This window comes from Silvibacterium bohemicum (assembly GCF_001006305.1).
Lineage (GTDB): Bacteria > Acidobacteriota > Terriglobia > Terriglobales > Acidobacteriaceae > Silvibacterium > Silvibacterium bohemicum.
Genome location: NZ_LBHJ01000012.1, coordinates 385,196 through 442,866, shown reverse-complemented (window position 1 = coordinate 442,866; position 57,671 = coordinate 385,196). Strand labels below are relative to the sequence as shown.

Sequence of the window (57,671 nt, the reverse complement as noted above, 5' to 3'; positions counted from 1 at the left end):
CCTTCTCGTCACGCACCATAAAGGAATTGCGGATCCCATCACTCTTCTGTATTCCGTGGCACTTTTGATCCTGACCAGCTGGATCTGTGCATTGGTTTTCTATCGCAGGCTGAAGCAGGTCAACACGATCGCGGGACAAAAAATAACCTTTTCTCCTTCGTTGCGGATGTCCTACTGCGGAATCTTGAACTGCATATTTGGAGCCATTCTGTTTCTCGTGATCGTAGTCGTGGACCTGATGCCTTAACACGTAGAGGTCGCCTCCTGTTCTTCCGGTGGGGTTGCTTTGCCGAGAACGAACGCAAATAAATCCAGGGAAACACTGCCTCAAATATCGCTGGCCGAACTGTTTTCTTTTCCAGTCAAGTTTCGCTTTGGTTTTTTTTGCGCCAAAAGCGCGGACGCCCGGACGGCGAGTCCTGCAATAATTGATAGTGATGCCATCTCTTTGGAAACCTGAAAACTGGTCCGAGCGGCTTGCCGAGCTCGAGGCGCGTGTTGGCGATTTGAAAGAAGTGCCGTTGCGGCGCGATGTGCGCTCGCTGGGCATGCTGCTGGGCGAGGTGCTGCGCGAGCAGGCCGGCGATGAGCTCTTCGAAAAGGTCGAGGCGCTGCGTCTATCGGCGATCCGGCGGCGCGAGGCACAGGCCGATGGCTCTCTGGTCGAGGCCGACAAGCTGCTGCAGCTGGCAGTCCTCGACGCGAACGCAATGCCTGTGGATACGGCGTATTACCTGAGCCGGGCCTTCGCGTTCTATTTCGAGCTGATCAATCTGGCGGAGACCAACCACCGCAAGCGGCGCAGGCTGTCGCTGCAGCTCAGCGGGGACAAGGCTGCGCAGCGCGGGTCGCTGCGTGGAACCCTACGCGCCATGCGTCAGGTGGGCATCTCTGCGGACGAGGCGATCGAGTGGCTGCGCAAGATCTTCATCGTCCCGGTATTCACGGCACACCCAACAGAGATTGCGCGGCGGTCTGTGCTGACTAAGCGCCGCCGCATCGGCGATTTTCTGGAACAGCTGGACCGCATTCCGGTTCCCGACGAAGAGCTCGTGGCGCTCGAAGCCGCCCTGACAGCAGAGATCACCGCGTTGTGGCAGACCGATGAGGTGCGCAGCAGCCGGCCCAAGGTTGCCGACGAAATCAAGATGGGGCTCGATTACTACGAGGTCTCCATCTTTGAGACGCTCCCTTCGCTGTATCGCGAAATCGCGGCAGCACTGAAGAGCGAGTACGAGTTCGATATCGATCTCTCCGAGCTGCCTTTGATGCTGGGCTTCGGCTCGTGGATCGGCGGCGACCGGGACGGCAATCCCTTCGTGACCCCGGATGTAACGCGCGAGGCAATTGCTGACGCGCGCAAGCGGCTACTGTCCTACTACGACGGCCGCATCCAGCTCATCATCGATCTGCTGACCACATCGGCGCAGCAGCTCCCCATCAGCGCGGAGATGCAGGCCAAGCTGGATTCGTATCTAAGCCAGTTACATACTGGATCGACGCCGATCTTCGGCCATCACTTTCAGTTCGAGCTCTACCGGCGATATATGGTCTGCGTGCATGCGCGGCTGCTGGCGACAGCGGGCAAGCCGGCTCCCGACCAGGATTCGCTCGAGGCAGTCCTGAGCGCCCTGCCCGCCTACTGCTCGGCCTTCGAGTTCCAGACTGATCTCGAAATCCTGCGCCGCAGCCTGGCGGAAAACAACGGCCTGCGGCTGGCGCAGACTCTGATCGATCCGCTGATCCTGCTGGTGCGAACCTTTGGACTGCACCTGCACACGCTGGATGTACGGCAGCACGCGCGTGTACACAAGAAAACGCTGGAAGAGGCATCGGCGTGGTGCGCGGGCAATGCCGCCACCGTGGCCGGCGAGCTGAGTGCGGAGAGCCGCGACGTGATCGAGACGATGCGGACCATCGCCGAGGTGAAGGCTAGCTGCAGTCCGGAGACGATTCGCCAATACGTCATCAGCGGCGCGGCCAGCGTCGATGATGTTCTCGCCGTCACCTGGCTGGCGCGGCTGGGCGGCGTAGAGGTTGCGGGCAAAGAAAATGAATGTGGCGGAGATCCCGGCCTGATGCCGGTTCCCCTGTTCGAATCTATTGAAGACCTGCGCAATGCGCCGGCGGTATGCCGCGAGCTTTGGAATATGCCGGAGTATCGCAAGCTGCTGGCCAGCTGGAACAACACCCAGGAGGTAATGCTCGGCTACTCCGACTCGAACAAAGACGGCGGCATGCTGACCAGCACCTGGGAGATCTTCCGCGCGCACCGTGCGCTGCACGAAGTAGCGCGCGAGTGCGGCGTGCGGCTGCGGCTCTTTCATGGTCGCGGTGGAACTGTAGGTCGCGGCGGTGGTCCGACGCACCGGTCGATCTACTCGCAGCCGGTGGGAGCATTCGAAGGACAGATTCGCATCACCGAGCAGGGCGAGGTGCTGAACTGGAAGTACTCCGACGTGGTGCTGGCCGAGCGCAATCTTGAACTCATGATCGCGGCCTCGCTGGATGCGCTGGCCCGTCCGAACGCCCGCGACCCGCATGGGCACCAGTCCGGCGTGCTGCTGCCGGAGTGGGAAGCGGCATTCGACCAGATGTCCGCCTCGGCATTCGACTTCTATCGCGCCAACATCATCGACGACCCCGAGGTGCTGCACTACTTCGAAGCCGGAACTCCGGTAAGCGAACTGGAACACGCCAAGATCGGATCGCGTCCCGCCCGCCGCGGCGGACGCATGAGCTTCGAAAGCCTGCGCGCGATTCCCTGGGTCTTCGGATGGACGCAGAGCCGGCAGCTGATTCCCGCATGGTTCGGCGTTGGATACGCCATCGAGGAGTACGCCAAGCAGCCGGGCGGAATGGAGCTGCTCTGCGCGATGATGGATGAGTTTCCGCTGTTTATCGATCTCATCCGCAATGTGGAGATGGCGCTGGCTAAAGCCGATCTGGGCATCGCCGCACTCTACGCTTCGCTGGTGCAGGACGAGGGTCTTCGCGAGCGCGTCTTCACCAAGGTGAAGACGGAGTTCGAGCGGACGCTGAAAGCAGTGCTCGCGGTGACGCGCCAGAAAGAGTTGCTCGAACAGAATCGGGTACTGGCGCACTCCATCCGACTGCGCAATCCGTATGTCGATCCCATGAGCCTGATCCAGGTGGACCTGCTACGCAGGAAGCGCGCCGGCGAGGATACTCCGGAGGTCAACCGCGCAATCTCGGGAACCATCAACGGAATCTCAGCGGGATTGCGCAATACCGGCTGATCACTTTCGCTCGCCTCGCTACCAAATCGAAATCGGTGGCAGAAGGATTCCAGAATGGGATCTTCTGCCGCCGATTTTCTGTCTTGACCGTGTCGCTCCCTCTATATCCGGCTTATGCTCGGCGCTTGAGGGAGATTTTTCATGCGGGCTGGGACGGAAGCAGAGGGCATCGAGAAAGTATTGGGGCGTTTTCAGGCCTGGAACAGCGATAGAGAATTCAAGACCGGCGCGCGGGAGTCCAAGCTACCCAAAGATGGGGTGCGTGAAATCTCCTACGAAGAGGCGCTGGAGTCGAGTCGCTATCGCTGGAAGAACCACGGCAACGTTCCAGCCGCCACACACCGGGAGCCGGCGTTTTCCGAGCCTGCCGGCGATGGATCAGCCGCCGCAGATCCCGAAGGCCCGAAGACGCCACCCATAGCAGCAAGGCCTGAGCCCTCGTTGCCGGCTCTTACACACGCAGCGACTGCGCATCCTCGAAGAACTCCGCACAAGCCGCAGGCCTTTCGCACCGCTCTGGCGCATTCGGTTGGGGCCGGGGCGATTGGGGGCTTGCGGGCCGGAAGCGGCGAAGAGCGTCAGGTTTCGATGACCACTCGCGTGGGATCTTCCGAGCAGGCGCTGATCAAGATACGCGCCGCCGAGGCAGGGATCTCGGTATCCGCTTATCTCCGCCAATGCGCACTGGACGTGGAGGTTTTGCGCGCCCAGGTACAACAGTTCATGGCAGCTGCCGCGCGCAGCCGTCTCGCCGAGCTCCCCGAGCCTTCGCGAATCGCAATGCCAGTCGTCAACGGGGGATGGTTTTCGCGATGGCAGCGCCGTATCTGGGGTGCAAAGACGACGCAGCTCTCGCTAAAGGCTTAAGAGCCGCTGCAGATCACAGAATGGTTCGATAGCCCGCGTAGACAGCTTCGAAGACGCTGTCCCATGAGGCGTGGCGGGCGTGCTCGCGGGCGTCGATTCGCATCTGGCGGTGCCGGTGCGGGTCGCGGAGAATCGTGGCAGCGGCCGCGGCGAAGTCTTCGTCCCGGGCGACGAGGCCGGTTTCTCCTTCGCGGATGATCGAGGAGGGTCCGCCGTCGGGAGTTACAATCGCCGGCACTCCCGAGGCCAGCGCTTCGAGGACCACGTTGCCGAAGGTGTCGGTGTGGGAGGGAAAAACAAAGATGTCCATATTCGCGTAGGCACGAGCCAGGGCTTCGCCGCGCAGCACACCGGTAAATTCTGCACCCGGCAGCTTCTGGCGGAGCCATGCTTCTTCCGCACCGTGTCCAACGATGCAGAAGCGGAAGTTTTGTAAACCCAGAGCAGTAAGCCCCTGCTGAACCGTTGCCAGCAGAGCCACATTCTTTTCAATAGAAAGGCGGCCGACAAAACCTAGAACATAAGCCGTGTCCTGCGGTGAACGGTCGCGGTGTGCGGGCGAAAAAAGCTGGGTGTCGACTCCGCGCTGCATGAGATAGCAGGGCCGGCTGGTATGTCTTTCGAGCAGCCGGCAGAGGCCGAGATTGGGCGCGAAGAGGATGCGCGCCAGGGCATAGAAGCGCGCGCTGGCCAGCAGTGCGAGATGCTCGATGGTATCCGCTGCTGCCTGCTTGCGGCTGGCTGGCAGACGGCGCACAAACCAGTTGGCGCGCTGCGCCGCATACTCGTGGACGTTCGTATGCCAGGAGGCGGCCAGAGGCAGGTTCAGATAGTCGGCAAGACCGGCGGCCAGCATGCCGTTCTCGCTGGGCCCGGTGATGTGAATGATATCGGGACGGAACTCACGCAGGGTGCGGACAATCGCGGGCAGATGGCGCAGGTAGCCGGGATCGAAGCTCAGATCTTTTTCGAGCGCAAAGGAAAGCAATCCCCGCGAGAGCTCGAGCGTGGTCAGCTCTTCTTCCCGGACATAGCGAGGCTCACGCTTACCGGCGCGTATGCAGAGGAAAGGTAGCTTGCGGCGGCGCGCGAATGCCTCAAACTGACGGCTGGTGTGAGCGACGCCGTTGATCTCGTGATAGGAGTCGGGGAAGTAGGCGACTCGCGGAGCGACCATAAGGACAGGGTATAGGGTGCAGGGGATAGGGAGTAAAAATTGACGACGGCGATTAGGGATCTGCCGTCAAAATGAATGCTGAGCGACGAACAGACTGTCGCGAATGCGGTAGTTTACAGCCTTATTGTTTAGTCGCTCTTGTTCCGGCCGCTATCGTTCCATCGCCAGGTGTTTTGCTAATCCCTCAACCCTATCCCCTATACCCTGCTTTTAGAACGCTTCTTCGCCGAGGGCGAAGCGCGGCTCTCGCGACTCGCTCCAGGCCATGCGCAGGCTGCCCGAGATCGGCCGGCTGCCCATCACGCGGACCGCACCGGTAATCCAACGGAGATGTCTCGGAACGCGGCCGTCCGCAGGCCACAGGTCGATCAAGGGACGAATGACCCCGTTGGCATCCGGATGGAAGACGCGCTCATCCCAGGTCCGCGATCCCTGCGGGAAGTCGGGATAGCTGCGAATGGCATCGAGTGTGGACTGCAGAATCCGGTGCTTCCAGGGCTCGGCGTACTGCGGCATGAAGAGCACGTGGCTGCGGTCCTCATAGCGAACCTCGTGGACAAACTCGGTGAAGCTCGATGCATTCGAAAGGTTAATGTTGGCATTCGGCTCCATGCCGTGCCGGTCGCCGCCGGAGATCAGGAGCTTATTCCAGGCCTTGGCCATCTGCTTGACTTCGCGATTTTCCTGCCAGCTGCGGAGCCCGTTCAGCTCAAGGGCGTGCATGAACTGGCCATTGATCGTCATGAAGTCCTGCACCCGCTGCCGGAACTTTTCCTTCCCGATGGTGTAAAGATCCCACATCGGGTGATTGAAGATGATCAGCACGTTGGGCAGGGCATGCAGCGCGGCCAGAATCTCAGTCAGCTTGGCTTCGTCGGGCGTTGCAGTGTACTCCTCGAAAGTGCGCATCCACGAAGCGCCGGTTTCGCTGGGCAGATTGTGAATACCGAGGTGAAAGGACTGGTCGCCGCCGAAGGGCGCGCTCCACTCGACCGATACCGGGATGTGACGGGCAGAAGCTACGGTGCGGAGCAGCATCGGCGCGCTGATCGTGTCATGGTCGGTGATCGACACCAGCGGCATGATGTTCAGCTTTTCGATCTGGCGGCTCTCCAGGTCGAAGGCCAGGCGGGGCGTAAGAGGCGGAGCCCAGTAGCCGGCCGAATAATTGATGGCAATCGAGTAGCGCTGGATAGCGCGGGCTTCGCCGATGGCGATCAGCTTGCGAACCCAGCTGTAGCTGGCGCCGAAATTCGCCAGGAAGTCGAGCGTTTCCTTGGATTGGTTGGTGTGGCTGTGCAGGGATATACCGGTCGTGTACTCACGCGCGGAATCCGCGTCCTTCCAGAGGTACGAGAGGCGACGTAAACCAGCCATAATTTGTCTCCGAGGTACGGCTGCGTCCAGTATCGCGATGCACCATGAATGCGGCATTACTGGAGAAACAAAGGAGCTTCAAAATAGCCCGGGTACCCGCTGAGGTAACGGTACTACAAGGAGGCATTTAGGAGCGAGTTCTGGCAATTTCCGGGGATACCGCCGACTCGTCCTCAATGTCAGGTCGAATGGCCTCCGGCTCCAGGTGATTTCGGGTCAAACCATCGCGAAGCATCTCGAAGGCCTGATCGGGTGTATCGGCGAATTGAAAGAGATCGCGATCGCGGGGAGAAATGGCTCCCTTGTCCACCAGCACATCCAGATTCAGCACCTCTTTCCAATAGGAGGAGCCATAGAGGACGATGGTGATCTTTTTGGCCAGCTTCTGGGTCTGCGACAGGGTCAGAATCTCAAACATCTCGTCCAGCGTGCCGAAGCCTCCCGGAAAGACGACCAGCGCCTTGGCCAGGTAGGCGAACCAGTACTTGCGCATGAAGAAGTAATGGAATTCGAAGTTGAGCGACGGCGTCACATAAGGGTTGGGGCACTGCTCGAAGGGCAGCCGGATGTTGAGGCCGATGCTCTTGCCGCCCGCCTCATAGGCGCCGCGGTTGGCCGCCTCCATAATGCCCGGACCGCCGCCGGAGGTAACCACGAAGCGATATCGGCGGGATTTCAAGGCCTTTGACCATTCGGTCAGCAGGTAGGCAAGGCGACGGGCGTCCTCATAATAATGAGCCATTTCGACTGCGGCCTCGGCGCGGCGGCGGCTGAGCTCGCTGGCCGTTCCCTGCTCCAGTTCCGGTTGCGTGGCAGGCTGCTCCTCCTGCGGAGCGGGCTCGACGGAGCCGGTATTTTCCAGCAGTAACAACTCCTGATGCGCTTCGTCCAAGGCCTGAAACCGCGCCGAGCCGAAGAATACGACCGTATCCCGGATGCGCTCGCGGCGAAAGCGGGCCAACGGCTCGGAGTATTCCGAAAGGATGCGCATGATGCGGCCATCCGGGCCATTGAGAAAGGCCGGGTTCTCATAGGCCAGGGGTGCGCTTTCGAGAGGCTTGGGAGGTTTGCGATTCATCTGCTCTTTAGCTTACTGCTTTCAGGAGGATCGCCGGAACGGCGGCTTGCAGGGAAAGCGCTTATCGGTCTTTGTATTGGATGGCGTCATGAATCGCGATCCAGATATTGAGCAGGCCGAGTCCCGAAACCAGTCCGCGGGCGATTCCGTTCAAGGCAAGTGGGGCCAGCTGGGGAATGACCACCAGCAGCCTGTTTTCGTCCCACATATGCAGCCAGGGCAGAACCAGGATGATGAGCCCCAGGTAGAGGCGAACGATCACCCGGACAAAGAGATCGAGGCGATGCAGCCATCGCGGAGGCGGAGGATTCACGCTCGGCGGGGCGCTGGGGAGAACTCGAGGCGGCAAATTGCCCGGCGCCTGCGACGAAAACAGATTCGGCTGCTGCGACATGCGATGGCTTGATTCTACCCGTTGCAGGGAACGCGCAACCTCTTCCGTAAGAATGTCTTTCCGAATTGGTGCCCCGCATTCAGGAAGCGGGACACCAATCGGATACGGCTAGGCAGTGGTCTGCTGGTTGCGCCGAGGCCGGCGGTTGGCTTGCAGCACCTTCTTGCGCAGGCGCAGCGATTTGGGGGTGACCTCAACCAGCTCGTCTTCGGCGATGAATTCGATGGCCTGCTCGAGGTTCATGGCGCGGGGCGGGGTGAGGCGGACGGCTTCATCGGATGACGAAGCGCGCATGTTGGTCAGCTTCTTCTCGCGGACCACATTGACGTCGAGGTCGTTGTCGCGGGAGTGCTCCCCGACGACCATGCCTTCGTAAACTTCGACTCCGGGCGCCACGAACAGGACGCCGCGATCCTCAAGGCCCTCGAGGGCGTAAGAGGTAGTCGTGCCGGTGCGATCCGATATCAGAGCTCCGGTGGGGCGCTGCGGAATCTCACCCTGGTAGGGCGTGTAGCCGTCGAAGATGGTGTTCATGACGATGGTGCCGCGGGTCTCAGTCAGCAGTTCGCTGCGCAGGCCGATGAGGCCACGCGAAGGAACGCGGAACTCCAGGCGGACACGGCCGTGACCGTGCATCTTCACCATCTCGCCCTTACGCGGTCCAAGGCGCTCGATCACCGTGCCGACGAAGTTGTCAGGCACATCGATGGTGACGTGCTCGACCGGCTCCATGGTCTTGCCGTCGATGGTGCGAGTCACGATCTCGGGACGGCCGACCATCAGCTCGAAGTCTTCGCGGCGCATCATTTCGATCAGGATCGCGAGCTGCAATTCGCCGCGGCCGAGAACCTTGAAGCTATCCGGGCTTCCCGTATCTTCCACCCGGATCGACACGTTCGTGAGCAGCTCTTTATCCAGGCGCTCGCGGAGGTTGCGCGAGGTGACGTACTTGCCTTCGCGGCCGGCCATGGGCGAGTTGTTCACCGAGAACTGCATGGCAATGGTCGGCTCGTCGATGACGATGGGCGGCATAGGCGAGGGGTTTTCAATCGAAGTAATGGTCTCGCCGATGGTGATGCCGGTGACGCCGGCAACAGCCACAATGTCTCCCAGCTCGGTCGCTTCGATGTCGACGCGCTTGAGGCCGCTGAAGCTGAAGAGCTTGGTGATGCGGATCTTCTCGAGATTGCCGTCGATCTTCGAGATATAAACCTCGTCGCCGGTCTTCAGCGTGCCGTTGAAGACGCGCGCGATGCCCAGGCGGCCGAGATAGTCCGAGTAGTCGAGGTTCGTGACCTGCACCTGCAGCACCGCGTTCGCGTCGCCCTTGGCGGTGGGGATGGTGGTGATGATCTGCTCGAAGAGCGGCTCTAGATTCTCGCCCACTTTGCCGATCTCGGTGGACGCGAGGCCCTGCTTGCCGTTGGTGTAGAGTACGGGGAAATCGATCTGGTCTTCGTTGGCATCGAGATCGATGAACAGGTCATAGACTTCGTTGAGGACTTCCTGGGGGCGCGCGTCCGGGCGGTCGATCTTATTGATCGTGAGGATGACCGGAAGGCCGGCTTCGAGCGCCTTCGAGAGCACGTAGCGGGTCTGCGGCAAGGGGCCTTCGGAGGCGTCGACCAGCAGCATCACGCCGTCGACCATCTTGAGCGCGCGCTCCACTTCGCCGCCGAAATCGGCGTGGCCCGGAGTGTCGACGATGTTGATTTTATGGCCCTTATAGAAAATGGCCGTGTTCTTGGCGAGGATGGTGATGCCGCGCTCGCGTTCGAGATCGTTGGAGTCCATCACGCGGTCGGTTACGGCTTCGTTGGCGCGGAAGGTTCCGGCCTGGCGCAGCATGGCATCCACCAGCGTGGTCTTGCCGTGGTCGACGTGGGCGATAATGGCGATATTGCGAATGGTGCTCACAGGGATTTCCTAATCTCTTTCGTTAACGTGCGCAGTGCCGGGGCACCGGTTTTGTGGTTCAGGCAGTCTTTGCCCGCGAGGCCATGCACGGGCCCATCGCCAGGCAACAACTTCCGGGGATGATCTTCGTCGATTACGGCCAACAGGCTGAGATCGATAGGAGAGCTGCCGGGCTGCTGCCAACTGCAAGAGGGAAAACGAAAGCTCCTGGCCAGTCTCTACCTGATAGTTTAACAGCGGCGCTGGAATTACTCGTATTTCAGCGATTCCACGGGGTCCATCTGGGCGGCACGATTGGCCGGGAGCGTTCCGAAGATGATCCCCACCGCCGTGGACGTGCCCAGCGCGATGACCACCGACCAGACCGAGATCGGCACGCTGTAGTCGGTGAAGACGCGCACAGAAACGGGCAAAGCGAGGCCTAGCAGGGTTCCGACAATGCCGCCGCTGAGCGAGATGAAGACCGCCTCGATCAGAAATTGCAGCTTGATCTCGCGTGCCGTGGCGCCCAACGCCTTGCGGATACCGATCTCGCGGATGCGTGAACGCACCGTGGCCAGCATGATGTTCATAATGCCGACGCCGCCCACCGCCAGAGTCACGGCAGAGACCAGCACCAGCATCACGGTGAGCGCATTGGCGATGGCGGCAGCGGTAGTCAGCAGCGAGGTCAGGGTCGTCGTCTTATAGACGGAGCTGGCCAGGTGCCGCACATGCACCACATTCACGATCTCGGTCGAGGCCTCTTCGACGTCATTGGGATCGCGGATGGAAAAGAATATCTGCTTCACATTGTCGGTGCCGGTGAAGTAGCGGCCTACCGAGTACGGGATCAGGATCGTTTCGTCTGCGATCTCCGATTGGCCGAAGGTCGGAACACTCTCCTTAAAGGTGCCGATGATCGTGAACGGGATGCCGGTGAGCTGGAAGCTCTGATTGATGGCGGCACTGGAGCTGCCGAACATCTCCTGAGCGAAAGCCTCGGTGACGACGGCAACTTTGGTATGGGTCGTCTCATCCTCTTCGTCGAAGAAGCGTCCGGAAAGGACGACAAGATCGCGAACATCCTTATATTGCGGGCTGACGCCGAGAACCAGGACGTCCTTGGCAATGCCACCGGGAAAGGTGACGCGGTCATGCATCTCGAGCATGGGCGACGAAAGCGCCACATCGGTGACCTGCTCGTCGACCGCGCGTTCGTCGTCCCGGGTGAGAAAATCGTTGCGGTATTCGTTGATGGCCCCGGCGCCGCCGCCCTGGTATTCGAGCATCACCATGTTGGTGCCGATCTTCTGCAGCTCGGCCAGGACGTACTGCTTGCCCGTGCTGCCGATGGTGAAGACCAGAATCACCGACGCCGATCCGATGACCATGCCTAGCGCGGTGAGGGCAAAGCGAATCTTGCTCGACCGGAAGCTGTCGATGGCCAGCCGGACGATCTCGCTGAACACCATGGTCCGCTTCGCGCTGTCGAGCGTGCGCTGAAACGACCTGCGGCTGCGGATCCGAAGCTTGGCGTCGGGCGGTGATATTTGCGTAGGCGGCATCGAATAAAGTGCGAAACAGTGCTTCTTTATCGATCCTACTCGCAGGCAGGAAGATTCAGAAGTGGGGACGCTCCCGCCGGGAAATTCTTCCAATTCCACGGGGATCATGATTCGTCATATCATGGTCCTAAGCCCCACCCAAACCCGCGGAGGGATGTGTGAGCGGTTGAAACAGGCGGTCTTGAAAACCGCTTTACCCGAAAGGGTAACGGGGGTTCGAATCCCTCTCCCTCCGCCAACCGATAAGCCATCTCTAATCATAAACATACGGGCTACCTTGAGGGTCGCGCTAATTCCGTATCGGCGTTTTGAATTATGAACGCCAAAGCGGTGCCGGCAGTCCCTGTCCGCACATGGGTATAAACTAAACTTGCCTTTGTGGCAGCCGCAAGGGCCGTCGCCTGAACGAGAAAGCCGGAACCGCCGATAGGCCAAGAAGAGGGTCGAATGCAGACCTCTCTTTAAGGTGTTGCCCAGAGTTGATTTGGGGTATATTGCATCTTTAAGAATGCTCATACCATCTGTCTAGTGTGGGTTGTCTACAAGGAGGAATTCACTATGGGGACAAGATCAGCCATGAACAACGACGGCATTGTAGATATGAATAACGACGGCATCGTAGACTAATCGGACGTGCAGCAAGCCGCTCCTTGCTCCCAAGAAGCACACAAATGGTTCAGCATATTCGGTGAACTGTGGCTTCAGAATTTGATCTTAGCGACGTCGGCGATCATTGCAATTTGGACTTTACGCTCAACGGCAAAGCAGGAGCGTAGGCGTGCCACGGTAGATAGTGTGCGCGACCAAATGAAAAATGAAGAGCTCATCAAGGCGCGGGCTGTAATTCGCCCACTCCGGCACGCGCCACTCGATTTCATCAATCTGGCCAGAGTGGGCAATGAAGGTGATCCTGTCCGCCAGGCCGTACTTACACTTCTAAATTCCTACGAGTTTATGGCTACAGGGCTTAGGGAAGGTGCTTTTGATGAGCAAACCTATCGCCGCATGTACGCCGTGAACGCACTGCGAGATTGGGCTTTCCTATTCCCCTTTATACAAATTCTTCAGGAACGCGTCGGTCCGACCGTTTATCGGGAATTCGCGATGTTGATTGAGAGATGGAAAGAGCACCCTTTGGATTGAAAGCTGCGCTTTCGATGGGCAGAGTCTTAACAAGTCCAGATCGGCGCGCTTCAATCCCAATTTCGCGCAACGAGCAAGCCCAACAAAATCATTCACACTCAACCTTGAGCGGCAGCCATGCGGCTTGTCCTTGGATTTGGCCGGCGGCGTCCCGGAACTGCCATACGGTCGCGTCCTCGATCCAAAACTTCTGCCCCGATTTCGCAATGCGTAAGCCTCGATACCCCGACACGAAACCGTGTCGAGCGACCAGGTCGAGAAACCGCTTGCGCTCCTCTCGCTCCGGCGCTTCGGCTGAAAGCCTCGAAGGCATGCCTATGAGCTCATCCCAGGAATACCCAAACCATCTCTGCGCAACCCGATTGCCGTAGATAAACCTGGGGTCGGCATCTGTGTTGTGCGCCAGGAGGCCAAAAGGAGCCTCCTCATAAAGCCAGCGAGCCGCCTCTTCAGATGGCATCGCCTTGGGTGAAAGTTCTTTGCCGGTCAACAGACGATAGCTATCGGTCATTCTCCCCAGAAGGGTCAGATCATACGGTGTGTTCATCAGATATCCAGCCATCTCAATCATAAAGAGGCGGCGAATTGCGCCGCGAATTCTCCACTGAATACGCCGGCAGCGATTTGCCTCCTCGACCTCGGCTGCAGTCCTACCGGCAAACCCTCCGCAGGCTGAATACGAAAATGAGCCAGATCGGCGAGGCCCAGGGTCTTCCTGACGGCGTTTTCCGATACTCTGTCGATGACGATTCGTCGTATCCGCAAGAAATCCACTCATCATGCGAGCGATCCATCCAATCATCCGGGTTTTGCCGCTGCGGGCATCGCGCTCCAGACGAAGCCTGACGAGCCGACTCAAAGGCCGCTGCGCCTGGATTGCCTTCGGCCTGATCATCCTGGCAATGAGATTTGCTCCCCCCGCGCTGGCGCAGGCTTCCGACACGCTTGCCGATGACTACATCCGGGCTGATTTCACCGTGGAAGACGGTCTTCCGGACAACGTCATCAATGCCATTCTGCAAACCGAGAATGGCTTGCTCTGGGTGGGCACGCAATCCGGCCTGGCCAGCTTCAACGGGCGCGACTTTACGACCATCGATCTCAGGGCCAGCGGCTCCCCGCCTCAGGGAGCGGTGCATGCCCTGGCCGAATCCAGTCACGGCGATCTTTGGGTGGGCACCGATGCGGGGGTGGTATTTCTTCCGCGATCGGCCTTGGATCGATTCGACCTTGCGGCGCTGACCTTTTATCACCTGGGCCCAGGACCCAGCGATGAAGTGCAGGCGCTGCTGCTGGCTCGCAACGGAGCAGTGTGGGCCGGAACCAACCACGGCCTCTACCGGCGAGACTCCGGCAAGTTCGTCGAGGTTATACCGGGAGTGTCTGTCAACCGCATTGCCGAGGCGCTGAATGGACATATACTGCTCACCACGGCGCAGGGATACATCGAGTGGGATGGACAGCAAATCATCCACCACCCGGAGGTCGCCGCCAGCGTAGGCGTTCATCAGGATCAGGTCTTCACCGTCTTTCAGGACCACAGCGGGGTAACGTGGTACGGCACGAACGGGGGTGTTGTGCGCTGGCGCGGGTCGTCTCCGATACCACTGCAAGCTTCGGGGCCGCAGACGACAGCAACATTCCAGATCTACCAGGATTATCAGGACAGGATCTGGCTAGCCACCGGCGTCGGGGTTTACCTGGTGGATGGCGATCGACTCATCACGCCCGCGCCCGGCCTCCACGTACGGTCGTTTTATGCCGGCCGCAACGGCGATTTATGGATAGGCACCAACGGCTATGGGCTCGCTCACCTGCGCCGGCGAGTGGTGCGGATGTTTACCCAGGCCAGCGGAATGCCGAACGATGTAGCCATGGCCGTTTTACCCGCTCATGATGGAAAGCTCTGGGTCGGCAACAATTGCGGGCTTTCCGTCTTCGACGGAAAAGGATTTAAGACTTACGCCGAGAAAGATGGCCTGATCAACTCCTGCATCTGGTCTCTTGCCGAGGACGCGAAAAACAATCTGTGGATCGGGACTTACGGAGGCGGCCTCTTTCGATTTCGAGATGGACAGTTTGTTCAATACTCCGTCGACCAGGGGCTGGTGAGTAAGATCGTGCTGCAAATTATCGTGGCTCGCGACAACTCTCTATGGATCGCCACGCCGGACGGCATCAGCCACATGCAGGATGGGCATTCCCACAACTACACGGTGGCCGATGGGCTATCGAGCAACCGGGTTCTCTCCGTCTTTCAGGATCACTCGGGCGCGATATGGGCAGCCACACAGGGAGGTGTCGATCGCCTCGCGGGGGAGCGTTTTCGACCGTTTCCATCGAATCAAACCAACGACGGTCCGTTTGTCGTCCAGTTTGCAGAGGATTCGCTCGGCAATCTCTACACCTTGAATTCACCGAAAGGCATCAGCCTGATCGCAGAGGATCGAATGATCTCCGTGAACGAGGATCTGAAGCTTCTCCACATGATCGAGTCTCCGCAACACGACCTATGGTTCAGCGGAAATAACGGAGTCATCCGCATCGGCCGAGAGGACTTGATGAATGCGGGAAAGAATCACGACAGCCCTCTTGATTACCGCATCTTTGATCGATCCGATGGGATGAATTCCATTCAATGCAGCGTGGGATCTCCGAACATTGCCCTTGCATCGGATGGCAAGCTCTGGATCGCGACAGTCAAGGGTCTGGGGATGATCGATCTGGCCCGCCTGCCGCTGGCGGCGAGAAAGCCGAAAGTCTTTGTCGGAGCGATTACCGTCGGAAAGCGCAAAGAGCCGGTCGGCTCGGAGCTGATTCTGCCTGCGGGCACTCACCACGTCGAGCTTCATCTGGAGGCCGTGGATCTTGCGTCTCCGGAGAAGGTGCGCCTGCAATATCGTCTGGATGGCGTCGATGGCGCATGGCTCGACGCTGACTCCTCGCGGACCGCGGTGTACACGAATATTCCCGTGGGCTCCCATACCTTTCATGTCCGGGCGAGCGGCAGCGATGGAGTCTGGGATCAAACGGGAATTTCGTACAGCGTCACGCAGCGCCCCTATTTTTATCAGACGATCTGGTTTCGGATAGCCGCCGCTAGCGCGCTGATTCTGCTGCTGTGGGCGGCTTATCTCATGCGCGTGCAGCATGTCGTCAATCAAACGCGCATGCGGCTCGAAGAACGCCTGGAAGAGCGGGAACGCATCGCCCGTGAGCTTCACGACACGCTTCTGCAAGGCGTGCTCAGCGCCTGCATGCAGCTCGATCTGGCCGAGGACCAGCTGCCGGAGGATTCTCCCACCAAGCCGCTGGTGACACGCGTACTGCAACTGATGCGGCAGGTTATCGAAGAGGGCCGCAATGCGCTTCGCGGCCTGCGTACGCGGGAAGCGGACGGCGACAGCCTGGCAATTGCATTTGCGCGCATCCGGCGAGAGTTCGACATCGATGAAAAGACCAAGTATCGCGTGGTTACGCAAGGCACCGTGCGCACGTTGCACAACCAGATTCGCGACGAGGTTTACCGCATCGGACGCGAAGCCATTGTGAATGCGTTCGTACACGGAAAGGCAAGCTCGATCGAGATAGAAATAGAATATGCGGGCAGGCATTTCCGCCTTCTCGTGCGCGACGACGGCTGCGGCATCGATGCCCGCGTACTGGAGGCCGGTCGAGAGGGGCATTGGGGATTGGCAGGCATGCGCGAGCGCTCCGAGGGCATCGGCGCCAACCTTAAGCTTCGCAGCCGCGTCGGCAGTGGGACCGAGGTCGAGCTGTCCGTTCCTGCGGCCGTTGCATTCTCAGACAAGCCCAACACCGCCAGATTCTCCTGGCTTCCCTGGCTGAGCCGGGAGAAGTTCGAGACAACGGCAAATATCGCAAAGAAGCGTGGCTAAGAATGATCTCTTCTCCAATTCGAATTCTGTGTGTCGACGACCATCCGCTGATGCGGGAAGGAATTGCAGCCGTCATCCGCAACGAGCCGGACATGCAGCTGGTAGGCGAAGCCGCGAGCGGGCATGAGGCTATCGCAAGCTTCCGCGAGCATCGGCCGGACGTCACGCTGATGGATCTCCGCATGCCCGACATTGGCGGCATCGACGCCATGATCGCGATTCGCACAGAATTCGCGGAAGCACGGGTGATCGTGCTGACCACCTTCGAAGGAGATGTGGAGATTCAGCGTGCACTCGAGGCGGGAGCGCGCGGCTACGTACTGAAGAGCACTCCGAGGAAGCAGCTGGTCGAGACCATCCGCAAAGTGCACGCCGGAAAGAAACACATTCCGCCTGAGATTGCGGCACAGCTCGTCGAGCATCTCGGACATGAAGCCTTGAGCAAGCGCGAAATCGAGGTTCTGGAAAAGATCGCAGGGGGAAATCGAAACATCGATATCGCGGCGCTCCTCTTTATTTCCGAAGAGACGGTAAAGGGGCACATCAAGCACATCATGGAAAAACTCGGCGCCAGCGATCGTACCGAGGCCGTCGCCATCGGAGTCCGCCGCGGGATTATCCAGCTCTAGACAAACAATCGAGAATGCCGGGCAAAAAGCACTCTATCGGGGGATTTTTTTCGGTCCGAGCGGAGCTAGGCTCGAGGATGGCGCGCTTTCCGCGGGCGGGAGGAATGAACTGCAAAGACTATTCGCCGCTTTCCCTGCCGGATGGCCTGGCATCGGACTTATCCTGCTGCGAATTGCAGTTGCCTCAGGCGCAATTCGCCATGGCTGGAGCGTTTTCGATACGCCGAACGGCTCCCCGATTTCCGCTTGGACGATAGGCTCGCTGGCGGTCATAGTGGGGCTGGGACTCTTGATTGGAATCCTCACGCCTCTGGCCGGCGGTGCCGCAGCCTGTGGCTACCTCGCGATGGCTGCATCGGATTTCCTTAGCGATGGGATGAGCGACGACTGGAAGCTTTATGCGTTCCTGAATCTGTCGATCATGTCGATTGCATTGGTCCTGCTCGGTCCCGGCGCGGTCTCGCTCGATGCCCATCTCTTCGGCCGCCGCGAGATCATCATTCCCGAAGGCCGCCGCGCCCCGAGACAATAATTTCCCGGCTCGATGGAACAGCAACTTACTGCCGGCTGGAAACAGGATGAGGATACCTGGATAGTGGTATCGGAAACCTGCAGATCAGCGGTGTAGAAATAGCCTTCCTTCCCGGCATGCCCGATCTTGCAAGTTCCTTCATAGTGGCTTAAATGGTTTGCGCAACGCGGCGCACATCCGTACGCCACGAACTCAAGGGAGAGGCAGGGAACACGCCCAGGAGCCAAGCCTGCACGAAGCAGATAGCAGCTGCGGGAATCTTCTGAATCTCCTGCGCGACGTTGCGTATCTTATTCAATGGCCGCCGATACGGTATGTATCGTATCTACCCGAGACGAAGACCCCGCACTTGTTGGCAACAAGCGCGAGGGTATCAACGACACGCCGGAATCGAGACCGATATGAGTGCCTATCTGATTTTTACGCGCGACAAAACGCTCGACGAGCAGGAGATGGCGATTTATTCGAAGGAAGCTGCTGCAACTCTCGCCGGGCATGAGGCCAAGCCTCTCGCGCTTTATGGTGCACATGAAGACCTGGAAGGTCCTCCTACCGAGGGCGCCGTCATCATGCAGTTTCCCAGCATGGAAGCAGCCAAGGCCTGGTACGACGGGCCGGCATATCGCAAGGTGCGCGAGCATCGCTTCAAAGGAGCGGCCTATCGGGTCGTTCTAATTCAAGGAGTTTGAATATGTTCAGTCTTAGCAACAAAACAGCACTCGTCACAGGAGCGTCGCGCGGCATTGGTCGTGCCACTGCTCGAACCCTTGCCAATGCAGGGGCGCAAGTCATCGTTCATTACGGCCGCGCTGCCGCGGAGGCCGATGCTCTGGTCGCAGAAATCCGCGCTGCGGGTGGACGCGCCGATGCCGTTAAGGCCGACCTGTCGCTTCCAGAAGGCGCTGCCACGCTGGCGGAACAAGTTCGCGCGATTGCCGGCAGCCATCTGGATATTTTTGTCTCGAATGCCGGCATCTCGAAGGCCGCCGCCCTCGAAGACCATACGATCGCGGACTTCGACAATCTCTTTGCCACCAACGTGCGGAGTCCATTCTTTCTGGTGAAGGAGCTCTTGCCGCTCTTTGCCGAGGGATCGAACATCATTTTTGTTTCTTCGCTCGCCGCGCATGCCGTTCCCGGCAATCCCGGGCAGGCGGGCGCTCCCTCGCTTCCCGCGTATGCAGCCACAAAGGGCGCGATCGAGACGCTGGTCAAGCACTGGGCTTCGCTCCTTGGGCCCCGTGGAATCCGCGTCAATGCGGTCGCTCCCGGAGTGATCGAAACAGATATGTCGAGTTTCACCAAAATCGAAGCCGGCCGCAATCTTACCCTGACGATGCAGGCGCTCAAGCGGATTGGGCAACCGTCCGATGTCGCCGACGTGATTGCATTTCTGGCGTCCGATGGAGCGCGGTGGATCACCGGCGCGAGCATCCCGGTGGACGGCGGATCGAAGCTCTGAAAGAGCGTCTCACTGCGGCACGATGCCTCCGTCAGGGGCGGGAGGGTATTCGATATGAGCCAGACGGTCACGAAAGAAAGTAAAGCGGAACGCAATAAGGCGCTGGTTCTCGAGGCCTTCGATACCCTGTTCAACAAGCGCGATTATGCGGCTGCGGAGCAATACTGGTCGCCGAACTATATCCAGCACAGCGCGCATATCGAGCCGGGCCGCGAGGGATTGTTCAATCTCATCCAAGGCATCCCCGCCTCATTGAAATACGAGGCGGGAGTCATTGTTGCGGATGGCGATTTCGTCATTGTGCATGGCCGTTTCTCCGGATTCGGCGCGCCGGTGAACTGGATTGCCGCCGACATCCTTCGCATTGAAGACGGCATCCTGGTCGAGCACTGGGACGTGCTTCAGGATGAGGCCACCGAGGAACAATCCAAGAGCAAAGCACCGATGTTTGGATCGTCGTTCCCGATCTACTCTTAGCTGCTTTTACGAGGGAACGCGCTTGCAGCGGGCGATGCGAGCGTTTCCCGCCAGTGGTGTCCCGAAGGCCACGGTCCCCGCATTCGGACACCGGTGTGCGGATACGGACAGTCAGTCTTTTGCGCGTGACAGCAACTTCCTCACGGCAGAGCACTTGTTTCCTGGACATTTTGGCGATGGGATTGCATCTCTACCTACACCGTTCCTTTGGAGATTTCTGCATGCATGAGATTTTGGCCGCACTGCGCCAACTTCGTAAATCGCCGGGTTTTGCCGTTACTGTCATTCTGACGCTGGCCCTGGGCATCGGCGCCAATACCGCGATCTTTACGCTCGTCCATGCGGTACTGCTGCGCTCGCTGCCAGTGAGCAACCCCAAAATGCTCTATCGCGTCGGCTCCAACAGCGACGAGGGGGGTGAGTCCGACGGATTTCCGGATCAGGACAACAGTGGCGATTTTTCGCTCTTCTCCTACGAGTTGTACCAGCACATTCGCGACACTACGCCCGCGTTTGCACAGCTCGCCGCGATGCAGTCGGCCGGTGAGAGAATGAGCGTCCGTCACGGCGACCAGCCTGCGAGAGCGGAACGCACGGAATACGTCTCCGGAAACTACTTCGAAACGCTGGGCATCGGCCCCTTTGCCGGCAGGCTCTTCAGCAGCCGGGATGACACACCGGAAGCCTCACCGGCAGCGGTCATCAGCTACGCGGCGTGGCAATCCTCTTACGGTGGCGACCCTGCGGTCGTAGGCCAGACCTTCACTTTCCAGGGTCATCCCTTCACGATCGTCGGCATCGCGCCGTCGGGATTTTATGGCGACCGGATCGATTCCTTCCCGCCTGCTTTCTGGATTCCGCTTTCGAACGAACCTCTCATCCGGGGAGGTCTTTCGGTTCTGCACACGCAGAACGCCAATTGGCTCTATCTTCTGGGCCGGGCCAAGCCCGGAATTAACGCAGGAGTGGCGGCAACCATCTCGACCAACCTGCGGCTGTGGCTGGCGACAGTTCCGGCCTATAACACCAATGGCAACGCAGCTTTGATTGCACGGCAGCATGTGGAACTGACTCCGGGCGGTGAAGGCATTCAAAATCTGCAAAAACAGGAGAGCAAGGGCCTGTATCTGCTGATGGCCATTTGCGCCCTGGTGCTGCTGGTGGCGTGCGCCAACGTTGCGAACCTGTTGCTGGCGCGCGGGTCGGCCCATCGCGCCGACGTGTCGCTGCGCATGGCACTGGGCGCTTCACGCACTCAGGTCATTCGCCAGATGCTGACCGAGAGCGTGCTGCTCGCGTGCCTCGGAGGTCTGGCAGGTCTGACCGTGGCCTACGCCGGAACGCGGCTGATCCTGTCGCTGGCCTTCCCCAATTCGCCGCAGCTGCCTATCGATCCACACCCGTCTGTCGTTGTACTGGGCTTCGCGTTTTTGCTTTCGCTGGTGACCGGCGTGATTTTCGGCATGGTGCCGGCGTGGATTACCTCTCATGCCGATCCTGCCGAGGCCCTGCGCGGCGTGAACCGCTCGACGCAAGATCGTACGTCGCTCTCGCAGCGATGGCTGATCGTCTTCCAGGCGGGCCTTTCCATTGTTTTACTGGTAAGCGCGGGCCTTCTCACGAGGAGCCTGGCCAATCTGCAGAACCAGAATCTCGGCGTCGATACGGCCAACCGTTACATCGTCCATTTGGACCCGCTCGGCGCAGGCTACACAGCGGCGACGGCAGCGGTGCTCGACGAACAGTTGCAGCAACGCTTCGCAGCACAGCCAAATGTCGCGAGCGTAGGCCTGGCGCTTTATAGCCCGCTCGAACAGAACGAGTGGGGCGAGGACGTCTACATTACCGGTCGAACCGATTCGCACCCAATGGCCATCTACGATCGCGTGAGTCCGCAGTTCTTCATGGCCGTTGGACAGAAGCTGATCCGCGGGCGCGTCTTCACGGACGACGATACGAAGACCTCACCGATGGTAGCCGTAGTGAATCAGGCCTTCGCGAAACAGTTCTTTCCCGGGAAAGATCCCGTCGGACTCTCCTTCGGGACCGAGGATCCCAAGTTCGCAAATGCCTTCCGCATTGTCGGAGTCGTCGCGGACGCCAAATACGGCAATCCTTCCGGAGGAATTCAGTCGATGTTTTTCCGTCCGCTGAAGCAGGAGAGGACGGACCTGACCAGCCCCAGCGATCAAGCGATGGAAGCACGGTCGATGATCATCGGCGCCATCGTGCTTCAGTTCAAAACCCCGCCGCAGGATGCCGACGGCCTGGTGCGGCGGACACTTGCGGACATCAATCCCAATCTGACGGTGAGCAGCCTGCACACGTTTCAATACCAGGTGGAGGGAAACTTCAATACCGATCGCCTGCTCTCACGCCTGGCTCTGCTCTTCGGTGTTCTCGCATTGGTGCTGGCAGCCGTCGGGCTTTATGGCATCACCTCCTATCAGGTATCGCGCCGAACCAGCGAGATCGGCGTGCGGATGGCGCTGGGCGCCACGCGCAACAGCGTTCTCTGGCTGGTGCTGCGAGGAGCCTTCCGGCAGGTGGGGCTCGGTCTGCTGATCGGCATCCCGGTCGCGCTGCTGGCGGCGCGCACTATGGCCAGCCAGCTTTACAACGTTCGCAGTTATGACCCCATGAGCGTGCTGCTGGCTGCGGGCGCGCTGCTGCTCGCTGCCGCCATCGCAGGCATCGTGCCGGCGCAACGAGCAGCCAGCATCGAACCGGTCACAGCGCTGAGGACGGAGTAGACGTGGCCGTGACCGAATACGACCGAATGTTAACGCGACGTGAAGTTGAAACCTCATTTCGCCGCGCGCACTGCCAAAAAACGGTCCAGCCATCGCGCTGAATGTTGATCCGGCGAAAGCGCAAACTTACATAACCATCCTGTCTCGGAATCAGAGTGCTTGCATCGCCGTGTTGGTGTATAACGTGGTGGCGGTGGCGTGTCGCGAAGCAAAGACCTTGTATTCGCTCATCGAATCTAACCATGGCTAGGGAAGTTGTAGCCAGATCAGGGTCTGGGCAACTCAGGCGTTTAACTTGCGACAGCCGGCAGTGACCGGCTGCAAAGCTAGCTCTGCGTGACGCGGTGTCGGCAGGTTCTCAAAGCTTTGTAAAGAGGCGTCCGGCCATGAGATTTCCTCTTCGTTCGCAAGCTCTCTCCGCAGCTCTCTCCGTGTCCCTGCTTTGCTGCCTGCCCACGTATGCCGGTGCGCAGGAGGATCAACTCGATCCTTCTCCGACGCCCGCAGAGCCGGTGCAGACGGTAAGCCCGCTGCCTCCCCAGCCAAACCAGGTCATCATTCCCGGCCCGATCCGATCCTTCCTGCGGATGGCGGGCATCAGCCAGAAAATCCCGCTGCAAGACGTGCTGCCGGAGCTCGCCCGCAACGTTTCCGCTCAGGGATACCGGCAGGGGCGGGAGACGGAGTTTCTCCTGCTCATCGAGCGATATGTGCGCCAGGCGAGGGAGCTCCAGACTCTGGCATCGCCGACTGGCGAGATCCGGATCATGCATTGCGCAGACGCCGGGCCGCTGCTTCAGATCCTCGGCTATCGCCTGCGAGACGGATGCGGACAGAAAGACTCTTCTCTCGGGACGCTCAATCCGGAGAGAGCATTTCTCACCATCGATTCAGGCTTTCCGCTCACCCGCCTCGAAGATGCCCTGGTCAACGACACGCCTTTTACTTATCCCTATGCTCCCTCGCTGGTTCCAGTGCTGTTGAAGCGGAATGACTGGACAAGTTTAAGCACGCGGCGGAAGCCCTACAGCGAAGACATCCTGGACGTGATTTTGCACGATCCTCATGTGGCGCGCCTTTACTGGGCGTTGTCCAAAATGGATCCCGAAACCGCAACCGCACTGGCGCGATCGGCGGGCCTCTGGAGTCTGCTTCCCAACGCGGGTGTTTTGGATTTCTACGGAACGGAGATATGCATCCGCTCGCATAAGGTGCTGGTGCCGGGAGGCAAAGCAGCCGAATCGGGCTGGGCTGACCTGGCGGGCGCGAGCCCATCTTCGCCGGCCGATTTCGTCACGCATCTGCTGGCGCAGGACCGGGGCTGGCTGGCTGCGTATTTCGACACGCTGGCCCGCGTAGACCAGGCCCAGCAGGCGCGCCTCACCCAGAACTCACGCCTCCGCCGCTTCTATGAAGCGTTCCGGGATTCGGGCCCCGAAACTCCGGCAGCGGCAGCATCCTTTCGCAAGGCTCCGGCGCTCTTGATTCTCTTCACGCGCCAGCAATGGCTGCCCAACGGAGAACCGCGAATTCCGGGCGACATCGAGCTCTGGAAGGAGGTCCTGGGAAAACGCGGACGCCGCGTGAATCATCCCGAGCAGGTGCTGGAAGCGATGATCTCTTACGCGCGCATCGATACCGACGAAAGCCCGCTGCAGACCTACCTCTGCCTGAGCACGCTGGAGAGCGAGCGCTCCGGGCAAAAGAGCCTCTCTCCCGCCACGCAGCTGCTGATGGCCAAGACCTATGACCAGTTCAACAGCTGGTATCCGCTCTTCGCCGAGTTTCCAGAGTTGAGCGACGATTCGATCACCCAATTCATCCACACCGCGGAGTCGCTGGATCACATATCCAAGCAGGACTTGCGCGGCGACGCCCTGGGCGCCTTCCAGGCGAATCTCGGGATATGGCAGATCCTCGCGCGTCAGGGTGAAATCAAGAGCGGCCAGCTTGATTCTTCCTGGCAGAAGACGATCTCTCCCTTCGCGGCCGTCGGTTCTTCTTCGCAACTGTTCGACGCAGGCACCAAATCGCTCGGCGAGGTCCTGACCGCGGCAACCGGCGAAGCGCATCACTCGCAGGATGAAATCATCGATCTGCTGGCCGGGCCGCCACAAGAAAGTCCCGAGGGCAAACACGCTCGCGCTGCGGTAGCGCGACGGATGCGCTCAGTGATGGACGATCAGCGCCTGACTTCGCTCGACACGCTGCAGGAGCTGGGCGACGCCATGAATGCCGCGGCGCACGGAGGCGGCAGCAACGAGAGACTCCGCGCGCTGGCCGGGCAGCTGCGCGAATTCGAGATGCCGCGACCCATCTTCACGGAGAGCGAGAAGGGCGAGTGGGCGCCCGGGGTCTTCAGCCAGCGCCATGCCCAGATGCAGATGCACGTCGACCTCTCGAAGGCGGTCGAACAATCAAATTCGCCGTCGAAAATGGAGGGCGCACGCGGGCAGCTGGCTCCGTTTTTGAGAGATACGCTGGTGGGCCTGAACTACGCCTACTATGAGCCTCCGGGTTCGCAGCTCCTCCACATCAATCCCCTCTTTGTGCGCTCCCATGATTTCTCTGGCGAAACAGTGGTGGGCATCGAGCATATATGGCAGACTCCCATGCTGTTCGGACAAGGAGCTTCGGCAGGCGGAGGCGCCTATCTGGTCGGCTCGCTGGCCGACTTGCCGTATGCATTGGCCGGAGCGGAGCAGGACTTCATTGCTCCGGAAAATGTGCAGGCGCTGATCTGGCAGGAGCTGGTGCCGACGCTCATGGCCAGCGCGACGCTGTCCCGCTGGTGGGACGTAAGCCCGCGCGAGCTGCATGCCGTCGCGCTCTATCAGCGATCCGGCGAAGAGCTGCTGGTCGCATCCACCGCCAACCCGCAGCTGCGAAACAAGGTCATAACCATCCTTGCCGATCGGCTATCGCCGCAGCGTCTGGAGCGGGTGGAGATGGCCCGGCAATCGAAAGACATGGAAGCGGCCATGGCCGGCCTCATGCCTTCCGATACGTTCTTTCTGGCGGCTGAATTTCGCCGGCGATATCCGCAGGAAAACGCATCGTGGGGACCATCGAGTCGCGCACTCGACCAGCTCTGCCACGAGCACCCGGCCGAGACCAGCATCGAGCGCATCTCCAGAGACTTCGGCATTCCTCACCCCACGCTGGCTCAAAACTACGGCCGCGGACTGGTCAATACAAAGCCTTTCCCGGCATTTGCGGGATATTCCAGCCGTCTTTTCGGCGAGTCCTGGGATTCGAGCAACCTCTATCTGGCCCGTCTTGCAGATGAGAAAAGCGCATCTCCAGAGACGCTGAATGTTCTCTGTCCGCAACTGACGCGGGTGATGATTGCGAAGATTTTCGCCACCGATTTCGAAGACTGGCCGGCAGTAACGCGCGCCATGCACGAAGCCGGGGACGAGCTGTTTCAGCACAAAGCGCCGCCGCCACCGGGAACCCAGACTACCGCTCACCGATAGTCTGAGGCGGCGTTCCGATGGACGCGGCGAATGGGAGATGAAGTTCAAGAGGGGGATTGGTGATGATGGCAAAGAAGTATCTTCTCGGCTGTTCACTCTGTGCAGGCCTCTTCTTGAGCGCCGCGATCCGGACCTCGGCTCAGGACAGCCAGGGGCCGATTCGTGTGAACGTAAACCTCGTGCAGCTCAACGTAGCGGTCACCGATCATGATGGAAACTACGTCACCGGCCTTCGCCCACAGGATTTCGCCATCGGCGAAGACAAGATTCCTCAAAAGGTATCGACCTTCGAAGAAGGCAGCGAAGGCGCAGTCAACGTGGTCCAGAGCGCGGCCCGTGACAATGGGCCGTCAGGCAGCTCCGACCCGCAGAGCATCGATCTTCCCGCCGAAGTGGCAGCTCACGCTTCCGCAGAGAAGGCTCCGCAGGCTGTAGCTTCGCCGTTCACAGACGCGAACGTCTTCATTCTCTTCGATACCAGCAACTACATGTATCGGGGATTTGTATTCGCCCAGGATGCGATCGCCGGCTTCATTCGCTCGCTGCAAAGCTCCAGCAAGATCGCTTTCTATTCTTACAGTCGCGACCTGTCACGTTCGGCGCTGCTAACTGCGGACCGCCAGCGGGTGCTGCAAGGCGTACGCGGCACGGTCGCGGGCGACAACGCCGCCCTCTACAACTGTCTGCTGCTTACGGTAAAGGATGCGGCGAGAATCGTCGGCCGCAAAGTGATCGTCGTCTTCTCGAATGGGCCTGACGACGCCAGCGTCGTGCCACCGGAAGACGTGGCGGAGCTGGCTCAATCAACCGGAACCGTCATTTACATGATCAGCACGCGGGAGGCGCAGCTGGAGCCGATCTCCACCGCCGTCTTCGAGCGCATGAGCAAGGCCACGGGCGGCAAAGCCTATTTCGCCAAGAGCTGGAGAGATGAAAACAAGGCATTCGCCGCGATCCGCGACGACCTGGCGCATCTCTATTCCATCAGCTACTATCCGCAGCCGAACCCCAACCGCGGCTGGCGCACCATCACGGTGAAACTGGTGGGCAAGGATCTGCAGAAATACCATGTGCGAACGCGCGATGGATATCGCCTCCAGCAGGTGAAGGCATCGGAAGAAGATTTCGCCGAAGCCGGAAGTCCGGAAACCGCCGCGGATCCCAACTAAAGTCCTGAATCACCTACTTCTCGAATACATTGTCATCCCGACCGGAGCGAAGCGAAGTGGAGGGACCTGCAGTCTTTTGTTATAGGCGCCACAGCCCCGCGGGAAATATGCCGGACACTTAAATTTAAGAGACCAAGTCAATGCCACGTCGACGATATTCTCTGGAGGAGAATCCGCTGAAAACTACCGGCCTTCGCGGAGCCGCGCAGCCAACCGGTCGGGCAAGCCGGCTTCGATAATCCGTGACTGCGCCAGTTGCACTTCATAGGGAACGCGGCAGAAGGTCACCGTCATCAGCACATCGTCATAGATAGCGAAAGCCGCGCGCCAGTCGCCATCGCGCGGCTGCCCCACCGAGCCTGGGTTGATCAGATAGCGGCCATTTTCGCGCAAGGGCATTTCGAATTCTTCGGCCTCATCGCGGGAGCCATATTTGGGATGGAGCCGGAACCACTCATGGCCATTGGTCGCGAAGCCGCCCTGGAGATGAGTGTGTCCGAAGAAATTGATGCGCGTCTCCGCGTCATGCAGCGGTCCCCAGGCATCGCGCACGGTGGTGACGTATTCATCCTCATCAAGAAGCGAGCCATGAGCACAGCTCACCTGCGGCCCATCGGGCATGATGGGACCGGCGGGAATCTTCCGCAGCCAGTCCGTGTGTTCCGCGGAGAGCACGCAGCGCGTCCACCGCGCGGCACGGCCGGCGATCGGGTTGAAATCTTCAAGTCCGTTGAGCCCGCTGCAGGCGCGGTCGTGATTGCCGCGCACGAAGACCTGCCCCAGCGGCCGGACGCGATCGATCACCTCGTTGGGATTGGCTCCATAACCCACCACATCTCCGAGATTCCATACCACATCGTGTTGCGGAGCGGCAGCAAGAACGGCTTGCAATGCCTCCAGATTCGAGTGGATGTCGGAGATGATGAGTGCGCGCATCGAGGGTAAGATTGACGAAAAATAAATTGAAGGCCTTTTTCAATCTATTCTCATCGGGCTTAGATGAAAAGATGAAAGCTCGCGTGGCCTCGCCGACGTATCTTCTCCGCGAACCGATATGGGAGGTGCTCACGTGAACTTGCGTGAGCCTGCTGACTAGATTCGCGCCCAGTGCCCCGCGGCGACTTCGCGGAACGGCAGAGATCCCATATTGCTTCCGCGTTCGAGGACAGCCAGGGGAGCTCCAATCTCTGTTTTCATCGTCGGAATGGCGCCGAGTAGAGCGCGCGTATAGGGATGTGCCGGGGCGCGGAAGATGACCTCGCGCGACGCTTCTTCCAGCAACAGTCCGTGGCGCATCACGGCAACCCGGTCGGCGACCTGGGAGACGACAGCGAGGTCATGCGAGATGAAGAGCATGGTCAGCCCGAAGCGCTCTTTGAGCTGGGCCAGCAGCTCCAGAATCTGCTTCTGAACCGTAACGTCGAGCGCGGTCGTCGGTTCATCGGCAATCAACAGGCGCGGCCGATTCACGATGGCCATTGCAATCATGATTCGCTGCCGCTGGCCGCCCGAGAACTGATGCGGATAATCACCGAAACGGCGCGCCGGATCAGGCAGAGCCACTGCATCCATCGCCTCCAGCGTCTCTTCGCGAACCTGCCTGCGCGGCTTCTGCGGATAATGCACGCGAATCGCTTCGGCAATTTGCTCCCCCACGGAGAGAACCGGATTGAGAGCCGTCATCGGCTCCTGGAAGATCATCGCCAGATCGCTGCCGCGCAATCGGCGCATGGCTTCGGATGAAAGCCGCAGCAGATCTAGGGAAGCAGCATCATGTGTCTGTCCGCCTCGCGCGGCATGGCCAGTGCTGCCTGCAAAACGAATCGATCCTTCCATGCGGGCTGTGCTGTCGAGCAGCCGCATGACAGCGAGAGCGGTGACCGACTTCCCCGAGCCCGACTCTCCCACCAGGCCGAGCACCTGGCCCGCTTCGACTTGAAGGCTCAGGCCACGCACTGCCTGCGTAGGACCGAACCCGATGGATAAATCTTCGATCTCAAGCAATGCGCCCACGCAACTATGCTATCGGAGTTCGCGAATGCGATGCGTCGGATCGAGACCGAATGTGTCCATTGACTTCGACCTCGCGGCAGCAGTAGCCTGAGCATCAGCGCGAAGGGCGCATCCAGTCCGCGGAAAGGGCCGTGCCCACCTTCCAATTCAGCGAAGACTACGAACCTTCTTTCCAGCCTGACTCGTGCGGACTCCAGGCAAGCATCGAAAGGAGCTTCGTATGAGTGCAAGGAAACTTCCGTCGCGCCCCAGCCTGGAGCAGTATAAGAAGCAGGCGAAGGACCTCCTCCTGCAGTTCAAAAACCTCGCTCAACAACCCAAACCTCTCGACTACGGCCTCGTCGCTCTCTACCGGGAGTTCGTTCCGCGCCTTCGTTCGTTGACCGACTCCGAAATCCTTCGCTCCCGGGTTTTGCTCACTGATGCGCAGTTCATTCTCGCGCAGCAGTACGGCTTTGCAAGCTGGCCGAAGTTTGCGAAGCACATCGAGTCGGCGAGTCGTGACCGATCGGCCGATCCAGTCGAGGCTTTCCTCGAAGCAGCGTGCGTCCCTGTGAATGGCTGGCATGGCTTCGGAACGCTCGACACGGCGGAAGCCATCATCTCCGAACATCCTCTGGTCGCGACGAACAGCATCTACGCGACTGCCGCGCTCGGCGACGAAGCGGGAGTGCGGAGTTTTCTCGCGCTCGATACGGGAAACGCCACATCGAAGGGCGGGCCTCATGGATGGGATGCGCTGACTTATCTCTGCTTTTCAAAGTACTTGCGTCTCGATCGCGCTCACTTGGAGAAATTCGTGAGAGCTGCGCAGGCTTTGCTGGATGCCGGCGCGACCGCCAACACCGGATGGTTCGACAACACGGGGCAGCCCAAGCCGCACTGGGAGAGCGCCATCTACGGTGCCGCGGGCATCGCGCGGCACCCGGAGCTGACACAGCTCTTACTGGAACGTGGCGCGGACCCCAACGACGAGGAGACGCCCTACCATGTGCCGGAGACATACAACAACAGAGTGATGGAGATCCTGGTCGAGAGCGGCAAGCTCACAGAAGAGAGCATGACGACCCTGCTGCTGCGCAAGACAGACTGGCACGATGCGAAGGGCATCGAGTATTTGCTCCAGCATGGCGCAGATCCCAGCCGGATGACGCGCTGGCAAAACAGCGCGCTACATCATGCGCTGCGGCGCGACAACGGTATCGGCATCATCGATCTGCTGCTCGATCATGGCGCAGATCCGGAGCTCGTAAGCAGGCGGGATGGTCGATCCGCGTACGCGATTGCCGCGCGGCGTGGGCGCGCCGATGTGCTGGCCTCCTTCGAGCGACGCGGCATGCTGCTCCAGCTCGATGGCGTAGACCGCCTGATCGCCGCATGTGCCAAAAGCGATCTCGACGAGATTCGTTCGCTTGCAGAACATGAGCCCGAACTGGTGGGCCAGCTACGCGCGCAGGGCGGAGCGCTGCTCGCGGAATTTGCAGCGAATGACAACGCTGCAGGAGTGCGGCAACTGCTCGATCTGGGCATCGACGTGGCCGAACGCTATAAGGAGGGCGATCCGTATTACGAAATCGCCAAAGACAGCACGGCCCTGCACTTTGCTGCGTGGCGCATGCGGCACGCAACGGTCGCACTGTTGATCGAGCGCGGCGCGCCCGTCGATGCCCACGACGGCCGGGGACGCACGCCTCTGGCGCTTGCCGTACGCGCATGTGTCGATTCCTATTGGAGAGACATGCGCTCGCCCGAGTCAGTGCGGATGCTTCTCGAAGCTGGGGCATCGACGCACGGCATCGATTTTCCCTCGGGCTATGCTGAAGCAGACGAACTTCTTTTGCGATATCGTGAGCAAGCTGGCTGAAACCACTCCGAACACCGCACCAGAATTCGAAGACAATAAGAATATGAACTCCGTACGAATGGACAAGTGGCTGTGGGCGGCTCGCTTCTTTAAGACACGCGCGCTGGCAGTGCGGGCCTGCGAGTTGGGCCGCATCGTCTCCAACGCGCAGCCCGCGAAACCGGCGCGCGAGGTGCGCATCGGCGACATGCTGCAGGTGAAAAACGATGGCGGCGATTTTCAGATCGAGGTGTTGCAGTTAAGCGAGGTGCGCGGGCCTGCGGCTACAGCGCAAACACTTTATCGCGAGACGGAGGAAAGCAAAGCCCTGCGAACCAAGCTGGCCGAAGAGCAGCGGGCCATGCGGCAGTTTGAATCGCTGCCCGCAGCCAAGCCATCAAAGCGCGATCGCCGCGAACTCAACCGGCTGAGAGGCCGCGGATGACCGCGCCGGTCATAATGAGAGTCCGGCATAAAATCGATTGATCGAAATCCCCACCCACGGATGGTTTCTCAAGGTGTAAAAGACCACAGCTGTCCGCAGTTCCAGTAGTCCGATATTGCTTGTAGAGGAGCCCGATTGAACGCAATCTTCGGATGGTTGATCGAATCGTCGCGCGAGCAGAAGCGCACGCTGCTGGCCGCCTCTCTCGGCTGGATGTTGGACAGCATGGACGTGATGCTCTACGCGCTGGTGCTGGGGCAGGTGCAGCGCGAACTCCATCTCTCCGCGGCCTTGAGCGGTGCGATGATGTCGGCAACACTGATCGCCGCAGCAGTAGGCGGCATCGGCTTCGGATGGTTCGCCGATCGCAGCGGACGCGTGCGAGCGCTCACCCTGAGTGTGCTGGCCTACTCGATTGCAACCGCGCTATGCGGCTTTTCGCATTCTGCTCTGCAACTCCTAATCTGCCGGGTGCTGCTCGGCCTGGGCATGGGCGGCGAATGGGCCTCCGGCGCTGCGCTAGTCGCCGAGACCTGGCCGGCGAAGCATCGCGGCAAGGCGCTGGCGCTGGTGCAGAGCTCGTGGGCCATCGGCTATGCACTCGGCGCAGCAGTCGTCGCACTGGTCATGCCGCACTTCGGATGGCGCGCAGTCTTCTTTGTCGGCGTGGCTCCCGCTCTGATTACGCTATGGCTGCGACGCGGCCTGCGCGAGCCGGCAGTATGGCGCGAAGAGCGAGCAGCGAATGGCAACACACGCCTGCGAACGAGCCATCTCTTTCGCGGAGCTTACGGCTACAGCATGCTCATCTGCGCGACGATGAATGCCGCCACGCTCTTTGCCTGGTGGGGACTGTTCACCTGGGTGCCGAGATTTCTCTCCATGTCGACAGCCGAAGGCGGACGCGGCCTCAGCATCGTTCGCACCTCGGCCTGGACCATCGTCATGCAGGTGGGCACATTCCTTGGCTACGTCATCTTCGGATATCTCGCCGACCGCTTCAGCCGCAAGTACACCTACATCGGCTATCTCGTGATGGCCGCATTGCTGGTGCCGCTCTTCGCCTTCGTGCGCAGCCCCAATGCACTGCTGATTATCGGTCCACTGGTAGGATTTTTCGGTACCGGCTACTTCAGTGGTTTCAGCGTCATCGCCAGCGAGCTCTTTCCCGCGTCGCTGCGCGGCACGGCCATGGGCTTCGTCTACAACATCGGCCGCATACTCAGCGCGGCCGCTCCCTACGTCATCGGCCGAGTCTCGGAGCATGCCGGCATGAGCTACGCACTGTGCATTACCTCGGGAGCTTTCCTGATAGCCGCGCTCATCGCCACAAGGCTGCGTCTACCCGCGACACAATCAGCCACATAGCCGAACTTACTGCGAGATAAATTTCTTGCGGATGGCCACGGTGCGGTCCAGCTCGTCGACGGCCTGCAGAATCTTCAAGCGCAGGTCGGGATCTAAAGCGCCGCTCTTCAAATATTGATGAACCTGCTGCTGTGCAGCTTCCGATTGCTGATTTTCGATAAAGGCATCGAGCCAGCCAACCAGGAAAAAGATTTTGCGCTGCTGCTTGATCTGCGGCAGCGCCGCGAGAGCAGGCTGCACATAGGGCTCGGTCAGCGCCGCCTGATTCCAGTAGTTGAATGCTCCCAGGCTGCTCTCTATCCAGTCTTCAGGCCTCTCTGCGTGATGCAGATAGTCGTCAAAGTAGCGCTGCTTGACTGCGGCATCGGGTCGCGCGGCCTGCGCCGCATAAGAATATTTCTTTCCGTCCCCTGAAGGATCGCGCTTTTCTTCCGCTTGAAGCACCTCTTCCGCATGCGGGTCGTTATAGGCAATCAGCGCAGCCACCAATCCCCAGCGGTCCTGCTGCCGCAACTGCACACCGGGCACGGTGAGCGTTCCATCGAGCAGCGCTCGCAGAGCATCGCGGCCCGCAGGCTGCTCGCTCACACCAGCGAGAGCGCGAAACCAGACGATGCGGAGGTCTTTGCTGGGATCGGAGACCATTCGCTGCATCGCCATCTGCTCCAGCTGTGCCATCAATCTCTCGCGTGCCCGATCGCTTACGTAAGAATGGATCGCGACTTCGCTGCGAGCCACGATGCTTGCCGCCAGAGCCTCATCCTTTTCCTGCGGCAGATTCTTGAGCGCCAGCTCGACATATTGTTCGGGCGCGAAGGCAGCAGCACGCACCGATTCCCACAGCGATCCCCATAGCAGCGTTCGCTCGAAGACGTCAGGCATCGCGCCGATGTGTTGCGTCACATAATCGCGGCTGCGCTCGTCCAGCAGAAAGAGTCCGTAGCCATAGTCGCGGTCGTTGGCGAAGACAAACGCCGGACATGGTTTGCCGAGGGCTTCGTTCACAGCAGCACTCGAGGCATTGAGCTGCGCACGAACCGTCTTGGAGGTTCCATCTGGATATCCAAGCAGGATCTCGGAGGCGGTTGGCCAGGTTACGGAGCCGCCCAGAACATCGTGTTGCGTGAGCGCAAGCTGGGCCAGCTTGCCATCGCTGCAGGACCACGCCACATCGACCCGTGGCATGCCGCGGTGGCGAATCCACATCTCCGCCCACGGTGTCAGCGATTGACCGGAGACGGCTTCGAAAGAACCGATCAAGTCGCTCCACTCAGCATTCGAATACTGATGAGCCGCGAGATACCGCTGCAATCCTTTACGAAAGTTGTCGTCGCCAAGAACAAAAGCCAATTGCTTCAGAACGCCGGGAGCCTTCGAATACACAATCGCGCCGTAGGCGGATTTCGCATCCTTGAGATTGGGAATATCCTGATAAATCGGCGTCGTGCCCTGGGTCTCGTCGATGCCGTAGGCCGCGGGCTTGATGGCTTCGTAGAAGCGCTTCCAGATGGCGTCCTTCGGGCGCAGCACAGACAGCGTCTGATAGGCCATGTACTGCGCGAAGCCTTCCTTCAGCCACAGATCGTCGAACCAGCGCATGGTGGTGAAGTCGCCGAACCATTGATGAGTGAGCTCATGCAGCACCAGGATCTGACGATTGATCAGATTCGTCTCCGTCGGCGCAGTGCGGAAGAGCACCGACTCCTCGCGCAGAAAGGTCGAGCCCGCGTGCTCCATGCCGCCGTAGGCGAAGCCGGGAATCAATACCATGTCGTACTTCGGAAATGGAAACGGCTGCGCGAAATAACTCGAGAGATAGCGGATGCCATCGGCCGCGGTCTGTTGCACCGCAGGCGCTTCGCTTTCCGCGGCCTGCGCTTTAGATTTACGCGCGTAAAGTCCGGGCAGTCCCGCTACTGGATGGATCTTCACGAATGGCCCGGCAGCAAAAGCGAAAAGATAGGTGCTGATGGGATGGGTTTCGCCGAATGTCGTCTGTGCCTGTCCGCCGGTGAGCGGCTTCTTCTCAGTCGCGTCGGTATTCGAGATCACGGTCCAGGCCGCCGGAGCGGTCATGGTCAGCTGAAAGCGCCCCTTCAGATCAGGCTGGTCGAAGCAGGGGAAGGCCATGCTCGCGTCCATCGGAACGAACAGCGTGTAGATGTATTCCGAACCGTCGTCGTGATCTTCGAAGCGAGTGATGGCCTTCTCTGCCGGAGCCACGTTGGCGGCAAAGTGTATCTCCAGCGCATTCTCCCCTGCATGAAGATGCTCCACAGGCAACACCAGGTGCCCATTGCTTTCCTCGGCAGCGACGCTCGCGCCGTTGATGATGAGCGTGCTTACGCGCCCATCGCGAAAGTCGAGCAGCAGGGGGCTAGCCGCACGCTTCAATTTGAAGCGCAATGTCTCCGTAGCTTCAGTCTGTGCGCTGTGCTCCACCAGAGTGTAGTGCAGCGCATAGCTTAGATCCGAGACGTTGGCCGCCCGCTCCCTGGCCAGTTCGCGCGGGATGCCCACCGGCGCCTGCGCCCAGGCCGAATATGTAACAGTAGCCATTACCAAATACAGAATCTTACGCAGAGCCATGCACGCTCCCAACGAATCATTTGTTACGAAGATATTTATCGCGGAGCAGGAGTTGCAGCATCCGCCAACGCGTATGCGACGACCGCCATCACGGCCGCATTCTCATTCAGAAGTTTGGGGTCGATCTTGTCGAAGGTATCCGCGGCGGTGTGATGGTAGTTGAAGTAGAAGCGGCTGTCCTGCGTGGGAGTGAAGCCGGGCACGCCTTTCAGGAAGGCAACATCCTCACCCGCATCTTCGCTGGCGGTCAACGTCGACGCGCCGATTGCCCCGAGCACATGCGCGACCGGCTTCAGATACTCGGCCAGCTCCGTCTTACCGGCATAAGTAATGCCGTCGGGATGATCGGCTCCGAGATCCGACTCGAGAGCGCCGATGTGATTCGCCAGCTCCGACGCGTGCTCCTGCGCGTAGGTCTGTGCACCCTCGCCGCCCTGCTCCTCGTCCATCCACGCAATGAAGCGCACGGTGCGCTTGGGATGAATGCCCAGCTTCTGCAGAAGATGAATCGCCTGCATCGAGACGACGATGCCGGCTCCGTCATCGATCGCCCCCGTGCCCAGATCCCACGAGTCGAGATGTCCCGAGACGATGACTACCTGCTCGGGATGCTCGCTGCCCTTCCAATCGGCGATGACGTTGTAGCTGGTCACCGGCGGCAGGCTTTGCGGCGTGAGTGTGAGCCGCATCTTCACCGGTCCCTGATGGGCAAGATTCGCCAGCAGATCCGCGTCTTCCGCAGTAACCGCTGCGGCGGGAATCTTGGCGATGCCGTCGCTATAGAAGGTTGCGCCGGTGTGGGGCAGGCGGAAGTCCGCTCCGCCCACAGACCGCACCAATACCGCCGCCGCGCCCAGAGACGCCGCCACGCTGGGGCCGGCTCCGCGATAGAGAACAGCCTCTTCGTATGCATCCAGGCCATTTCCTTGCGCGGCAAGGCGCTTATCGAAGTGCTCGTTGAAGAGCAGGATTTTGCCCTTGACCGCGCCGGCAGGCATCGCCTTCAGCTGATCGAAATTGTCGGCGACGACGACTTCCGCAGCCAGTCCCTGGGCCGCGGTCGCTACGCTGCCTCCCAGCGCAGTCAGCACGATCTTTTGTGTCGTTCCCTGAGTCATGCCCGGCCACGCGACGAGGGCGCCGGTTTCTTCACCGCGCACCCAGTGGGGAACAGTTGTTTTTTCCAGCGTCACATCAGCGCCCAGCGCCTTCATCTCTCCGGCCACATAGTCGACCGCGGCCTGGGCCTGCGGAGAGCCCGCAAGCCGGGGACCGATATTGTCCGTCAGGTGCCGCAACTCGGTCAGAGCATAGGAATCGCTCACCGCCGCGTCGCGTAGCGTGGCCATGGTCGCGAGCTGCTCCGGCGTCCAGGCGCCAGGCCCAACCGACATCATCTGCTCGAGGCGCTGCTGAATGGTCGGGCCGGCAGGAGCAGGCGTTTGGGCAAGGCCCACACCACATGCCGCGAACAACACGGCCGAAAACAAAACAGAGTTCCTTATTGCCATAGGCGATACGCTACCACGGCGCGGCGGTAAAACCGAGGATATCCACAGACCCGATCAAGGCCATACTCGAAGCCATGTTGAAGCGCCTTCTGCTGCTTATATTGCTGTCAACCGAAAGCTTTCATGCTCTCCACGCCGTGAATCCAGAATGGACAGAGCCTTTTCCGCCGCACCGGATTGCCGGGAACCTCTACTACGTGGGCAGCAAGGACCTGGCTTCGTTTCTCATCACCACGCCGCAGGGACATATCCTCATCAACAGCAATCTCGCGACGTCGCCGCTGCAGATTCGCAAGAGCGTAGAGCAGCTCGGCTTTCGCTTCACCGATATCAAGATCCTGTTGATCAGCCACGCGCATTTCGACCACTGCGCAGGCAGCGCGCTGATCAAGCAGTTTACGCATGCGCAATACATGGTGATGGACGCGGACGTTCCCACCGTCGAAAGTGGGGGCCGCAAGGACTTCGCCTTCGGCAACTCGCCGAAGATGTTCTATCCTCGAGCCAAAGTCGACCGCGTTCTTCATGACGGCAGCCAGGTTCGGCTGGGCGGTGTGGTGCTCACCGCTCATCTCACCGCGGGGCACACCAGGGGCTGCACCACCTGGACGCTGCAGGTTCCGGATCACGGCAAGCTCTACAACGTCGTGATTGTGGGCAGCCCCAACGTGCTTTCCGAATACAAATTGGTGAACAACCAAGCCTATCCGCAGATCGCTCAGGATTTCACGAAGCAGTTCCAGACCTTGCGCGGCCTTCCCTGCAACATTTTTCTGGGAGCGCACGGCGGTTATTACAACTTGGTAGAAAAGTACGCGCGGCTGAAGAACGGCCAGCCCAATCCGTTCATCGATCCCGACGGATACAAGGCCTTTGTCGCCGATGCTCAGCAGGCATTCGAGGAAGCATTACAAAAGCAACAGCGCAATCGCTGAAGCTGGATCATCATGACTTGGCGTTTGCTGTAGCGCGAATCGCTGCGATGTTCTCAGCCGCGGCTCAGCTCTTCTTTTCCTGACCGGCGGCCGCTTGATCCGCCTGGACACCTTCCAGGCGGGACACCGTCCGCGTGAACATCTTCGTCATTTTCCGTTCTTCATCCCGCGCCACGAGGCGAGCGACAATCGCAAACAGAAGACTCACCGAAACTCCGCACATCAAAATACCCGTCAGGCCTTCAATGGGGCCCAGGATGCGCCACACCTGCGGAAGAACGATGTCTCCGTAGCCGACAGTCGAATAGCTGCTTGCCGAGAAGTAGAAGGCAGACTCCCACGTTGCCAGGCATTGCCAGCGGAAGAAACACGCCCAGAGAAGAATCTCGGCGATATGCAGGAAGATGATCAGGGTGGTAAATCGGACCACAAGCAACGCGGCGCCGATCCATAAGAAGCGATCCACGCCCTTTGCCAGGTGGGCTCTTGCCCACTCGATAAGCGCAGCCACCCCGGCGCTCTGCGCGGCAAGGGTGAGAGTCACCAGGACGACGGCGGCGGCGAATTGGTGCAGGAAGAGCATAGCCCGCATCATACAGAGGCCCTGGCCGGAGCTTTGCGGGAATCAACAGCTCCACGACGGAGGGTATTGCAAATCGAAAAGACGGGCGGGAAGATGCGTAGACAAAGAAGGAGACCCCGCCTTCCGTTAAGAAGGCGGGGTCGCATTGCAAGCAGCCTGTAAGCCGAATTCTGTCGAGGACGGCCATTCCTCTAGGCCTGCCATTACTGACAGGCTCCAGCAACCTACCCGGAGGTTTCCGCTTTCAGCGGGCTTACGCCTACTGAAATAACCCGCGTTGGCGCGCCGGGCCGGCACGCATCCGCAGCCGATCGGGTCGGGCCGCGAATTTCCTCCCTATTTGGTCTTGCTCCGTGTGGGGTTTACCATGCCTCCGCCGTTACCGTCGGAGCGGTGCGCTCTTACCGCACCTTTTCACCCTTACCTTCGCCTCTTGCGAGACGCGGGCGGTGTTTTCTCTGTGGCACTGGCCGTCTCGCGGCCTTGACGCCGCGATCCCGGACGTTATCCGGCACACTGCCCTGCGGAGTTCGGACTTTCCTCTCCCGGCCTCGCTTGCGCGCAACCGGCAGCGGCCGCCCGGCCTGCCTGCGTCTCAATGATAACGTCTTTTGTTTCTTCACAGCACTTTCGGACGCATTATCGTGCCTTGAGACCTCAACGAGGGACGTACCGCCGCCAGCCGCTTCAGGGGCGAGCGTCAATGCGGTGCAAGAGAAGATCGAGAGCCGGCGACTGGCTTTGCAAGATGTGCTGGCGCGCCTGATCGATGTCGAACCAAGCGCCACGATCGACTTCGGGGATTTCCATTTTGCGGCCGGAGCGAGGCGGCCACTCGATCTCGCAGGTATTGCTGACCAGCGATGCCGGGTCACAATCGCCTTCGATGGCCCACACCGAGACCAACTTGCCGCTGTTCTGCTTGATCGTGCCCAGCTCGAAGGGTTCGCCGTCTACTTCGAAGCCGGTTTCCTCGCGAAACTCGCGCATGGCGGCCTGCAGGGGCAATTCGCCTTCAAGGTATTCTCCTTTGGGAATCGACCATGCTCCGAGATCTTTTTGGGCCCAGAAAGGACCGCCCGGATGCACCAGAAAAACCTCGATTCCATCATGCGATCTTCGATACATCAATAGACCGGCGCTCAGTTTTGGCATACTTCTTTGGCGCTCCCAAGTAAGATCGTTCCATAAGTCCCGCCGAGGAGGTGTACGACGATGCCCGATCTGGCTTTAGAACCCGCCGCGACGCCGTCCCTGGGACCCCTTGTGCCTGAGATTACGCTGCATGGCTCGGTTCTGGTGCTGCTGCAGTTCGATGTATGCGAGGCTATCCGCGTCGACCGGCTGCGGGAGATTCTCAGCGCCCGCACCGTGGAACTCCCTCAGCCCACACGCCCTACGCCGGGATATATCCGCTATGAGCGCCCGCCTGTCGTGGAAGCCGTGGAACCGCTGGTTCTGGAAAGCGGCGAACGCCTCACCGGCGAGGTGAAATTTTACGATTACGGGGTCCTCAGTATTCTCTTCGAGCTGCCCTTCACCGGCGGGTGGAGCAAGCTCGCCGGCCTGGCCAGCCGCTGGGTCTGGGATGTCGACTTTGCCGCTCAGGCCGAACGGATCGTTCGCGACAAGATCGAGCGGGCGGCCGCGGCTATCGTGAAGCCATACGACGAGTGGCTCAGCGAAGATTACCTCATCTTTCACATCCGCGAGATACGAGGAGACGTCGCCGGCTCGCCGTCCGTTGTAGAGCTGATCCAGCAACACGGCGCGCGCATTGCGCAAGTCGTCCGCGGCGACACCGGCAACCTCGCCGAGAGCGAAGTCAACGAGGTCCTGCAGTCGCGGATTTCCTATTACGCGAACGATCTCGCCGTGATCGGCTGGAACGCGGCCTTCGTCTACGACAGCGTCTCAGGCGCCGAGACCGCTATTCAGCTGCTGGAGTACGCGAATTCCCAGCTCCTGGAGTTTCGCCACTACGACGACCTGCTCACCGAAGAGCTGGAGCGCGTATACACGCTGCTCGACGAGGGCACCGGCATCTTTGCCCGGTGGAGGCTAGCTCGCTCCGCAACCGGTCTTCACACCATGCTGCTCGATGTCGCCGAACTCACCGAGCACGCCGATAATGCCATTAAATTCCTCAGCGACATGTTTTCGGCGCGCCTCTACAAGCTGGCTGCCTCCAAGGTCGGCGTGCCCGACTACAAGGACCTGGTGACCCAGAAGGTGCGCACCGCCGAGGAGCTGTACCGGTTCATGGTCGATCAATTCAACCAGAGCCGCGCCTTCTTCCTGGAGCTGACGGTGGTCATCATTCTGGTCATCGAGCTGATCTACCTTTTCCGCGGTAAGCCTTTCTAATCAGGGAGTTCCGTTCCCCGCGAAATCCCTGCTACAACGAAGGCAGGATGGCGTCTCGCCCCCTCACGAGTCCAGAATTGGGACACTACGGGGAGAGTTGTTTGTCGGGGCATTTGCCAGGATGGCGGTTAGCGGTTTTCACGGCTCTACTCTTTCTCGCTCTGCACGCGGCGGGAATGCTGCTGTTTCCAGGCTCCGCCAACGCCCTTTCTTACATTTTTCTTGTTCTTGCGCCGGGATGCGCGCTCCTGGCCTGCGCGTTTTACGGGGCGATCCCGTCCGAGAAGCTTTTTACCCATTGGCTGCTGGTTGCCGGTGGCCTGGCACTATGGTCGACCGGCATGGTCGTCTCCGCCTGGGGCGATGTCGTTGAGCATGCCGATCGCAATGTGGCGTTTCTCTCCGACTTCATCTTTTTCTTCTATGGCGTACCCATCCTGTTCGCCATTTCGCTTCCTCCCGAAGACCAGCGCTCGTGGTACTTCGCATGGATCGATGGTGTGCAGGCACTGATCGCCGGCGTCCTCGCGTATATCCAGATTTTCTCGGTCGTCCCATTCACCAGCCGCGCATCGGATCCGGTATCGACTACTCTCCTCCTCCGCGGTTACAACCTTGAAAACCTGGTGCTGGCGGTTGCGGCAAGCCTGCGTCTGTTCGCTTCGGCGCGGAAGACGGCAGAGCGGCAGTTTTATTCGCTGCTTGCCGGCTTTTTATGGCTCTATGCGGTCTGCGCCGGAGTCTACAACTGCCTGGACATTCAAGCCCTGAAAGAGTTCGGCGCACGGGACATCCTGGTCGACCTCCCCTTTCTGGCCTTCGCAGTTGGCCTCACGATCCTGCCCAGATGGAAAAACACGGCCGCCGATCACGAGGTGCATAAGAGCTCGATTTCTATCTTTATCGAGAATGGCAGCGCGGTGTTCTTCTCACTCGCGCTCTTCGCTCTTGGCGCGTCGGTGATGAAGAGTCATTTCCGGATAGGCCTGGCCGCCATCGCTCTCGCCATGCTTCTCTATGGCTTGCGTGCGACCCTCCTGCAGAGCCGGTACGCAGAATCCCAGCAGGCTTTGCGCTTAGCGCACAGCCGCCTGGAGCAGATCTCATTGCAGGATGCGCTGACGGGTATCGCCAACCGCAGGCGCTTCGATCGCGCGCTTGAAGAAGAGTGGAGCCGGACAACCCGCGTTCACGAGCCGCTCTCGCTACTCATGCTGGACGTGGATCACTTCAAGCGCCTGAATGACGGATACGGGCATCAGCGCGGCGACGAATGCCTGATCCAGATTGCGGTCACGCTTCAATCCTGCCTGTCTCGCGGCGGCGACCTGGTGGCCCGCTACGGCGGAGAGGAGTTTGCCGTGATTTTGCCCGCGACCACGCGCGAGGGAGCGGAGGCCGTGGCCATGAAGATGAAGCAGGCGGTGCAGGATCTGCATATCCAGTGCGACCCGGCAGAGCAGCGTTTTATGACCATCAGCGTGGGCGTTGCGACGCACGCCTTTTCGAGGGCTGGAAGCGTAGCGTCGCTCATCGAAGCAGCCGATCAGGCTCTTTATCGCGCCAAGCAGAACGGCCGCAACCGCATCGAATTCTCCTCGCCGGATATCATCGATCTGCCACAGCTTTGAATCCGAACCGCCTCTCTCCTGATCGTTCTACATATCTGGCTGTATATATATCGGGCTCTATATGCTCAGGTTGAGGAGAAGCCCTGCGATTGTTTTTCGGAGGGAGCGTGAGGCTTCAGCCTCACGAAGCAGCCGATCGAATTCCGAGGGCTTCAGCCCCGGGGTCTTTTACTTCCTCAACTCAGTACAGCTTTGTAGGCAGCACAAAAGGGACCGCGTTGGCGGTCCCTTTTGTGTTGTCTGAGGGAGGGAGAACTACATGGAATCCTGATCGCTCTTCGACGAATGGCTGACGGTGACTCCGCCGTTGGTGGTCTCCGCATGGATAGTCGGTCCACCGCCGCCGAGATCGGTCTCGAGATGATGCTTGATCTCGCCCTGGATGGTAATGGGGAAGTTGAGCTCGATGCCGCCGTTGACGGTGCCCGTCTCGAGATGGGCGGCATACTTCTCAGGCAGATTCAGCGAGATGCCGCCGTTGGTGGTCTCGGCGTGAAGGCCCTCGCCGTGCCAGCGATCTCCGGAGAGTGCAATATCCAGGCCGCCATTCACGGTGCTGCCGTGAACTTTCCCGGCGAGATCGGTCAGGTCGACACCGCCGTTGGTTGTGTCGAAGTTCAGATCGCCGTCGAGATGTGAGAGTCCGATGCCGCCATTCATGGTCTTCAGCTCGGCAGAGAGCTGGTGAGGCGCGTGGATGGTGTAGGAGACGCTATAACCGCGGTTGCCCCAGTGAAAGTTCGGCCCCTTGTCGCGGATAGTTCCGCCAGAAGCTTGAATCTCCACCTCGCGAAGGATGTCGGAAGCCTCCTTGGAGGAATCGGCCCAGGCCTCGACCCGCGCATCGACGCGGACATCCTTCCTATCTTCGCCCACCACGTCAATGCCGCCGTTCATGCTCGAAACATCCAGCTTGCCGGGAGCGGAGATGACCATGGTCCGCATCTCGCAGGCCCGCTCCTGGTGCCCCCAGCCCCAGTTGGTCCGATTATGGTCTTCGCCGGAGCAATCGTGGACATTCCAGCCATCGGCGGTGCCCAGTGCCGCTCCGTAGGCCGGTGCACCGTCCGCCTTGGCATGCGCGCGGAAGCTGCCCATGAAGGTGCGCAGGCGCGAACACGCGGTCTGGCCCGAGCGCCTGTTTCCGCTCCAGGGCTGTGAGCCAACGGCGACAACGGCGGTTAAAACGACAACGAACAGCGCGAAGCGGCGCATAGGATGGCCCTCTGGCTGCGGATACGAAGTCTGTGACATGGGAGTTCCTCAGAAATTCCATCAATGGATAAGGCACGTTGAAGCCCAAAAAGACCGCCGGGAAAAGGCAGCAGAATCAATGGATTCATGAAAAATTTATGGAATAAAGTGTCCGCTTCACGCAAAAGCTGTTCGAGAACGGACAGATCCGCCCGGAAAATGCGCCCGACGCTAGGGGAACCGGCAGAGATTTTTCGCGGCGCTCGGAATAGGGCCGCGTCAGGAAGCCCGCTTGAGAAGTGTGCTTATTTCTCCACAATCCGGGCAGCGCCGCCGCATCCGGTCAGCGGCGCTTTTCCCAGAACTCCTCGTGGCGATCGTCGCGGAAGCGGATGCCCTTGACCTCGCCGTTTCCATCCTTTTCGAAGATCAGCCGGGTCGGGCTGCCGGTGGGGTAGAAGAAGCTGGTGGAGTTCTCAGGAAGCAGCTCGATGACGTCTCCGACGCGATTTTTCGTAAACAGCCGGTCGCCCTGGCGGGTGATCGTGGCCTGTGCGGTGCCTGCGTCGTCGTAGACGCCGACATAGTCGTCGTAGACGTCGTAATCGATCCTGGCGGGGACAGGATGCAGCGGCACCAGGATCTCTTCAGCCGCAGGCTGCAGCCTGGGCGTGGAGCTGAGGCGATGCGCCAGGAACCAGTGCGCCAGATCCGGCAGCGCATAGGCCTTGTCCCATGCGTTGTGCCTCCAGCCGGCGTACTGCCAGAAGCGGACGTTGCCGCCGCTCGCCTTGAGCGCCTCGTACATGATCTGCGACTGCTTCACGATCACCACATTGTCATCGGAGCCGTGAAAGATCCAGACCGGCGTCCGCCCGATGGCGCGGGCATATTCGGCCGGCAGGGTCGTCGACTCCTTCCAGCGCTCCGGCCGATAGGACCAGAAAATGCCGCCGCTGACCGGCGCAATCGCTGCAAAACGATGCGGGTTGTAGCGGGCCAGCTCGTAAACGCCATAGCCGCCCAGCGAGAGACCGGTGAGATAGGTGCGATCGCGGTCGCCGTGGAACTCCTTGGTGTCCTGGTCGAGCGCAGCGAGCGCCATCTGCATCATGTCGGGATCGGTCCAATGGTGATGACCGAAGGGCACCTGCGGCATCACGACGATGAAAGGCCAGTGGTCGGGGTGGAGACGGATGGCCTGCGGCAGGCCGATCTGCGTCTCATCCATGCCCTCGGAGCCGCGCTCGCCGCTGCCATGAAGAAAGAGAATGACCGGCCAGCTTCCGTGCTCGGTCCAACCTTCAGGCAGGTAAACCTGATACTTGTAGAGCGCTCCGTTCACCACGACGTGACGATTCAGAAAACCAGTGTCGATGTGACGCGGAGCCGCGTTCGCGGCAATGCCGGCAAAGAGAGAGAGAATGAGGACGAAGAGCGGTCTTGCCGCAAGGCGCAAGCGCATTGAGGGACAGGATAAATGATTTGACGGACTGCACCAGGGCTTCACGAGATGAAGTGTTGAGCTGGCGCGGCCTTGGGGTTTCCTGTAAGAATTCATACCTGAATCGATTTAGTTGAATGGAGTGATCTTATGCGCTTTAGCCGCCGCGAATTCAGCCGTCTTGCCGGAGTTGCTTCCCTTTCCTCCCTGCTTCCCTCCCGATGGTCGTCGGCTCAGGCGCAATCGACAGGCGGCCAGGGCATCCGATGGTGCATCGTCGGTCTGGGCCGAATCTCCATGGACCACTTCATGCCGGCGGTGAAGCTCGGAAATAGCGGGCACATCACCGCGCTCGTGAGCGGCCATCGCGATAAGGCGGAAAAACAGGCGGCAATCTATGGCGTGCCCTCCAATGCAATCTACAGCTATGACAACTTCGATGCCATCGCGCAGAACAAGGAGATCGACGCGGTTTATATCGCATTGCCAAACAGCATGCACGCCGAGTACACCATCCGCGCAGCGAAGGCCGGGAAGCATGCACTGTGCGAGAAGCCCATGGCTACCAGCGTCGCCGATTCCAAGGCCATGATCGAGGCATGCAAGTCGGCGGGGAAGAAGTTGATGATCGCCTATCGCTGCCATTATGAGCCGGTCAATCTCAAAGCAGTGGAGATCATCCGCAGCGGTGCACTGGGCACGATACAGGCCATCGAGAGCGACTTCGGCTTCAATATCCCTGCCGGCGAATGGCGCATCGACCGCAAGCTGTCGGGAGGCGGTCCGCTGATGGATGTGGGCATCTACTCGCTCAACGCCTGCCGCTATCTGACCGGAGAAGAGCCGCAGGAGATCAGCGCCTACTCTTCGGTCATCGATCATGATGGACGCTTCAAAAATGTGGAAGAGAACGTCTCCTGGACGATGAAGTTTCCCTCCGGCATCGTAGCCGCCTGCAACACCACGTACGGCGCCAGTATGGACGGCTTCTACCGGGTGCATGGAGCAAAGGGCATGCTGGAGCTAAATCCGGCATTTGGCTACTCGGGGATTCATATGACCGGGCAGATTGGACGCGAAAAGATTCCTGATCTCGTCACTGCCCCCGATCCAGCGCAGTTCAAGGCGCAGGCCGATCACTTCGCCGATTGCATCAACCAGAACAAAGAGCCGAAGACTCCGGGAGAAGAGGGACTACGCGACATGGAACTGATGTCGCGTATTTATCAATCGGCGGGTCTGCCGGCACTTTCCTGAACCTTCATCCCGAAGGCGGCATGCTGAAGTTAACATCGGTGACCCCACTTCTCAGAAGCGAGATGTGGGATCGCCGGTTCAGCTTCCTTCATCCTCGCGCGAAGCAGCGCCGAAGGCGTTTGCCCAGAACGCCAATTCCAGACGGCCAGCGCTAGCCGTTGAGCGTTTCCATCAGCTTGTTCACGGTGCTATTGAGGCTCTTCTCGGAGCGGCGCATCTCGTCGATCTTGGCAATGGAGTGCATCACTGTAGTGTGATGCTTGCCTCCGAATTGCCGTCCGATTTCGGGCAGTGATGCTTCGGTCATCTGCTTGGCGAGATACATGGCGATCTGCCGCGGAACGACCACGGCGCGCGAGTTATTCTTCTGCTTCAGCTCCGCGACGCGCATGCCGAACTGCTCGGCTACCGCGCGCTGGATGGCCTCGATCGTAATCTTCCGCACCTGCGTGTCGATGAACTGCTTGAGGCACTGCTGCGCGGTTGGCAGCGTGATCTCGACACCGTTGAGCTGCGACCAGGCGAACAGCCGCGTGAGCGCGCCTTCCAGCTCGCGTACGTTGGTGCGCACGTTGGAGGCGATGAACAGCGCAACGTCGGTCGGGATGATAACCTGCTCGCTCTCTGCTTTCTTCTGCAGAATGGCGACCTTGGTTTCGAGGTCCGGCGGCTGAATGTCGGCGATCAATCCCCACTCGAAGCGCGAACGCAGGCGGTCTTCGATCTCGGGCAGCTCTTTGGGAGGACGGTCGGACGCGATGACGATCTGCTTCATGTTCTCGTGAAGCGCGTTGAAGGTGTGAAAGAACTCTTCCTGCGTGCGCTCCTTCTGCGAGAGAAACTGAATGTCGTCGATAAGCAGCAGATCCACCGAGCGATACTTGTCGCGGAAGCTGGTCATCTTGTCGTAGCGCAGCGAGTTGATCATCTCGTTGGTGAACTTTTCGACCGAGACGTAGCAGATAGAAGTGCTGGGCGTGCGCGACTTCACCTCGTGGCCGATGGCATGCATGAGATGGGTCTTACCCATGCCCACGCCTCCGTAGAGGAAGAGCGGGTTGTAGGCCTTCGACGGGCGATCGGCCACCGCCTCCGCCGCAGCGCGGGCAAACTGATTGCCCGAGCCGATGACGAATGCATCGAAGGTGTAGCGCGGATTGAGCTGCGCCGCTGTCGACCAATCGAAGCGGGCCTGCTGCGGAGGAGCTGCGGGCGCGGTGCGTCCGTTGACGTGACGGCCATTGGCCGGAGCATTCGGCGCATGCGTCGGAACCGGCGGAAAGCCGCCATCTTCGCGAGCCCGGGCCAGCGTGGGATCTTCTTCCGGGGTGAGAAACTTTACGTCGTCGAATTCGAGCTGCAGCGCATCGATGGCTTCCTGAATGAGATCGGCATAGCGTTCGCCGACATGCTGAAACTCAGGCGTGGGGATGCGCACGTACAGCAGCCGCTCTTTGGCGTAACTGAAGCGTGTGGGTTTGAGCCAGGTATCGAACGACTGGCGATTGACCTTCTTTTCAAGTGCGCCGAGGATCCGCACCCAAGGATTGAGCACGGCGGCGGGAGTAGCGACAAATGACATTCTTATTCCTTGCTTGAACGCTCGCGGAGACTATTCGATGCCGGATGCAAACGCATGACCAAATGCACTCGGTCCCATCCTAAGTGGGTATTGCCGGAGCATTTGCATTGGCCGGGAAGCGCATCGGATGCGCCTTGCTTTCCGATGCTTCGGTCGATTGGTCTGACGGCCGCGAGGCGTCAGGAAAATCTCTTATGAACGTTGCCGATACTAGCACAGTTCGAAGCCCGAAAGTACGACCTTTCTGCCGCATTTTTTTTCCTCTCGCAGGGTTGCACCACGGAGTGTGAAATGGTCTGAAAAATCGGCGCCGCAGAAGGTAATCTTTGAAAAAACCTTGGAGAAAATTTGGAATTCCAATCGATACATTTGCGATCTTCGTCGCTTCTCTCACTGTCTCTTTGATCGTGGCATGAAGCCGCGAACTTGGCAATTACGACTCGGCATATGTAATCCTTACCGGCCTCAATAGTCGCCACCACCGCCATGGGCAAGGTTCTCAAATCTGGTGCATTTGGAGAGATAGGCCAAGTGCACAGAGCCGGTCGGACCGTTTCGCTGCTTGGCAATGATGATCTCGGCCTTGCCTTCGGTATCGGGATCGGGCTGTCCGTTTTCGTCGCGATTGTAGTAACTGTCGCGGTGAATGAAGGCCACCACGTCGGCGTCCTGCTCGATCGAGCCTGACTCGCGCAAGTCGGAGAGCATCGGCTTCTTGTCGCCGCCGCGCTGCTCCGAAGAACGCGAGAGCTGTGAGAGCGCGATCACCGGCACTTCAAGCTCCTTCGCCAAAGCCTTTAGACCGCGCGAGACTGCAGAGACCTCCTGCGTGCGGTTCTCATAGCGCTTCTGGCCTGGCAGGCCGGAGCTGGCGGTCATGAGCTGGAGGTAATCGATCACGATGAGGTCGAGACCGCCGCGCGACTGGCGCAGTCGCCGCGCCTTGGCGCGCATCTCGGTCAGCGAGATGCCCGGCGTGTCATCGATGAAGATGGGCGCCTCCACCAGACGCTCGAGCGCGCTGTTCAGCTTCTCCTGATCTTCGCGGCCGAGAAAACCCTTCTGGATCTTCTGCGAATCGACCAGAGCTTCAGAGGCCAGCATTCTTCGCAGCAGCGACTCCTTGCTCATTTCGAGTGAGAAGACGGCAACCGTATGCGCGCTGCGAACCGCGGCATTCTGTGCGATGTTGATGGCCCACGCGGTTTTACCCATCGAAGGGCGAGCCGCGATGATGATGAGCTCTGACTTCTGCAGGCCGCTGGTCATGCGATCGAACTCGTCAAAGTGCGTGGCCAGACCAGTGACTTCGCGGCCTTCTTTGTACAAGTTGTCGATGGTGCCGAAGGAGTCGCGAACGATCTCCGGAATACCGGCGAAGCCGCGGGTGATGCCCTTCTCCGTGACCTCGAGCATCAACGTTTCCGCTGCGTTGATGACCTCGAGCGCCTCTTCGCTCTGATCTGCGGCGCGCGTGATAGCCGTCGAGCAGATGTTGATGAGCTGACGCAGCAGCGACTTGTCCTTGACGATGCGGACGTACTCTTCAATGGAAAGGCGGCGCGGCAGGCCTTCGGTCAGCGAGGCAAGATACGCAACTCCGCCAATCGATTCGACTTCTTTTCGCTTGGCCAGCTCCTCGGCAAGAGTAACGATGTCGACCGCGCGGCCAGCATCGATAAGCTCGGCCATGCGCGCGAAGATGCGCTGGTGCGAGTCGAGGGCGAAGTCATCGGCGCGCAGCTTCTCCGCGGCCTCGTTGTACGCGTGATTATCGAGAAGGATAGCGCCAAGAATCGAACGTTCGGCGTCAACAGAGGCGGGCAGCCCGCGTTCGAAAGAGATGTCAGCAGTGGCGGCCATTCATAGAGGCTAGGCCCGCAGACAAAAGAAAACAACGCAAAGGGCTCAAGATCGTCAAATTAAGGTGTGGACGGCCTGTGGAAGCTCTGGATAACGCGTCCGCAATGCCAAATCGAACCTCAGCCTTTATCATGAGAAAGAAAGAGATTTCGTTGTGACTATGAAACAAACTTTGATATCGCTGACAGCCTGCACGGTGCTCCTTGCCGGAACGGCCTTCGCTCAGCAACAAGCCACCGCTCCCCCCGCGTCCCCGCAATCTCCTGAGATTGCGCAGTTCCAGAAGTTTGAGGACCAGTGGAGCAACGCGCTGGTGAAACGCGATCAGTACGGGCTGGAGAATCTGATGTCGCCGCTGTATGTCGACATCTCCTCGGGCGGAGACATCACAACGCGCAACCAGCAGATCGCTTTGCTTTACGAGAAGTCGGGGCCGCAGCCGGTGAGCATGGAGCAGCGTGTGGTCAACGTTCGCACCATTGAAGATGTTGCCGTGGTCGATGGAACCTACATCCAGAAATGGAAGGTCAACGGCACAACGCACGAAGAACGCGGCATCTTCACGCATGTTTATCAGCACGCGCGCGGCAACTGGATCTGCATCAACTCCCAGCGCACAGCAGTGGTCGAACAGCAGGCAGGGCAAAAAGCGGCGAAGCCGGCCAAGAAGAGCACAGCCGATTTGCCCTTCCACATCCCGCTTTTGTTCAAGGGCCAGGATGCGCCCCAAACTCCTCCGGCTGCAGGCAGCAATCCTGCTCCGCAGCAGTAGGCACTGTTCGATGCGTCCTGCCTGGGCAGAGATCTCGCTTGATCGGCTGATCCAAAATTATCGACTGCTGAGCGCCGCTGCCGGCGAATCCGGATTGATCGCGGTAGTGAAGGCCAACGCCTACGGACATGGCACGTTGGCATGTGCGCACGCTCTCGCAAATGCCGGAGCAGCGTGGCTCGGCGTGACCAACGCCGAAGAAGCAATCGCAGTGCGGGCAACATGCCCCGGCGCGCGCATTCTGGTGATGAGCGGCCTGTGGGAGCATGAGGCCGAAGGTGCAATCGAGCATCGGCTGACGCCGGTGGTCTGGGAGCCGGCTCATCTTGAATGGCTGGATGCGGCCACGCGCGAGAAGCAGTGCGCCACCCAGTCAGTCGCAGTGCATCTCGAGATCGACACAGGAATGGCGCGGCAGGGTGTTCGGCTCGCCGATCTGCCTTCATTCCTTGAACGCATGCAAGCGGCGAAGGCTCTCTCCCTCGAAGGCGTGATGACCCACTTCCACTCGCCGGAGCTTCTGGACGGAGAAGCGACAGCGGCGCAGATGGCGCGCCTCGATGCGGCAATGGAAATCATCTCGGCTCGCGGGTTTCGCCCCACCGTGATTCACGCGGGCAATTCGGCAACGGTACTCGCCAATGATGGCGCTCGCAGCATTGGCGAGCTTGCTGCGAAATACGGCGCTTCGGCGATGCTCCGACCCGGGCTATCACTCTATGGCTATCCACCTCGCGTCAGCGGCGAAGGCGCGAGTACAGAGGCGAATGAGCTGCAGCCGGTGCTGGCATGGAAGACCCGCGTGGTATCCCTGCGCACGATTGAAGCGGGTGAGAGCGCGGGCTACAACGCGACCTTTCGCGCCGGGCGGCCCAGCCGCCTGGCTCTGCTGCCGGTGGGCTACGCCGACGGCATGAACCGCCTGTTGTCGAACCGGGGAGAAGTGCTGGTGCGCGGTCAGCGCGCGCCGATCGTAGGCCGCATCTCGATGGACCTGACCATCGTCGATGTAACGGACATCCCCGCCGTCGAGATGGGCGATGAAGTAGTTCTGATTGGGAAACAAGGAACGGAGCAGATCTCCGCATACGATTTCGCCGACCTGGCGGGTACCATTCCTTATGAGGTTCTGTGCAATATCAGCGCCCGGGTGCGCCGGGTGACTTTGAATGCGAGCGAAGACGATGTTTAAGAACTGGTATGCACGCCGAATGTACGCGTGGGAGACCGAGCTCACCACGCGCGATGAAAATCGCATCGTGCGTCCGGTGGAGTGGGGATTCGAGTGGCTGCAAGACTTTGTCGAATCTGCAGGACTGCACGAGAAGATTTTTGGATCGAGGAATCCGGCGGATCTGAACCCGCACGAAGCCGAAGATGCGCTGGCCGCTCTGAACGATGCCATCGTGCAGCGCAGCGAAGCCTTTTACGACTACCAGCGCCCGAATGATTTTCAACTCGAGACGCGCCATCCCGAGCTCTTCCCGACCAATGTTCGTCCTGAAACGCTAAAGCGGGATGCCGAGCTGAAGCAGATGGCCATCGATGGGAAATTGGAGGCCGCACAGTTCCTGCGCTTTACCTCGCCCATCCGCACGCCTTATCCCGAGAATGATTTCGTCAATGCCCGCTGGTATCCGGCGCCTGCTGAAAAAATGCAGGGCAAGCCGAAGCAGGCCATGATCGTGATGCCGCAGTGGAATGCGGATGCCTTCAGCCACAATGCGCTGTGCTCGCTCTTCAATCGTTTTGGAGTTTCGGCGCTGCGGCTGAGCAAGCCTTACCACGACATTCGGCGGCCGGCCGAGCTGGAGAGATCCGACTACGCCGTGAGCTCCAATATCGGACGCAATATCGCCGCCTGCCGGCAGGCCGTCGTCGATATCCGCTGCTGCATGGATTGGCTGGAGGAGCAAGGCTACGAGCAGTTCGGCGTGCTTGGCACCAGCCTGGGCTCCTGCTATGCATTTATCGCATCTGCTCACGACGCGCGGCTTCGCGTGAATGCCTTCAATCACGCATCGACCTCCTTCGGCGATGTGGTGTGGACCGGCCAGAGCACGCGGCATATCCGCAAGGCCTTCGAGGATGCGGGCCTGACGCAGGAACGGCTGCGGCAGCTCTTTGGCGCGACCAGCCCGGTGAACTACATGCGGCGCTTCGCCGCCCAGCCTAAAAAGGTGCTGGTGGTTCATGCCAGGTACGATCTCACGTTTCTGGAAGAGTATTCGCTCGAAGTGCTGCGCAGTTTTGCGAAGCTTGGCATCGATTACGTATCGAAAGTCCTGCCCTGCGGCCACTACACCACCGGCGAAACGCCATACAAGTTCATCGACGGATGGTATCTGGGTTCGTTTGTGTATTCGGCCTTCAAGGCACTCGCGCAGGGTCGTGTTTTCACCAGCCCACAAGATGATCCCCGCCTCGCCGCTTCTTCTGCTGATTAGCGGTTTCCGCTGCGTGTAGTATCCGGTAAAGAACAGAAGCGCTTCGGCCAACGCTAGAGCGCTTCTCGACACCTCCGGAGAAAACCACATGTTTCGGCTTGAACGTCTTCGCACGCTTTCGTCTTCTCTTTTGCTGAGCAGCCTGATTCTTCCTTTTGCCGCGACGTATCCCTCCTTAGCTCAGAACGCGAAATATCCGAACTATCCGAGTGAAACTCCGGCGGAGCTGCATTTGCCAGCCAGCGGCTTCGACTACGAACGCCGCGAGGTAATGATCCCCATGCGCGATGGAGTCAAGCTGCATACCGTGATCCTGGTGCCGAAGGGAGCGAATCATGCGGCGATGCTGATGACGCGCACTCCCTACGATGCGAATGCGCTTACCGGCTACGGGCCGAGCTCGCATCTTGGGCCAAGCCTGGATGGCTATGACAACGCGGTGGAGGTAGTTGTCGAAGACGGATACATCCGCGTGGTGCAGGACATTCGCGGGAAATATGGCTCGGAAGGCGACTACGTGATGAACCGCCCACTGCACGGCCCGCAGAATCCAACTCCGGTGGATGAATCGACCGACACCTACGACACCATCGACTGGCTGGTGAAGCATCTTCCCGAGAGCAACGGCAAGGTCGGCATCCTGGGCATCTCCTACGACGGCTATCTCTCCCTGACGCCGCTTGTGCATCCGCACCCCGCATTGAAGGTAGCGGTGCCGATGAATCCCATGGTCGATGGCTGGATGGGCGACGACTGGTTTCACAACGGCGCCTTCCGCGAACAGAACATGCCCTACATCTTTGAGCAGGCGGGAACGCGCTCCAACACCATCAAGTGGTGGACCAGCAACTTCGACGACTACGACATGTACATGAATGCCGTGTCGGCCGGCGAGCTCGGCAAAGAGCGAGGGCTCGAGCAGATAGGCTTCTGGCAGAAGGTTCTCGCTCATCCCAGCTATGACGCATTCTGGAGCGACCAGGCAGTCGACAAGATATTGGCCGACGAACCGCTGAAGGTGCCGACCTTGCTGGTGGCCAGCCTCTGGGACCAGGAAGATATCTACGGCGCAATCGCTGTCTACAAGGCCATCAAGCCGAAGGACACGAGTAACGATATGGTCTACTTGGCGCTCGGTCCCTGGCATCACGGACAGGAGATAGAGGAGGCCAGCAACCTTGGACCGATCAAGTTCGACAGCGATACCGGGCTTTATTTCCGGCAGCATATCCTGCGGCCGTTTCTCGCGAAGTACCTGAAGGATGAGACGCCGAAGACGGAGATTCCTCCCGTGTGGGCCTTCGCGACCGGAGAGAACGAGTGGGAGAAGCTGCCCTCGTGGCCTGCAGGATGCGCGGATGGATGCGCGGTGAAAGCTACCCCGTTGTATCTGGAGCCGGGATTGAAGCTGGGCTTCGGCGCTCCGGCCGGCGGCGACGCGGCCTTCGACGCCTACGTTTCCGATCCAGCGAAGCCGGTGCCCTTTCGCAAGCGGCCGATTCAACCTGTCGGCTACGACAACGGCCTCACCTGGCCGGAGTGGCTGGTGGACGATCAGCGGGAAGCATCGGGACGAACCGACGTGCTGGCCTTCGAAACCGATGTGCTCACCAAGCCGGTGAAGATCAGCGGGCAGCCGCTGGCCCATCTCGTCGCATCAACCAGCGGAACGGATTCGGACTGGGTGGTGAAGCTGATCGATGTCTACCCGGATGAAGTTGCCGGAGAGAAGATGCTGGGCGGCTATCAGCTGATGATCTCGGCAGATATCTTCCGCGGACGCTATCGCGAGAGCTTCGCATCACCCAAAGCGATTCAACCCAGTGAGCCTCTGCTCTACCAATTCGCGCTGCCTACGGCCAATCACGTCTTTCTGCCCGGGCATCGCATCATGGTGCAGGTGCAGTCGAGCTGGTTCCCGCTGTATGACCGCAATCCGCAGACGTTCGTGCCGAATATCTTCTGGGCGAAGCCGGAGGATTACAAAAAGGCAGAGCAGCGGATATGGCATGCTCCCGGGCATGAGAGCTTCGTGGAGCTGCCGCTGGTGGAGGCGAAGTGAGCACGGGGCGGGAAGCCAAATCCCGCCCTCGCAAAGCTGAGCATCCTTCGGAAGATCCGGCCCCGTGCTCGACCGAATTTTTCGAAGAGCTTCGGCTCCGCTATCGCCCCAAGAAAGTTGGAGTGCTGCTCGTCGCCGAGTCCCGGCCGGCGGGCGGCACTTTTTTCTACGCGGGGAATTCGAACCTGGTTCGATACACCGAGCAGGCTTTTCGCATGGCTTATGGCGTTGACGCGATGACCATGCCCGCATTTCTAGAGGGTTTTCGAGCGTCAGGTTGTTATCTCGAAGACCTCTGCGCCGAGCCCGTCAACCACATCGAGAAACATGCCCTGCGCCGCGCGGAATGGAAGAGATCCATAGATTATCTTTCGCAGCGGATCGCGAAAGCCTCTCCGCTCGCGATCCTTCCCATTCACAAAGGCAGCGAGCTTTTCGTCAAAGAGGCTGCTCTGAAAGCAGGCCGGCTCGATCTGCTCAGGCCTGCGATTCCGTTTCCGAGTATGGGCAATCATCCCCGCTATATCGCCGCACTTTCGCTTCTGATTCAAGAGCTTCGCGAAGCAGCAATCCTTCCGGCATATTTCTCACAGTCAGGCGCTACAATTTAGGCATGTCCGACCGTATGTCTTTGCCGCTTGCCCAGGCCGATCCCGAGATCGCCGCCGCTATTGACCACGAAGTTCGCCGCCAGCACGAAGGGCTGGAGATGATCGCTTCAGAGAACTTCGTGAGCGAGGCCGTGCTCGAGGCGGCAGGTTCGGTATTTACCAATAAGTATGCCGAGGGCTATCCGGGCCGCCGCTACTATGGCGGCTGCGAATTCGCGGATGTAGTGGAGAACCTGGCACGCGACCGCGCCAAGCAGCTCTTCGGCGCGGAGCATGCGAATGTGCAGCCGCATTCGGGCTCACAGGCCAACGCCGCTGCCTACATGGCAGTGCTGCAGCCCGGCGACACCATTCTCGGCCTGGATCTCGCGCATGGCGGACACCTCACTCACGGGCACAAGCTGAATTTTTCAGGAAAGCTCTACAAGGTTGCTTCCTACACGGTCCGCAAGGACACCGAGCAGATCGACTATGACGAGCTGGAGTCGATTGCGCAGCGGGAAAATCCAAAGGTCATTGTCGGCGGCGGCAGCGCCTATCCCCGCATCTTCGACTTCGCGCGCATGCGTGAGATTGCCGACAAAGTGGGAGCATTGCTGATCGTGGACATGGCGCACTTTGCCGGGCTAGTCGCAGGCGGCGCGCATCCTTCGCCGGTGCCGCATGCGCACATCACCACCACGACCACTCACAAGACTCTGCGCGGACCTCGCGCGGGCTTGATTTTGTCGGGCCAGTCTTTCGCGGCAGCGATTGACAAGAGTGTCTTCCCCGGCCAGCAGGGTGGTCCACTGGTGCATATCATTGCCGCCAAGGCCGCCGCCTTTCGTGAAGCGCTGCAACCCGACTTCAAGATTTACGCGAAGCAGATCGTCGCCAACGCCAAGGCGCTCGCCGAGACGCTGCAGGCCGAGGGTCTGCGCATCATCTCCGGCGGAACGGACACGCATCTGATGCTGGTCGATGTCTTTGAGAAGGGCATTTTGGGCAGCGAAGCCGAGGCGGCGCTCGGCGCAGCCGGCATCACCGTAAACAAGAATGCGATTCCGTATGATGTGAATCCTCCGCTGAAGCCGAGCGGCATTCGCATCGGAACGCCAGCGCTTACCACTCGCGGCATGAAGGAAGCGGAGATGCGCATCATCGGCAAGTGGATCGTGGAAGCGCTCAACGAGCGCAGCAATCCGCAGGCTCTGAAGCGAATTCAGGGACAGGTGCTGGAGCTGGCGGAGCGGTTTCCGCTTTACGGCTGGCTGCGTGAGCCGGCTGCCGTTGCCGCGAAATAGGCGCAGCGAGTTCAGGAGTAGCATCGCGCCCGCGTAGATCGCCGCAAATCATTTGCGCAAACGGTTGCGGGCGCTCACAATCTGTACATGGTTCGCCTGGCTCGTCTCCTGGTTTGTCTTCCAGATCGCTTTTTGATGCGTTCAGCTCTGCCTCTTGCCCTGACCCTCTGCAGCCTTTCCTTCGCGCAGCAGGTTCCCTCCGCGCTGACCGCCGACCCCGCGCAGGATACGAAATATCCCGCCTCGATGGTCTCGCTTGCCGATCTGCCCAGCCATGGCGAGAACCTGTTGGGCGTCTTCTATCTGGCATCTGGCGCAGGTCCTCATCCGACGCTCGTGCTGATGCACGGATTCCCCGGCTACGAACAGAATCTGGATCTGGCACAGGCCATCCGGCGAGCAGGATGGAACGTACTGGCCGTCCACTATCGCGGCTCGTGGGGAGTCAAAGGCGACTTCTCGTTTCAGCATGCGATCGAAGACGCCGACTCCGAAGTGGCTTTCGTGAGCAGCCCGGCAAACGCCAAAAAATATCGCATTGACACCAGCAAGATCGTGGTGCTCGGACACAGCATGGGCGGGTATCTGGTCGCCTCAGCCGCCGCGCATGATCACAAGCTGGCCGGTGTGGCGATGATCTCTGCCTGGAATATCGGAGCCAGCTTCCCGCCCGCAAGCATCGGGGGAAGTCAACACGACGCGGACGAA

43 protein-coding genes, 1 tRNA gene and 1 other RNA gene (1 of these 45 cut by a window edge) are annotated in these 57,671 nt (G+C 59.9%); 27 read left to right on the top strand and 18 right to left on the bottom strand.

Annotation, left to right across the window (positions count from 1 at the left end):
- Positions 1-437 precede the first annotated feature (437 nt).
- Both XX99_RS18210 and XX99_RS18205 read left to right on the top strand, forming a co-directional pair.
- Positions 438-3,260: a phosphoenolpyruvate carboxylase gene (locus tag XX99_RS18210; protein WP_050060811.1), complete on the top strand. Its 2,823-nt coding sequence runs from the start codon at positions 438-440 to the stop codon at positions 3,258-3,260.
- 141 nt (positions 3,261-3,401) lie between these two features.
- Positions 3,402-4,127: a plasmid mobilization protein gene (locus XX99_RS18205; protein ID WP_050060810.1), complete on the top strand. Its 726-nt coding sequence runs from the start codon at positions 3,402-3,404 to the stop codon at positions 4,125-4,127.
- A 13-nt stretch (positions 4,128-4,140) separates the two neighbouring features.
- On the opposite strand, the gene XX99_RS18200 is transcribed toward XX99_RS18205, so the two are convergent.
- The 6 genes from XX99_RS18200 to XX99_RS18175 form a co-directional block, all read right to left on the bottom strand.
- Positions 4,141-5,304, bottom strand: coding sequence for a glycosyltransferase (locus XX99_RS18200; protein WP_050060809.1), 1,164 nt, complete (start codon positions 5,302-5,304; stop codon positions 4,141-4,143).
- Positions 5,305-5,514: 210 nt separating this feature from the next.
- Positions 5,515-6,681 carry a PHP domain-containing protein gene (locus tag XX99_RS18195; RefSeq protein ID WP_050060808.1) on the bottom strand — a complete coding sequence of 389 codons (1,167 nt, stop codon included), beginning with the start codon at positions 6,679-6,681 and terminating at the stop codon, positions 5,515-5,517.
- A gap of 127 nt (positions 6,682-6,808) precedes the next feature.
- On the bottom strand, positions 6,809-7,759 hold the full coding sequence (locus XX99_RS18190; protein WP_050060807.1) for an LOG family protein: 951 nt from the start codon (positions 7,757-7,759) through the stop codon (positions 6,809-6,811).
- A gap of 61 nt (positions 7,760-7,820) precedes the next feature.
- Positions 7,821-8,153, bottom strand: coding sequence for a hypothetical protein (locus tag XX99_RS18185; RefSeq protein WP_050060806.1), 333 nt, complete (start codon positions 8,151-8,153; stop codon positions 7,821-7,823).
- A 108-nt stretch (positions 8,154-8,261) separates the two neighbouring features.
- On the bottom strand, positions 8,262-10,076 hold the full coding sequence (typA, locus tag XX99_RS18180; RefSeq protein ID WP_050060805.1) for a translational GTPase TypA: 1,815 nt from the start codon (positions 10,074-10,076) through the stop codon (positions 8,262-8,264).
- A 242-nt stretch (positions 10,077-10,318) separates the two neighbouring features.
- Entirely contained in the window at positions 10,319-11,617 is a 1,299-nt protein-coding gene (locus XX99_RS18175) for an ABC transporter permease (protein ID WP_050061144.1), read from the bottom strand.
- A 148-nt stretch (positions 11,618-11,765) separates the two neighbouring features.
- Here XX99_RS18175 and XX99_RS18170 point away from each other — a divergent pair.
- Together XX99_RS18170 and XX99_RS18165 are read left to right on the top strand one after the other, a co-directional pair.
- A tRNA-Ser gene (locus XX99_RS18170) sits at positions 11,766-11,855 on the top strand.
- A gap of 395 nt (positions 11,856-12,250) precedes the next feature.
- Positions 12,251-12,760, top strand: coding sequence for a DUF4760 domain-containing protein (locus XX99_RS18165; protein WP_050060804.1), 510 nt, complete (start codon positions 12,251-12,253; stop codon positions 12,758-12,760).
- A gap of 88 nt (positions 12,761-12,848) precedes the next feature.
- On the opposite strand, the gene XX99_RS18160 is transcribed toward XX99_RS18165, so the two are convergent.
- The gene (locus tag XX99_RS18160) at positions 12,849-13,307 is read right to left on the bottom strand and encodes an MEKHLA domain-containing protein (RefSeq protein WP_050061143.1); all 459 of its coding nucleotides are present in this window, start codon (positions 13,305-13,307) and stop codon (positions 12,849-12,851) included.
- A 355-nt stretch (positions 13,308-13,662) separates the two neighbouring features.
- Between XX99_RS18160 and XX99_RS18150 the strand changes: the two genes are divergently transcribed.
- The 9 genes from XX99_RS18150 (at position 13,663) to XX99_RS18110 (ending at position 27,160) form a co-directional block, all read left to right on the top strand.
- Positions 13,663-16,659 carry a sensor histidine kinase gene (locus tag XX99_RS18150; protein WP_184085057.1) on the top strand — a complete coding sequence of 999 codons (2,997 nt, stop codon included), beginning with the start codon at positions 13,663-13,665 and terminating at the stop codon, positions 16,657-16,659.
- 2 nt (positions 16,660-16,661) lie between these two features.
- Positions 16,662-17,288: a response regulator gene (locus XX99_RS18145; protein ID WP_050060801.1), complete on the top strand. Its 627-nt coding sequence runs from the start codon at positions 16,662-16,664 to the stop codon at positions 17,286-17,288.
- Positions 17,289-17,562: 274 nt separating this feature from the next.
- Positions 17,563-17,820, top strand: coding sequence for a hypothetical protein (locus XX99_RS27350; protein ID WP_050060800.1), 258 nt, complete (start codon positions 17,563-17,565; stop codon positions 17,818-17,820).
- Between the two features lie 401 nt (positions 17,821-18,221).
- Positions 18,222-18,509, top strand: a complete 288-nt coding sequence (locus XX99_RS18135) for a DUF1330 domain-containing protein (RefSeq protein WP_050060799.1) — start codon at positions 18,222-18,224, stop codon at positions 18,507-18,509.
- Between the two features lie 2 nt (positions 18,510-18,511).
- Complete coding sequence (locus XX99_RS18130; RefSeq protein WP_050060798.1) at positions 18,512-19,282, top strand: SDR family NAD(P)-dependent oxidoreductase; 771 nt, start codon at positions 18,512-18,514, stop codon at positions 19,280-19,282.
- Positions 19,283-19,336: 54 nt separating this feature from the next.
- The gene (locus tag XX99_RS18125) at positions 19,337-19,759 is read left to right on the top strand and encodes a nuclear transport factor 2 family protein (protein WP_050060797.1); all 423 of its coding nucleotides are present in this window, start codon (positions 19,337-19,339) and stop codon (positions 19,757-19,759) included.
- Between the two features lie 221 nt (positions 19,760-19,980).
- The gene (locus XX99_RS18120; RefSeq protein WP_050060796.1) at positions 19,981-22,512 is read left to right on the top strand and encodes an ABC transporter permease; all 2,532 of its coding nucleotides are present in this window, start codon (positions 19,981-19,983) and stop codon (positions 22,510-22,512) included.
- A gap of 386 nt (positions 22,513-22,898) precedes the next feature.
- Positions 22,899-25,991 carry a hypothetical protein gene (locus tag XX99_RS18115; protein ID WP_231581472.1) on the top strand — a complete coding sequence of 1,031 codons (3,093 nt, stop codon included), beginning with the start codon at positions 22,899-22,901 and terminating at the stop codon, positions 25,989-25,991.
- Positions 25,992-26,053: 62 nt separating this feature from the next.
- Entirely contained in the window at positions 26,054-27,160 is a 1,107-nt protein-coding gene (locus XX99_RS18110; RefSeq protein WP_050060795.1) for a VWA domain-containing protein, read from the top strand.
- A 183-nt stretch (positions 27,161-27,343) separates the two neighbouring features.
- Here the strand turns inward: XX99_RS18110 and XX99_RS18105 are convergent, their stop codons facing one another.
- Entirely contained in the window at positions 27,344-28,096 is a 753-nt protein-coding gene (locus XX99_RS18105; RefSeq protein WP_050060794.1) for a metallophosphoesterase family protein, read from the bottom strand.
- A gap of 156 nt (positions 28,097-28,252) precedes the next feature.
- Positions 28,253-29,173: an ABC transporter ATP-binding protein gene (locus tag XX99_RS18100; RefSeq protein ID WP_050060793.1), complete on the bottom strand. Its 921-nt coding sequence runs from the start codon at positions 29,171-29,173 to the stop codon at positions 28,253-28,255.
- Positions 29,174-29,393: 220 nt separating this feature from the next.
- On the opposite strand from XX99_RS18100, the gene XX99_RS18095 reads away from it, so the two are divergent.
- The 3 genes from XX99_RS18095 (at position 29,394) to XX99_RS18085 (ending at position 32,829) form a co-directional block, all read left to right on the top strand.
- Positions 29,394-31,037 carry an ankyrin repeat domain-containing protein gene (locus tag XX99_RS18095; RefSeq protein WP_156186064.1) on the top strand — a complete coding sequence of 548 codons (1,644 nt, stop codon included), beginning with the start codon at positions 29,394-29,396 and terminating at the stop codon, positions 31,035-31,037.
- A gap of 43 nt (positions 31,038-31,080) precedes the next feature.
- On the top strand, positions 31,081-31,461 hold the full coding sequence (locus tag XX99_RS18090) for an RNA-binding S4 domain-containing protein (RefSeq protein ID WP_050061140.1): 381 nt from the start codon (positions 31,081-31,083) through the stop codon (positions 31,459-31,461).
- A 135-nt stretch (positions 31,462-31,596) separates the two neighbouring features.
- Positions 31,597-32,829 (top strand): MFS transporter, encoded by a 1,233-nt coding sequence (locus XX99_RS18085; protein WP_156186063.1) that lies wholly within the window; start codon positions 31,597-31,599, stop codon positions 32,827-32,829.
- Between the two features lie 6 nt (positions 32,830-32,835).
- Here XX99_RS18085 and XX99_RS18080 read toward each other — a convergent pair whose 3' ends face one another.
- On the bottom strand, positions 32,836-35,418 hold the full coding sequence (locus XX99_RS18080; RefSeq protein ID WP_050060791.1) for a M1 family metallopeptidase: 2,583 nt from the start codon (positions 35,416-35,418) through the stop codon (positions 32,836-32,838).
- 35 nt (positions 35,419-35,453) lie between these two features.
- Positions 35,454-36,908 (bottom strand): M20/M25/M40 family metallo-hydrolase, encoded by a 1,455-nt coding sequence (locus XX99_RS18075; RefSeq protein WP_231581471.1) that lies wholly within the window; start codon positions 36,906-36,908, stop codon positions 35,454-35,456.
- A 98-nt stretch (positions 36,909-37,006) separates the two neighbouring features.
- Here XX99_RS18075 and bla point away from each other — a divergent pair, with 98 nt between their 5' ends.
- On the top strand, positions 37,007-37,864 hold the full coding sequence (bla, locus tag XX99_RS18070; RefSeq protein ID WP_375782550.1) for a subclass B3 metallo-beta-lactamase: 858 nt from the start codon (positions 37,007-37,009) through the stop codon (positions 37,862-37,864).
- Between the two features lie 64 nt (positions 37,865-37,928).
- On the opposite strand, the gene XX99_RS18065 is transcribed toward bla, so the two are convergent.
- The 3 genes from XX99_RS18065 to XX99_RS18060 all read right to left on the bottom strand — a co-directional run bounded on the left by XX99_RS18065 (position 37,929) and on the right by XX99_RS18060 (position 39,602).
- Positions 37,929-38,447, bottom strand: a complete 519-nt coding sequence (locus XX99_RS18065; protein ID WP_050060788.1) for a potassium channel family protein — start codon at positions 38,445-38,447, stop codon at positions 37,929-37,931.
- Positions 38,448-38,591: 144 nt separating this feature from the next.
- Positions 38,592-39,038, bottom strand: an RNA gene (rnpB, locus tag XX99_RS19955) — RNase P RNA component class A.
- A 96-nt stretch (positions 39,039-39,134) separates the two neighbouring features.
- Positions 39,135-39,602, bottom strand: coding sequence for an NUDIX domain-containing protein (locus XX99_RS18060; RefSeq protein ID WP_050060787.1), 468 nt, complete (start codon positions 39,600-39,602; stop codon positions 39,135-39,137).
- 60 nt (positions 39,603-39,662) lie between these two features.
- Here XX99_RS18060 and XX99_RS18055 point away from each other — a divergent pair, with 60 nt between their 5' ends.
- Both XX99_RS18055 and XX99_RS18050 read left to right on the top strand, forming a co-directional pair.
- Positions 39,663-40,814 carry a hypothetical protein gene (locus XX99_RS18055; RefSeq protein WP_050060786.1) on the top strand — a complete coding sequence of 384 codons (1,152 nt, stop codon included), beginning with the start codon at positions 39,663-39,665 and terminating at the stop codon, positions 40,812-40,814.
- Between the two features lie 101 nt (positions 40,815-40,915).
- Positions 40,916-42,445, top strand: coding sequence for a sensor domain-containing diguanylate cyclase (locus XX99_RS18050; protein WP_184085054.1), 1,530 nt, complete (start codon positions 40,916-40,918; stop codon positions 42,443-42,445).
- A 255-nt stretch (positions 42,446-42,700) separates the two neighbouring features.
- On the opposite strand, the gene XX99_RS18045 is transcribed toward XX99_RS18050, so the two are convergent.
- Positions 42,701-43,699, bottom strand: a complete 999-nt coding sequence (locus XX99_RS18045; RefSeq protein WP_050060784.1) for a DUF4097 family beta strand repeat-containing protein — start codon at positions 43,697-43,699, stop codon at positions 42,701-42,703.
- Between the two features lie 283 nt (positions 43,700-43,982).
- Positions 43,983-45,104, bottom strand: coding sequence for an alpha/beta hydrolase-fold protein (locus tag XX99_RS18040; RefSeq protein WP_050060783.1), 1,122 nt, complete (start codon positions 45,102-45,104; stop codon positions 43,983-43,985).
- Positions 45,105-45,233: 129 nt separating this feature from the next.
- On the opposite strand from XX99_RS18040, the gene XX99_RS18035 reads away from it, so the two are divergent.
- Positions 45,234-46,340, top strand: a complete 1,107-nt coding sequence (locus XX99_RS18035) for a Gfo/Idh/MocA family protein (protein WP_050060782.1) — start codon at positions 45,234-45,236, stop codon at positions 46,338-46,340.
- 151 nt (positions 46,341-46,491) lie between these two features.
- Here the strand turns inward: XX99_RS18035 and dnaA are convergent, their stop codons facing one another.
- Positions 46,492-47,922: a chromosomal replication initiator protein DnaA gene (dnaA, locus tag XX99_RS18030; protein WP_050060781.1), complete on the bottom strand. Its 1,431-nt coding sequence runs from the start codon at positions 47,920-47,922 to the stop codon at positions 46,492-46,494.
- Positions 47,923-48,387: 465 nt separating this feature from the next.
- Positions 48,388-49,785, bottom strand: coding sequence for a replicative DNA helicase (dnaB, locus tag XX99_RS18025; RefSeq protein WP_050060780.1), 1,398 nt, complete (start codon positions 49,783-49,785; stop codon positions 48,388-48,390).
- A 160-nt stretch (positions 49,786-49,945) separates the two neighbouring features.
- Here dnaB and XX99_RS18020 point away from each other — a divergent pair, with 160 nt between their 5' ends.
- From XX99_RS18020 to XX99_RS17990, 7 genes are all read left to right on the top strand, one after another.
- The gene (locus XX99_RS18020; protein ID WP_050060779.1) at positions 49,946-50,557 is read left to right on the top strand and encodes a nuclear transport factor 2 family protein; all 612 of its coding nucleotides are present in this window, start codon (positions 49,946-49,948) and stop codon (positions 50,555-50,557) included.
- 10 nt (positions 50,558-50,567) lie between these two features.
- A complete protein-coding gene (gene alr / locus XX99_RS18015) occupies positions 50,568-51,749 on the top strand; it encodes an alanine racemase (protein ID WP_050060778.1) in 1,182 nt (393 codons plus the stop codon).
- Positions 51,742-53,004: an alpha/beta fold hydrolase gene (locus XX99_RS18010; protein WP_050060777.1), complete on the top strand. Its 1,263-nt coding sequence runs from the start codon at positions 51,742-51,744 to the stop codon at positions 53,002-53,004. Before alr ends, XX99_RS18010 begins: the two co-directional genes overlap by 8 nt.
- Positions 53,005-53,092: 88 nt before the next feature.
- Positions 53,093-55,066: a CocE/NonD family hydrolase gene (locus XX99_RS18005; RefSeq protein ID WP_050060776.1), complete on the top strand. Its 1,974-nt coding sequence runs from the start codon at positions 53,093-53,095 to the stop codon at positions 55,064-55,066.
- A complete protein-coding gene (locus tag XX99_RS18000; RefSeq protein WP_050060775.1) occupies positions 55,063-55,677 on the top strand; it encodes a hypothetical protein in 615 nt (204 codons plus the stop codon). Before XX99_RS18005 ends, XX99_RS18000 begins: the two co-directional genes overlap by 4 nt.
- A gap of 2 nt (positions 55,678-55,679) precedes the next feature.
- Entirely contained in the window at positions 55,680-56,963 is a 1,284-nt protein-coding gene (gene glyA / locus XX99_RS17995; protein ID WP_050060774.1) for a serine hydroxymethyltransferase, read from the top strand.
- 135 nt (positions 56,964-57,098) lie between these two features.
- On the top strand, positions 57,099-57,671 hold the 5' portion of the coding sequence (locus XX99_RS17990; protein ID WP_184085051.1) for an alpha/beta hydrolase family protein. 333 nt of this gene lie beyond the right edge of the window; only the first 573 of its 906 coding nucleotides appear in the window; the start codon lies at positions 57,099-57,101; its stop codon lies off the right edge, out of view.

Bases quoted from the DNA above. Each gene is read 5' to 3' on its own strand.
- XX99_RS18205 (WP_050060810.1), top strand. From the start codon at position 3,402: ATGCGGGCTGGGACGGAAGCAGAGGGCATCGAGAAAGTATTGGGGCGT.
- XX99_RS18210 (WP_050060811.1), top strand. From the start codon at position 438: ATGCCATCTCTTTGGAAACCTGAAAACTGGTCCGAGCGGCTTGCCGAG.
- XX99_RS18065 (WP_050060788.1), bottom strand. From the start codon at position 38,447: ATGCTCTTCCTGCACCAATTCGCCGCCGCCGTCGTCCTGGTGACTCTC.
- dnaA (WP_050060781.1), bottom strand. From the start codon at position 47,922: ATGTCATTTGTCGCTACTCCCGCCGCCGTGCTCAATCCTTGGGTGCGG.
- XX99_RS18005 (WP_050060776.1), top strand. From the start codon at position 53,093: ATGTTTCGGCTTGAACGTCTTCGCACGCTTTCGTCTTCTCTTTTGCTG.
- XX99_RS18010 (WP_050060777.1), top strand. From the start codon at position 51,742: ATGTTTAAGAACTGGTATGCACGCCGAATGTACGCGTGGGAGACCGAG.
- XX99_RS18190 (WP_050060807.1), bottom strand. From the start codon at position 7,759: ATGAATCGCAAACCTCCCAAGCCTCTCGAAAGCGCACCCCTGGCCTAT.
- XX99_RS18110 (WP_050060795.1), top strand. From the start codon at position 26,054: ATGATGGCAAAGAAGTATCTTCTCGGCTGTTCACTCTGTGCAGGCCTC.
- dnaB (WP_050060780.1), bottom strand. From the start codon at position 49,785: ATGGCCGCCACTGCTGACATCTCTTTCGAACGCGGGCTGCCCGCCTCT.
- XX99_RS18120 (WP_050060796.1), top strand. From the start codon at position 19,981: ATGCATGAGATTTTGGCCGCACTGCGCCAACTTCGTAAATCGCCGGGT.
- XX99_RS18080 (WP_050060791.1), bottom strand. From the start codon at position 35,418: ATGGCTCTGCGTAAGATTCTGTATTTGGTAATGGCTACTGTTACATAT.
- XX99_RS18060 (WP_050060787.1), bottom strand. From the start codon at position 39,602: ATGCCAAAACTGAGCGCCGGTCTATTGATGTATCGAAGATCGCATGAT.
- XX99_RS18090 (WP_050061140.1), top strand. From the start codon at position 31,081: ATGAACTCCGTACGAATGGACAAGTGGCTGTGGGCGGCTCGCTTCTTT.
- XX99_RS18160 (WP_050061143.1), bottom strand. From the start codon at position 13,307: ATGAACACACCGTATGATCTGACCCTTCTGGGGAGAATGACCGATAGC.
- glyA (WP_050060774.1), top strand. From the start codon at position 55,680: ATGTCCGACCGTATGTCTTTGCCGCTTGCCCAGGCCGATCCCGAGATC.
- XX99_RS18040 (WP_050060783.1), bottom strand. From the start codon at position 45,104: ATGCGCTTGCGCCTTGCGGCAAGACCGCTCTTCGTCCTCATTCTCTCT.
- XX99_RS18035 (WP_050060782.1), top strand. From the start codon at position 45,234: ATGCGCTTTAGCCGCCGCGAATTCAGCCGTCTTGCCGGAGTTGCTTCC.
- XX99_RS18115 (WP_231581472.1), top strand. From the start codon at position 22,899: ATGAGATTTCCTCTTCGTTCGCAAGCTCTCTCCGCAGCTCTCTCCGTG.
- XX99_RS18145 (WP_050060801.1), top strand. From the start codon at position 16,662: ATGATCTCTTCTCCAATTCGAATTCTGTGTGTCGACGACCATCCGCTG.
- XX99_RS18150 (WP_184085057.1), top strand. From the start codon at position 13,663: ATGAGATTTGCTCCCCCCGCGCTGGCGCAGGCTTCCGACACGCTTGCC.
- XX99_RS18185 (WP_050060806.1), bottom strand. From the start codon at position 8,153: ATGTCGCAGCAGCCGAATCTGTTTTCGTCGCAGGCGCCGGGCAATTTG.
- alr (WP_050060778.1), top strand. From the start codon at position 50,568: ATGCGTCCTGCCTGGGCAGAGATCTCGCTTGATCGGCTGATCCAAAAT.
- XX99_RS18130 (WP_050060798.1), top strand. From the start codon at position 18,512: ATGTTCAGTCTTAGCAACAAAACAGCACTCGTCACAGGAGCGTCGCGC.
- XX99_RS18020 (WP_050060779.1), top strand. From the start codon at position 49,946: ATGAAACAAACTTTGATATCGCTGACAGCCTGCACGGTGCTCCTTGCC.
- XX99_RS18135 (WP_050060799.1), top strand. From the start codon at position 18,222: ATGAGTGCCTATCTGATTTTTACGCGCGACAAAACGCTCGACGAGCAG.
- XX99_RS18055 (WP_050060786.1), top strand. From the start codon at position 39,663: ATGCCCGATCTGGCTTTAGAACCCGCCGCGACGCCGTCCCTGGGACCC.
- XX99_RS18125 (WP_050060797.1), top strand. From the start codon at position 19,337: ATGAGCCAGACGGTCACGAAAGAAAGTAAAGCGGAACGCAATAAGGCG.
- XX99_RS18105 (WP_050060794.1), bottom strand. From the start codon at position 28,096: ATGCGCGCACTCATCATCTCCGACATCCACTCGAATCTGGAGGCATTG.
- XX99_RS18195 (WP_050060808.1), bottom strand. From the start codon at position 6,681: ATGGCTGGTTTACGTCGCCTCTCGTACCTCTGGAAGGACGCGGATTCC.
- XX99_RS18175 (WP_050061144.1), bottom strand. From the start codon at position 11,617: ATGCCGCCTACGCAAATATCACCGCCCGACGCCAAGCTTCGGATCCGC.
- XX99_RS18095 (WP_156186064.1), top strand. From the start codon at position 29,394: ATGAGTGCAAGGAAACTTCCGTCGCGCCCCAGCCTGGAGCAGTATAAG.
- XX99_RS18045 (WP_050060784.1), bottom strand. From the start codon at position 43,699: ATGTCACAGACTTCGTATCCGCAGCCAGAGGGCCATCCTATGCGCCGC.
- XX99_RS18200 (WP_050060809.1), bottom strand. From the start codon at position 5,304: ATGGTCGCTCCGCGAGTCGCCTACTTCCCCGACTCCTATCACGAGATC.